40 protein-coding genes and 1 pseudogene are annotated in these 51,198 nt (G+C 59.4%); 13 read left to right on the top strand and 28 right to left on the bottom strand.

The annotated features are described in order from the left end of the window. Positions 1-212: 212 nt before the first annotated feature. The 3 genes and pseudogenes from ACI77D_RS27305 to ACI77D_RS27315 all read right to left on the bottom strand — a co-directional run bounded on the left by ACI77D_RS27305 (position 213) and on the right by ACI77D_RS27315 (position 2,957). Entirely contained in the window at positions 213-1,076 is an 864-nt protein-coding gene (locus ACI77D_RS27305; RefSeq protein ID WP_407017894.1) for a methyl-accepting chemotaxis protein, read from the bottom strand. Next, positions 1,068-1,838, bottom strand: a pseudogene (locus ACI77D_RS27310) (MCP four helix bundle domain-containing protein); the annotation flags it as partial. The pseudogene ACI77D_RS27310 and the gene ACI77D_RS27305, both read right to left, overlap by 9 nt. A 96-nt stretch (positions 1,839-1,934) precedes the next feature. Then, entirely contained in the window at positions 1,935-2,957 is a 1,023-nt protein-coding gene (locus ACI77D_RS27315) for an amidohydrolase family protein (RefSeq protein WP_221294317.1), read from the bottom strand. A gap of 138 nt (positions 2,958-3,095) precedes the next feature. Here ACI77D_RS27315 and ACI77D_RS27320 point away from each other — a divergent pair, with 138 nt between their 5' ends. Continuing rightward, on the top strand, positions 3,096-3,512 hold the full coding sequence (locus ACI77D_RS27320) for an OsmC family protein (protein WP_064451616.1): 417 nt from the start codon (positions 3,096-3,098) through the stop codon (positions 3,510-3,512). Between the two features lie 64 nt (positions 3,513-3,576). Further along, the gene (locus tag ACI77D_RS27325; protein WP_407017888.1) at positions 3,577-4,443 is read left to right on the top strand and encodes a pirin family protein; all 867 of its coding nucleotides are present in this window, start codon (positions 3,577-3,579) and stop codon (positions 4,441-4,443) included. Between the two features lie 98 nt (positions 4,444-4,541). On the opposite strand, the gene ACI77D_RS27330 is transcribed toward ACI77D_RS27325, so the two are convergent. From ACI77D_RS27330 to ACI77D_RS27345, 4 genes are all read right to left on the bottom strand, one after another. Beyond that, a complete protein-coding gene (locus tag ACI77D_RS27330; RefSeq protein WP_221294315.1) occupies positions 4,542-5,270 on the bottom strand; it encodes a dienelactone hydrolase family protein in 729 nt (242 codons plus the stop codon). Positions 5,271-5,336: 66 nt separating this feature from the next. Next, the gene (gene htpG / locus ACI77D_RS27335) at positions 5,337-7,241 is read right to left on the bottom strand and encodes a molecular chaperone HtpG (protein ID WP_064454890.1); all 1,905 of its coding nucleotides are present in this window, start codon (positions 7,239-7,241) and stop codon (positions 5,337-5,339) included. 89 nt (positions 7,242-7,330) lie between these two features. Further along, positions 7,331-7,783 carry a PaaI family thioesterase gene (locus tag ACI77D_RS27340; protein ID WP_064451613.1) on the bottom strand — a complete coding sequence of 151 codons (453 nt, stop codon included), beginning with the start codon at positions 7,781-7,783 and terminating at the stop codon, positions 7,331-7,333. After that, complete coding sequence (locus ACI77D_RS27345; protein ID WP_064451612.1) at positions 7,780-8,256, bottom strand: PaaI family thioesterase; 477 nt, start codon at positions 8,254-8,256, stop codon at positions 7,780-7,782. Before ACI77D_RS27345 ends, ACI77D_RS27340 begins: the two co-directional genes overlap by 4 nt. Before the next feature lie 158 nt (positions 8,257-8,414). Between ACI77D_RS27345 and ACI77D_RS27350 the strand changes: the two genes are divergently transcribed. Then, positions 8,415-8,672, top strand: coding sequence for a hypothetical protein (locus ACI77D_RS27350; protein ID WP_053255236.1), 258 nt, complete (start codon positions 8,415-8,417; stop codon positions 8,670-8,672). Between the two features lie 105 nt (positions 8,673-8,777). On the opposite strand, the gene ACI77D_RS27355 is transcribed toward ACI77D_RS27350, so the two are convergent. The 11 genes from ACI77D_RS27355 to sdhC all read right to left on the bottom strand — a co-directional run bounded on the left by ACI77D_RS27355 (position 8,778) and on the right by sdhC (position 22,878). Then, positions 8,778-9,518 (bottom strand): DUF599 domain-containing protein, encoded by a 741-nt coding sequence (locus ACI77D_RS27355; RefSeq protein ID WP_262667438.1) that lies wholly within the window; start codon positions 9,516-9,518, stop codon positions 8,778-8,780. Positions 9,519-9,751: 233 nt separating this feature from the next. Continuing rightward, the gene (brnQ, locus tag ACI77D_RS27360) at positions 9,752-11,065 is read right to left on the bottom strand and encodes a branched-chain amino acid transport system II carrier protein (protein ID WP_064451610.1); all 1,314 of its coding nucleotides are present in this window, start codon (positions 11,063-11,065) and stop codon (positions 9,752-9,754) included. 430 nt (positions 11,066-11,495) lie between these two features. Further along, positions 11,496-12,377, bottom strand: coding sequence for a succinate--CoA ligase subunit alpha (gene sucD / locus ACI77D_RS27365; RefSeq protein WP_003210566.1), 882 nt, complete (start codon positions 12,375-12,377; stop codon positions 11,496-11,498). Next, positions 12,377-13,543 carry an ADP-forming succinate--CoA ligase subunit beta gene (gene sucC / locus ACI77D_RS27370; RefSeq protein WP_064451609.1) on the bottom strand — a complete coding sequence of 389 codons (1,167 nt, stop codon included), beginning with the start codon at positions 13,541-13,543 and terminating at the stop codon, positions 12,377-12,379. The genes sucD and sucC overlap by 1 nt, the downstream gene beginning before the upstream one ends. Before the next feature lie 202 nt (positions 13,544-13,745). Next, positions 13,746-15,182, bottom strand: a complete 1,437-nt coding sequence (gene lpdA, locus ACI77D_RS27375; protein WP_064451608.1) for a dihydrolipoyl dehydrogenase — start codon at positions 15,180-15,182, stop codon at positions 13,746-13,748. 106 nt (positions 15,183-15,288) lie between these two features. Further along, a complete protein-coding gene (odhB, locus tag ACI77D_RS27380) occupies positions 15,289-16,512 on the bottom strand; it encodes a 2-oxoglutarate dehydrogenase complex dihydrolipoyllysine-residue succinyltransferase (protein WP_221294312.1) in 1,224 nt (407 codons plus the stop codon). A 44-nt stretch (positions 16,513-16,556) separates the two neighbouring features. Beyond that, positions 16,557-19,388, bottom strand: coding sequence for a 2-oxoglutarate dehydrogenase E1 component (locus ACI77D_RS27385; RefSeq protein ID WP_064451606.1), 2,832 nt, complete (start codon positions 19,386-19,388; stop codon positions 16,557-16,559). Between the two features lie 261 nt (positions 19,389-19,649). Beyond that, the gene (locus ACI77D_RS27390; RefSeq protein WP_003172807.1) at positions 19,650-20,354 is read right to left on the bottom strand and encodes a succinate dehydrogenase iron-sulfur subunit; all 705 of its coding nucleotides are present in this window, start codon (positions 20,352-20,354) and stop codon (positions 19,650-19,652) included. A gap of 11 nt (positions 20,355-20,365) precedes the next feature. Further along, positions 20,366-22,138 carry a succinate dehydrogenase flavoprotein subunit gene (sdhA, locus tag ACI77D_RS27395; protein ID WP_064451605.1) on the bottom strand — a complete coding sequence of 591 codons (1,773 nt, stop codon included), beginning with the start codon at positions 22,136-22,138 and terminating at the stop codon, positions 20,366-20,368. Positions 22,139-22,141: 3 nt separating this feature from the next. After that, on the bottom strand, positions 22,142-22,510 hold the full coding sequence (gene sdhD, locus ACI77D_RS27400; protein WP_003172805.1) for a succinate dehydrogenase, hydrophobic membrane anchor protein: 369 nt from the start codon (positions 22,508-22,510) through the stop codon (positions 22,142-22,144). Further along, positions 22,504-22,878 (bottom strand): succinate dehydrogenase, cytochrome b556 subunit, encoded by a 375-nt coding sequence (gene sdhC / locus ACI77D_RS27405; protein WP_003172804.1) that lies wholly within the window; start codon positions 22,876-22,878, stop codon positions 22,504-22,506. Before sdhC ends, sdhD begins: the two co-directional genes overlap by 7 nt. Positions 22,879-23,242: 364 nt before the next feature. On the opposite strand from sdhC, the gene gltA reads away from it, so the two are divergent. After that, positions 23,243-24,532: a citrate synthase gene (gene gltA / locus ACI77D_RS27410; protein WP_034137560.1), complete on the top strand. Its 1,290-nt coding sequence runs from the start codon at positions 23,243-23,245 to the stop codon at positions 24,530-24,532. Between the two features lie 179 nt (positions 24,533-24,711). Here gltA and ACI77D_RS27415 read toward each other — a convergent pair whose 3' ends face one another. The 3 genes from ACI77D_RS27415 to ACI77D_RS27425 all read right to left on the bottom strand — a co-directional run bounded on the left by ACI77D_RS27415 (position 24,712) and on the right by ACI77D_RS27425 (position 27,747). After that, complete coding sequence (locus tag ACI77D_RS27415) at positions 24,712-26,370, bottom strand: cation acetate symporter (protein ID WP_064451603.1); 1,659 nt, start codon at positions 26,368-26,370, stop codon at positions 24,712-24,714. Further along, positions 26,367-26,678 carry a DUF485 domain-containing protein gene (locus ACI77D_RS27420; RefSeq protein ID WP_064451602.1) on the bottom strand — a complete coding sequence of 104 codons (312 nt, stop codon included), beginning with the start codon at positions 26,676-26,678 and terminating at the stop codon, positions 26,367-26,369. Before ACI77D_RS27420 ends, ACI77D_RS27415 begins: the two co-directional genes overlap by 4 nt. Positions 26,679-26,895: 217 nt before the next feature. Next, positions 26,896-27,747: a glycine betaine ABC transporter substrate-binding protein gene (locus tag ACI77D_RS27425; protein ID WP_024074296.1), complete on the bottom strand. Its 852-nt coding sequence runs from the start codon at positions 27,745-27,747 to the stop codon at positions 26,896-26,898. 331 nt (positions 27,748-28,078) lie between these two features. On the opposite strand from ACI77D_RS27425, the gene ACI77D_RS27430 reads away from it, so the two are divergent. Next, positions 28,079-29,632, top strand: coding sequence for a glycosyl hydrolase family 17 protein (locus ACI77D_RS27430; RefSeq protein ID WP_407017889.1), 1,554 nt, complete (start codon positions 28,079-28,081; stop codon positions 29,630-29,632). A 645-nt stretch (positions 29,633-30,277) separates the two neighbouring features. Here the strand turns inward: ACI77D_RS27430 and ACI77D_RS27435 are convergent. Beyond that, complete coding sequence (locus ACI77D_RS27435; protein WP_064451600.1) at positions 30,278-30,646, bottom strand: hypothetical protein; 369 nt, start codon at positions 30,644-30,646, stop codon at positions 30,278-30,280. Between the two features lie 236 nt (positions 30,647-30,882). Here ACI77D_RS27435 and ACI77D_RS27440 point away from each other — a divergent pair, with 236 nt between their 5' ends. Together ACI77D_RS27440 and ACI77D_RS27445 are read left to right on the top strand one after the other, a co-directional pair. Continuing rightward, positions 30,883-32,181 carry a hypothetical protein gene (locus ACI77D_RS27440; protein WP_064451599.1) on the top strand — a complete coding sequence of 433 codons (1,299 nt, stop codon included), beginning with the start codon at positions 30,883-30,885 and terminating at the stop codon, positions 32,179-32,181. Beyond that, positions 32,174-32,962 (top strand): VacJ family lipoprotein, encoded by a 789-nt coding sequence (locus tag ACI77D_RS27445; RefSeq protein WP_064451598.1) that lies wholly within the window; start codon positions 32,174-32,176, stop codon positions 32,960-32,962. Before ACI77D_RS27440 ends, ACI77D_RS27445 begins: the two co-directional genes overlap by 8 nt. 36 nt (positions 32,963-32,998) lie before the next feature. On the opposite strand, the gene ACI77D_RS27450 is transcribed toward ACI77D_RS27445, so the two are convergent. Then, positions 32,999-34,990, bottom strand: coding sequence for an FUSC family protein (locus ACI77D_RS27450; protein ID WP_407017890.1), 1,992 nt, complete (start codon positions 34,988-34,990; stop codon positions 32,999-33,001). Positions 34,991-35,508: 518 nt separating this feature from the next. Between ACI77D_RS27450 and ACI77D_RS27455 the strand changes: the two genes are divergently transcribed. Then, positions 35,509-36,387: a hypothetical protein gene (locus ACI77D_RS27455; protein ID WP_064451596.1), complete on the top strand. Its 879-nt coding sequence runs from the start codon at positions 35,509-35,511 to the stop codon at positions 36,385-36,387. A gap of 69 nt (positions 36,388-36,456) precedes the next feature. On the opposite strand, the gene ACI77D_RS27460 is transcribed toward ACI77D_RS27455, so the two are convergent. From ACI77D_RS27460 to ACI77D_RS27475, 4 genes are read right to left on the bottom strand one after another with little or no spacing between them, the layout of a single operon-like run. Further along, complete coding sequence (locus tag ACI77D_RS27460; RefSeq protein WP_262667433.1) at positions 36,457-37,878, bottom strand: efflux transporter outer membrane subunit; 1,422 nt, start codon at positions 37,876-37,878, stop codon at positions 36,457-36,459. Continuing rightward, positions 37,875-41,000 carry an efflux RND transporter permease subunit gene (locus tag ACI77D_RS27465; RefSeq protein WP_407017891.1) on the bottom strand — a complete coding sequence of 1,042 codons (3,126 nt, stop codon included), beginning with the start codon at positions 40,998-41,000 and terminating at the stop codon, positions 37,875-37,877. The genes ACI77D_RS27460 and ACI77D_RS27465 overlap by 4 nt, the downstream gene beginning before the upstream one ends. A 4-nt stretch (positions 41,001-41,004) precedes the next feature. Beyond that, complete coding sequence (locus ACI77D_RS27470; protein WP_407017892.1) at positions 41,005-44,067, bottom strand: efflux RND transporter permease subunit; 3,063 nt, start codon at positions 44,065-44,067, stop codon at positions 41,005-41,007. 13 nt (positions 44,068-44,080) lie between these two features. Beyond that, positions 44,081-45,208, bottom strand: a complete 1,128-nt coding sequence (locus ACI77D_RS27475; RefSeq protein WP_407017893.1) for an efflux RND transporter periplasmic adaptor subunit — start codon at positions 45,206-45,208, stop codon at positions 44,081-44,083. Positions 45,209-45,449: 241 nt separating this feature from the next. Between ACI77D_RS27475 and ACI77D_RS27480 the strand changes: the two genes are divergently transcribed. Continuing rightward, positions 45,450-46,055 (top strand): TetR/AcrR family transcriptional regulator, encoded by a 606-nt coding sequence (locus ACI77D_RS27480; protein WP_064451591.1) that lies wholly within the window; start codon positions 45,450-45,452, stop codon positions 46,053-46,055. A gap of 210 nt (positions 46,056-46,265) precedes the next feature. Continuing rightward, positions 46,266-46,724 carry an REP-associated tyrosine transposase gene (locus tag ACI77D_RS27485; protein WP_262667429.1) on the top strand — a complete coding sequence of 153 codons (459 nt, stop codon included), beginning with the start codon at positions 46,266-46,268 and terminating at the stop codon, positions 46,722-46,724. A 135-nt stretch (positions 46,725-46,859) separates the two neighbouring features. On the opposite strand, the gene ACI77D_RS27490 is transcribed toward ACI77D_RS27485, so the two are convergent. Then, positions 46,860-47,300 (bottom strand): heme-binding protein, encoded by a 441-nt coding sequence (locus ACI77D_RS27490; RefSeq protein WP_064451589.1) that lies wholly within the window; start codon positions 47,298-47,300, stop codon positions 46,860-46,862. A 257-nt stretch (positions 47,301-47,557) separates the two neighbouring features. Between ACI77D_RS27490 and gcl the strand changes: the two genes are divergently transcribed. From gcl to ACI77D_RS27505, 3 genes are all read left to right on the top strand, one after another. Beyond that, positions 47,558-49,333: a glyoxylate carboligase gene (gene gcl, locus ACI77D_RS27495; protein WP_053255218.1), complete on the top strand. Its 1,776-nt coding sequence runs from the start codon at positions 47,558-47,560 to the stop codon at positions 49,331-49,333. A 10-nt stretch (positions 49,334-49,343) separates the two neighbouring features. Next, the gene (hyi, locus tag ACI77D_RS27500; RefSeq protein WP_064451588.1) at positions 49,344-50,126 is read left to right on the top strand and encodes a hydroxypyruvate isomerase; all 783 of its coding nucleotides are present in this window, start codon (positions 49,344-49,346) and stop codon (positions 50,124-50,126) included. A gap of 175 nt (positions 50,127-50,301) precedes the next feature. Next, a complete protein-coding gene (locus ACI77D_RS27505; protein ID WP_064451587.1) occupies positions 50,302-51,192 on the top strand; it encodes a 2-hydroxy-3-oxopropionate reductase in 891 nt (296 codons plus the stop codon). The last annotated feature ends 6 nt before the right edge of the window (positions 51,193-51,198 follow it).

Genomic DNA, 51,198 nt, shown 5'->3' on the forward strand with positions numbered 1-51,198 from the left:
ACCCGCCGTAAGGGCGGAACCCTAAGCAGCCGTTACCGCAGCAACGGATATGTCCTCAATCTACCTAACCCCTCACAGGCTCAAAGCAACACAAAGAGTTGCGTAGATACCCATGCGTATCGCAGGCAAGCCAGCGCCCACATGCTGAATTGTGAACACAGTCAAATGTGGGGGCCAGCTTGCCTGCGATTGAATAACCGCGGTCTTGCGCCCTACACCGAAAACCGCGCCACCATCGTGTTCAGATCCACCGCCAACCGCGACAACTCCTGACTCGCCGCACTGGTCTGATTGGCGCCGGTCGACGTCTGATGCGCCAGATCACGAATATTCATCAAGTTGCGATCCACTTCCCGCGCCACCGCCGCCTGCTGCTCCGAGGCACTGGCAATCACCAGGTTGCGCTCGTTGATCAGGGTAAATGCCGACGCAATTTCTTCCAGCGCCGTGCCCGCCGACTTGGCGATATCCAGCGTGGAGCGCGCCCGGGTATTGCTCTGCTGCATCGAGCTGACGGCCTGATCGGTGCCCTGCTGAATGCCGCTGATCATCAGCTCAATTTCCTGGGTCGACTGTTGTGTGCGATGGGCCAAGGCCCGCACCTCATCCGCCACCACAGCAAAACCGCGCCCGGCATCCCCGGCCCGCGCCGCTTCGATCGCGGCATTCAGCGCCAGCAGGTTAGTCTGTTCGGCAATCGAGCGAATCACGTCCAGCACCTTGCTGATGCCATAGACCTTTTGCGCCAATTCTTCGACCTGAGTGGCATTGGCGGTCACGTCCGTGGCCAACGCCTCAATCGACTCCACTGTCTGGTGCACCTGAGCACGCCCGCGCTGGGCGATGCGGTCGGACTCGCGCGACGCCTGCGACGTGGCCACCGCGTTGCTCGCCACTTCTTCCACCGCCGCTGTCATCTGGTTGACCGCCGTGGCGGCCTGTTCGATTTCCTGGTTCTGCTGGTGCAGGCCACGGGTCGCGTCCTCAGTGACGCAACTGAGTTCTTCGGAAGCCGAAGCCAACTGGTTCGAGGATTCGCCAATACGCCGGATGGTGTCGCGCAGGTTTTCCTGCATGCCCTTGAGCGCCTGCTGCAAGCGCGCCGGCTCATCATTGCCGGTCACGTTGATCTCACCGGTCAGGTCGCCACTGGCGACGCCCTGCGCGACTTTCAGTGACTGTGCCAACGGCAGCACGATGCTGCGGGTCAGCCACACCGCCAACCCAATGGTAATCAGCGCCGTGAGCACGATCATGCCGACCACCCAGGTACGCGATTGAGTGAACACGCTTTGCGCCAGGCTTGCGGCCAGGTTGGCATTGGTTTTGTTCAAAATGACCAGATCATGCAGAGTGCCGGCCATCTGATCGGCCAGTTGATTCATCTCACCGTTGACGATCTTGATCGCATCGTCCAACTGGTTGGCCTTGGAGAGCGTCATCACCTGCTCTTGGCGTTGCAGGTATTGCTGCTCTTCGGTCTTGAAACGATCAAACAGCGTGCGTTCTTCGGGCAGGACGATCAGCCCCTCGTAAAGTGTCTGGGCGTGGGACATGCCATTTTTCAGATCGGTCAGTTTTTGCTCGTTCTGCGCCAGCGCCTGCGGATCACGGTTGACCACCAACCGCAGGGTCAGCGCGCGAACCCTTAACAGATCCTGGCTCATATCCCCCACCGCCATCACGCTGGGTAGCCAGTTGTTCTCCACCTGGTCCGACTGCTGGCGCATGTTGGCCATCTGCAGCAGTGCGAAGCCGCCCAAGGCGAACACCATCAACGCCAACACGCCAAAGCCCAAGCCGGCGCGGGGAGCGATATTCAGACTACGGATACTCATTGCCTGGTTCCTTCCAAATGCGCTGCATCCACCTGCAGCGGGTCTCCTGAAAGCTATCGGCCCTTCAGCCAAATTGCGTAAGACGAAAACGCGATATCAATGTGCCTGCTCATCGCGAGCGTGTTTCGGCAGAATGGCCAGGAAGTTATCGCGCGCAACCTTACGGGCCACGTCCTCAGGCAGCGCGTCCAGGAAAGGATCAAAGCGGCGCATTTCCTTACCGAGCTTGTTGAAGCGCCCTACAACGTCCGAACCCACCATGAAGCGCTCAGGGAAGCGCTCTACCAGCTTTAACCACTGCGCTCGGGGCTTGCCTGCCTCATCCAGCAAGTACGGCGTGAGCATGCTCCAAGAGAGGTCGATGTACAGATTGGGATAGGCTTGCAACATACGGCTCAAGGTAGGGAGCAAGAAGTCCATCTGTACCTGATGGCGATGGATCTCTTTACTGGTACCCGCATGCGCCCAGATAAAACGCGTGTGCGGGTGGTTGCGCAGCGATGTCTCCACCTCCGGCAGGTACAGTGGGTTGCGTTCGCGCTTGGAGGTGATGTTGGAGTGCAGCATCACCGGCAAATCGTTTTCGGCGGCGAGGTGATAGACGCGCGTCATGGCTTCATTGTTGGCCCGCGGGGTGTCACCTGCCGTCAAGGCCGTCAGGTCGTCGTGCCGTGTGAACACTTCACCAATGCCCTGCCAGAGCCCTGGGTTGAGGTCGAGCATGCGTTGGATATGCGCCGCCGAGTTCTTGTCGTTAGGGTTAAAGCCGGACAAAAACGGATGAAAATGCTGACGCTGCTCAGGGGTGAGTGTGTTCACCGCTGCCGCGACGATCACGTCGGTGGCGCTGTACCAATAGGCATCGGCATCGTCACCCGCGTAGTAACGCGGGCGCTTGGGTTCGTCTTCGTGCCATTTCTTGGCCACAGGAATGCCGGAAATCATCACATGCTCGATGCGATTATCCGCCATGGCCTTAAGCAGCGTGTCCATGCCTGCCGTTTCCTGGAAGAAGTCGACGTAATGCAGGTGCGCATCGCTGTAGGCATATTCGCGGGCCTGCACGACGAGGCTACTGGCAGCGAGCAACAGGGCAAGACTGAGGCGGGTCCAAGGCACGGTAAAATCTCATAGGGGTGAATTGCGGTAGACCTTGCGCGATGCAAACGGGTTCACCGGCAAAAAACGCGGAACACCCCAGTGCCAGCATGTTCTATAACTGCATGACCTTCATCCTGCCAATCTGTGAGGTTTACCATGCCTGTTACCGTCAACACCCTGAACCACGACAACTTTCGCCACAGTGTGAATATCAATAACCACGAACTGTTCACCGATTTGCCCAAAAGCCTGGGCGGCGACGACTCGGCACCCTCCCCCCACGATTATTTCGATGCTGCCCTGGCCTCGTGCAAGGCGCTGACCGTCAAACTGTATGCCCAGAAAAAAGACATTCCCCTCACCGGCGTCACCGTGGAAGTCACCCACGACAGCACCGAGGAGCAAAAAGGCAAATACACGCTCAACGTCAAGTTAACCCTCAAGGGCGTGCTCACCGATGAACAGCGCGACGAGTTGCACCGCGTGGCTGATCGCTGCCCCGTGCATAAACTGATGACCACCGCAGAAGTCACCATCGAGACGAAACTGTCCGAAGGCGCTTTCAGCCAGTAGCGCCATCCACCCGTCGAGCGGGTTATGCTCAGGGCCATCTAACCCGCTCAGACAGGGACGCACCATGACCACCCTCACCGTGATCCGCCCGCGCGCGGAAGATGTCGAAGGCCAGCCGATCCTGCGCCCGTTGCCGTCGCGCGAATGCCGCAGCGTCGGGCCTTTTGTGTTCTTCGACCACATGCTGCTGACGCGTTATGCGCCGGGCACCGGCATGAATATCCGCCAGCACCCGCATATCGGGCTGTCGACGCTCACTTATCTATTCGAAGGTGCCTTGCAGCACAAAGACAGCCTCGGCTCGGACCAGTTGGTGCAAGCCGGCGACGTCAGCTGGATGACGGCCGGCGGTGCGATTGCCCACGTCGAACGCACGCCCGAGGCGATCAAGGCTGAAGGTTTCAGCCTGCATGGCCTGCAAGTGTGGCTGGCCTCACCCAAAGACCATGAGACGGGGCCTGGGCATTACAGCCATCACCCGGCGGCGAGCCTGCCAGTCATTGACAACCTGGGCGTGCAGATTCGCCTGATCGCCGGTAGCGGCTTCTGTCTCAAATCACCGGTGCCGGTGCTGTCGCCTACGTTGTATGCCGAGGTGCAGATGCAGACGGCCACGACGCTGTTGATCCCGGATGAGCACCAGGAACGGGCGGTGTATGTACTGGAGGGTGAGGCGCAGCTGGACGGCGAGGTGTTGGCAGTGAACAGCCTGGTGGTGCTGCCCGCCGGGCAGGCAATGACGCTGTTTGCTGAAAGCGATTGCCACCTGATGGTGTTTGGCGGTGCGCCACTGGATGGGCCACGGCGGATCAACTGGAATTTTGTGGCGAGCGATCCGGCCATGATCGAACAGGCGCGGCAGCGTTGGGCGGCTGGGGATTGGCCGACGGTGCCGGGAGAGTCTGAAAGGATTGAGTTGCCTGTCAGATAGCTATCGCAGGCAAGCCAGCGCCCACATTTAACCGTGTTCACCAATCAAAATGTGGGAGCGGGCTTGCTCGCGAAGAGGCCGGCACAGGCGCTAAAGATTTAGCCCTTGAACACTTCATCCAACAAGTTATGCATCGACTGGAACGCCCGCGCAGCGGTCTTCGCGTCGTACATCATCTTGCCCGGCACATTGGCATGCGGGTCAGTGAAGGAATGCACCGCACCGCCGTAGCTCAGCAACTGCCAGTCCACACCGGCCGCGTTCATTTCATCTTCAAACGCCGGCAACTGTTCCTTGGGCACCAAGGGGTCGGAAGCGCCGTGCAGTACCAGCACTGAACCTTTGATGTTTTTCGCATCCGCCGGGTTCGGCGTGTCGAGCGTGCCGTGGAACGACACGGCGGCCTTCAACGCTGCGCCGGTACGCGCCAGCTCCAGGGAGCAGCAACCGCCGAAGCAGAAACCAAAGGTTGCCAACTTCGAGGTATCGACAGCGGCTTCGGTCTGGCCTTGCAGTTGCTCAAAGGCTGCCTGCATACGCTTGTTCAGCAATGGGCGGTCATTTTTCAACGGCATCATTGCCGCGCCCGCTTCATCGCCATTCGATGGGCGTACGGTTTGCCCGTACAGGTCGGCGATCAGCACCACGTAGCCCTTGGCGGCGACGCTTTTGGCAATGTCTTCGGCACCCGCACTCACACCCATCCAGTTCGGTGCCATCAACAGACCCGGCAGCGGGCCCTTATGGCTGGCATCGAATGCCAGGCGGCTTTCATACGACTGGCCATCAATCTGATAGACCACGGAACGCACAGTGACTTGGCTCATCATTTACTCCAGTTGAGGTGCACTAGAACGAAAAAACCCGCCGAAGCGGGTTTTTCTACAACGGTGTTAAACCGACAGTTCAACCAACAGCTTGTTCAGTCGGCGCACGTAGGCGGCCGGGTCTTTCAAGCTGTCGCCGGCAGCCAGGGCCGCCTGGTCGAAGAGGATGTGCGACAAGTCGCCAAAACGCTCTTCGCTTTGCTCGCCGTCGAGTTTCTCGATCAGCGGGTGAGCCGGGTTGAATTCGAAGATTGGCTTGGAGTCCGGAACCTTCTGACCGCTCGCTTCCAGGATCTGACGCATCTGCATGCCCAGGTCCTGCTCGCCGATGGCCAGAATCGCCGGGGAGTCGGTCAGACGGTGCGAAACCCGCACTTCGCTGACAGCATCGCCCAGGGCGGTCTTGATCCGCTCAACCAGGCCTTCTTTGGCCTTGGCGACTTCTTCGGCTTCCTTCTTCTCTTCTTCGGAGTCCAGGTTACCCAGGTCCAGGTCGCCACGGGCCACGTCGACGAAGGTTTTGCCGTCGAACTCGCTGAGGTAGCTCATCAGCCACTCATCGATACGGTCGGTCAACAGCAGCACTTCGATGCCTTTCTTGCGGAAGACTTCCAGGTGCGGGCTGTTCTTGACCTGAGCATAGGTTTCGCCGGTCAGGTAGTAGATCTTGTCCTGACCTTCCTTGGCGCGTGCCAGGTACTCAGCCAGCGACACAACCTGCTCACCGTCTTCACCTTGGGTAGACGCAAAACGCAGCAGGCCGGCGATTTTTTCCTTGTTGGCAAAATCTTCCGCCGGGCCTTCTTTCATGACCTGACCGAAGTTTTTCCAGAAGCCCTTGTATTGCTCAGGCTCGTTCTTCGCCAGTTTTTCCAGCATGTCGAGCACGCGCTTGGTCAGCGCCGACTTCATGGAGTCGATGATCGGGTCTTTCTGCAGGATTTCCCGCGACACGTTCAGCGACAGGTCGTTGGAGTCGACCACGCCTTTGATAAAGCGCAGGTACAGCGGCAGGAAGGATTCCGCCTGGTCCATCACGAACACGCGCTGCACGTACAGCTTCAGGCCTTTGGGCGCTTCACGCTGGTACAGGTCGAACGGAGCACGGGCCGGTACGTAGAGCAGCGAGCTGTATTCCAGCTTGCCTTCGACCTTGTTGTGGCTCCAGCTCAGCGGGTTTTCGTAGTCGTGAGCGATGTGCTTGTAGAACTCCTGGTATTCCTCGTCTTTGACTTCAGTACGAGGACGCGTCCACAAGGCGCTGGCACGGTTGACCACTTCCCATTCCTGGGCAGGCTGCTCTTCGCCTTCGGCAGCAGCTTGCTCTTTCGGCAACTCGATCGGCAGCGCGATGTGGTCGGAGTATTTCTTGATGATATTGCGCAGGCGCCAGCCATCGGCGAACTCATCTTCAGCCGCTTTCAGGTGCAGCACGATGCGGGTACCACGGTCAGCCTTGTCGAGGGTGGCGATTTCGAACTCGCCCTCACCTTTGGAAGACCAGTGCACACCTTCGCTGGCGGCGAGGCCGGCGCGGCGGCTGAACACTTCAACCTTGTCGGCAACGATAAAGGCCGAGTAAAAGCCCACACCGAATTGACCGATCAGGTGCGAATCCTTTTTCTGATCGCCCGACAGGTTCTTCATGAAATCTGCGGTGCCGGATTTGGCGATGGTACCCAGATGGGTGATCGCGTCTTCACGGCTCATGCCGATACCGTTGTCTTCGAGGGTGACGGTCTTGGCGTCCTTGTCGAAGCTCACACGGATTTTCAGTTCGGCGCCACCTTCCAGCAATTCAGGCTTGGACAGGGCTTCGAAACGTAATTTGTCGACAGCGTCAGAGGCGTTCGAGATCAATTCGCGAAGGAAGATTTCCTTGTTGGAATACAGCGAATGGATCATGAGGTGCAGCAGTTGCTTCACCTCGGTCTGGAAGCCCAGGGTTTCCTTTTGAGTTTCCACACTCATGGTCATCAAACTCCAATTGGATGGCAGTGGTCGCGCCCTTAAGGGTTGGCGGCGGGTTGTCATCAAAGTTGGGGGCTAAGACAAGGATTTCAAGGGCGCGCTGTTTCCTCAATCTTGAAATGTGCGCGAGCGGTGGCAATCGGTTCGGCCGGGGTGCTTTGCCAGGCGGTGATTGCCACATTGGCGACGCGCCGGCCCTGGCGCCACACCTGGCATTTGGCGTAAGTGTCACGAAACTGGCCGGCACGCAGGTAATCCAGGGAAAAATCGATGATTTTCGGCAGGCCCGGCGCGCCGGTAAATACCAGCAGGTGCAGCGCCGCCGACAGCTCCATAAACCCGGCAATCACCCCACCGTGCAGCGCCGGCAATATGGGGTTACCAATGTTGTCCTTGTTGGCCGGCAGACGAAACAGCAATTCATCCCCCAACCTTGTGCATTCAATGCCAATCAGCTTGGCGTAGGGGACCAGGTCGAGCAGCGCCTCGTAGTTACCCCGGTGATGGGCCTGTTCGAGGCGGGTCTTGAATCGATGTGTCATGCCTGCTCTCCCTTGAGGGTGCTGCCCAGCCCGTGCGTGCCCTTGAGGCGCTTGCCCATGCGCATGAAAGTACCGACCACGTGGGCGATGGGCTGCTGCGGATCATCCTGGTAGGCGAAGCCGCGGGTGAAGATCACGTCGGTGGTCACCCGATAGCATTGGGCGAAGCCGTACACGGGCTTGTGCGGTTCGGCGGGATGCATGTAGTCGACACGCAGGTCGAGCGTCGGGCAGACCTCGAACTCCGGCAAGACACACAGCGTGGCCATGCCGCAGGCAGTGTCCATCAAGGAGGTCAGCGCGCCACCGTGAATCACGCCGGTTTGAGGATCGCCGACGATGCTCGGGCTGTAAGGCAGGACCAGCGTCATGCCCTCCTCGCTGGCAGCATGGACGGTGATGCCTAATACCTGGCAGTGGCGCAGCGCCGAAACAAAGCGTGTGGCACGCGCTAACAAGGGATTTTCGGTCATGTGTTCAGACTCTTATTAGTGTCGATTAGAGGCGTCTGGGGGCAAGGGCAAAAGTTCCTTGAGCGTCACGTTTTATATATCTTTGAAACAAAAGGAACTAATGCTGGCCGTCTAAGCTCGAAAGGCCAGTAGATATCTTCACTAAGGAGAAACACCCCATGCGCAAGACTTTAGCTATTTCCATGATGCTGGCTGCTGCCCTCGGCCTCGCTGCCTGCGATAAGAAATCCGAAGACAAAGCCCAAGATGCCCAAGCGCATTCTGAGCAAGCTCAGAAGGACATGGCGAAAGCACAGGATAAAGTGAACGACGCTGCAAAAGAAAACGCCGATGCTGCCAAAGCTCAGGCTGATGCGAACGCTGAAAAAGCAAAAGAAGACGGTACCGCTACTCCAGTAGCACCTGCCAAGCCTTAATAGCCTGGCAACTGCTGCAAAAAGGAAGCCCGCTTACATAGCGGGCTTTACTTTGTCTGCTGTTTTTTCAGCGCCCAAAAGTTTAATTAACCTTGGCGCCACGCGTTAAGACACGGATTCTTTAGCCGGCTCCGTCACCGGCATATCAGTTGGCGTGTAGACCATGACCTGCAGTACGTCGGAATGAAACTCGCGGCGATACAGCACCAACACTACCCCGCTGCTCATCAACATGAATAACCACGGGCTGACAAACCAGGCCAGCATGGTCATGCCAAAGTAATAAGCACGCAGGCCAAAGTTGAACTGGTTGGCCGCCATGGAAATCACCCGCGCTGCCCGCAGGGCGAACGCGTTGCGCTCCTGCTCCGACACATGCCGTTCACCAATCATCGGCGCCGACCCCACCAGTACCGCGGCGAAGTTGTATTGGCGCATGCACCAGCTGAAGGTGAAAAACGCATAGACGAACACCAGTGCCAGGCACAGCAGCTTGATTTCCGACATGCCCTGGGACGCCTGTTGCACCATGGGGATGTCCGCCAGCAACGATACCGCACGCTCGGAAGCACCCAGCACTGTCAGGATACCGGCGAGGATGATCAAGGTACTGGATGCGAAGAACGAGGCATTGCGCTCCAGGTTACCGATCACGCTGGCATCGGCGATACGGTTATCGCGCAGCAACATGCGGCGCATCCAGTCTTCACGATACAGATGCAGCACGCTGGCCAGGCACGCAGTGTCACGGGCCTTCCACGTGGCGTATCGGGTGTAACCGCCCCAGCACAATACGAACCAGAGGGCAGCAAGCAGGTGGATCTGATTGGTTTCGACGAACGACATGCGGGGGCCTTTTGCTCGGTGTACGGATATTAATGCGATCTAAATGTGGGAGCGGGCTTGCTCGCGAACGCGGTGTGTCAGTCTCCTGGTGCATTACTGATCCACCGCGTTCGCGAGCAAGCCCGCTCCCACACTGACCGTATTCCACACTTTAGGGGTTGTGGTCTCACACACAAAAAAAATGCCCCGTATCGATTGATACGGGGCATTTCAGTACAGCGTGAAACCGCGGGTTAAGCGATGGCTTCGCTGCGTTTGCCAAGCATGCGGTCAACCACTACGGCAACGACCAGCGTCATCACCGCGGGTACCAGCCACGCCAGGCCTTGCTCGCTCAGCGGCAGATGTGCCAACTGCGCAGGCATCCAATCCGCCAGGCCCGCGCCCTTGAGCGCATCAATGCAACCAAAGATGAACGACACCAGCATGACCGGGCCGACGATGCGGCCCTGCTCGAGCCAGAAATCTTTGCAGAAGCTCAGGGCCACCAGCACGATGCACGGCGGGTAGATCGCGGTGAGTACCGGGATCGAGAAGGCAATCAGCTTGGTCAGGCCCAGGTTGGACACAAACAGCGAGAACAGCGCCAGGATTACTACCAGCGTCTTGTAGGACAGCGGCAGGACTTTGCTGAAGTACTCGGCACACGCGCAGGTCAGGCCAACAGCGGTGACCAGGCACGCCAGAGAGATCAGCACAGCGAGGAAGCCACTGCCCAGGGAGCCGAACGTGTGTTGCACGTAAGCATGCAGCACGGCAGCGCCATTGCTTGCACCGGCGGCCACGGCATGGCTGCCCGACCCCAGACGGAACAGGCTGATGTACACCAGGGCCAGGCCCACGCCGGCAATCAGCCCGGCGATGATCGCGTAGCGGGTGATCAGCTGTGGCGATTCAACGCCACGGGAACGGATGGCATTGACGATGACGATACCGAATACCAGCGCGCCGAGGGTATCCATGGTCAGGTAACCATTGATGAAGCCCTGGGAGAACGGTGCGGCGACGTATTCCGGCGTCGCGACGCCCACGTCACCGGCCGGCAAGGCAAACGCGGCGATGCCGAGAATGGCCAGGGCGATGATTTTCAGCGGCGCCAGGAAGCGACCTACGGTATCCAGCAGTCGGCCCGGGTAGAGGGAAACAAAGAACACCACCAGGAAATACACCGAGCTGTAGAGGAACAGCGCCAACGGGCTTTCGCCGGTCAGCGGCGCCAGGCCCACTTCAAACGAAACGGTCGCAGTGCGCGGAGTGGCGAACAATGGCCCTACCGCCAGATACGCCGCCGCCGCGAGCAGGCCGCCGGCAATCTTGCCGATCGGGCTGCTCAACGCGTCCATACCGCCGCCGACCTTGGCCAGGGCGATCACGGTGACCACCGGCAGACCGACCGCGGTGATCAGGAAGCCCAGCGCTGCCATCCACACGTGAGGCCCGGACTGCAAACCAACGATAGGCGGGAAGATGATGTTGCCGGCGCCCACGAACAGGGCGAAGGTCATAAAGCCTAACGCCAGGACATCCTGGCTTTTCAACACTTTCATTTAAGGAAATACCACACTACTGAATCGGAATTTAGAGAGGGATTCCCTGTGGATGAGGGAACTGCTGCCGGTCCTGATGGGGACCGACCGGTCTAGCGCGCAGCTTCCTTTTGGGATGCGGACGCATAAAGAGGCGGCTAGAGTACAGAATTAGGCCGACAAACGCACTGTTGCGGGGCGAACTGTCCGATAAGCGACATCACAATGTCGCGTTTTCATACTTAATTTTGACAATACAGCCCCATGTGGGAGCTGGCTTGCCTGCGATGCGGGCGACTCGGTCCATCAGGTAAACCGAGTCGATGCTATCGCAGGCAAGCCAGCTCCCACATGTGAACGGGGCATCCAATCTGATGAGCAATACCCAGAACGCACAAAGGCCACCCGAAGGTGGCCTTTGTGTGGATAAAGCGTCAGCTAAGCGCGAGGCTTACTTGACAGCCCAACCGGTCAGCTCGGACAAAGCCTTGCCGATGTCTGCCAGCGAACGCACGGTTTTAACGCCTGCGTCTTCCAGGGCAGCAAACTTCTCGTCTGCTGTGCCTTTGCCGCCGGAGATGATTGCGCCAGCATGGCCCATGCGCTTGCCAGCAGGGGCAGTCACACCAGCGATGTAGGAAACAACCGGCTTGGTCACGTGTGCCTTGATGTAGGCAGCCGCTTCTTCTTCAGCCGAACCGCCGATCTCACCGATCATGACGATCGCTTCGGTCTTCGGGTCTTCCTGGAACAGTTTCAGGATGTCGATGAAGTTCGAGCCTGGGATCGGGTCACCGCCGATGCCGACGCAAGTCGACTGGCCGAAACCGGCGTCAGTCGTTTGCTTGACAGCTTCGTAGGTCAGGGTGCCGGAACGGGAAACGATACCGACTTTGCCTGGCAAGTGAATGTGACCAGGCATGATGCCGATCTTGCATTCGCCTGGAGTGATCACGCCTGGGCAGTTAGGGCCGATCAGGACTACGCCCAGCTCGTCACACTTAACTTTAGCGTCCAGCATGTCCAGGGTAGGAATGCCTTCGGTGATGCAAACGATCAGCTTGATGCCGCCGAATGCCGCTTCCAGGATCGAGTCTTTGCAGAAAGGAGCTGGAACGTAGATCACGCTGGCGGTGGCGCCAGTGGCAGCTACAGCGTCTTTCACGGTGTTGAACACTGGCAGACCCAGGTGCTCGGTGCCGCCCTTACCAGGAGTAACGCCACCCACCATCTTGGTGCCGTATTCGATGGCTTGCTGGGTGTGGAAACTACCTTGCGAACCGGTAATACCCTGGCAGATAACTTTGGTGTCTTTATTGATCAGGACGCTCATTATTTGCCCTCCGCAGCTTTGACAACTTGTTGAGCAGCGTCGGTCAGGCTGGTAGCCGCGATGATGTTCAAACCGCTTTCTGCCAGTACTTTAGCGCCCAGTTCAGCGTTGTTACCTTCAAGGCGAACAACAACCGGGATTTTAACGCCGACTTCTTTCACTGCACCGATGATGCCTTCGGCAATCATGTCGCAACGAACGATGCCGCCGAAGATGTTGACCAATACTGCAGCGACGTTAGTGTCGGACAGGATGATCTTGAAGGCTTCGGTAACGCGTTCTTTGGTAGCACCGCCGCCCACGTCGAGGAAGTTGGCTGGTTTGCCGCCATGCAGGTTGACGATGTCCATGGTACCCATGGCCAGGCCAGCACCGTTGACCATGCAACCGATGTTACCTTCCAGGGCTACGTAGTTCAGTTCGAACTTGGCAGCGTGCGCTTCGCGCGGATCGTCTTGCGACGGATCGTGGAAAGTTTTCAGCTTAGGCTGACGGTACATGGCGTTGGCGTCGATGTTGATCTTGGCGTCGAGGCAGTGCAGATCGCCGTCAGCCTTGATCACCAGCGGGTTCACTTCCAGCAGGGCCAGATCGTGATCCTGGAACAGTTTGGCCAGACCTACGAAGATCTTGGCGAACTGGGCAACTTGCTTGCCTTCCAGACCCAGCTGGAAAGCCAGTTCGCGACCCTGGAATGGCTGAGCGCCAACCAGTGGATCGATAGTGGCTTTCAGAATTTTTTCTGGAGTGTCGTGAGCGATCTTCTCGATGTCCACGCCACCTTCGGTGGAAGCCATGAACACGATGCGACGGCTCGAACGGTCAACGACAGCGCCCAGGTACAGCTCTTTAGCGATATCAGTGCACGATTCAACCAGGATCTTGGTGACTGGTTGGCCATTGGCATCAGTCTGGTAAGTCACCAGACGCTTGCCCAGCCACTGCTGTGCGAAGGCCTTGGCGTCTTCTTTGCTGCGAACCAGCTTAACGCCGCCCGCTTTACCGCGACCACCAGCGTGGACCTGGGCTTTGACAACCCACTCGGTACCACCGATTTTGTCGCAAGCTTCTGCTGCTGCTTCCGGGGTGTCTACTGCGTAGCCCTGGGATACTGGCAGGCCGTATTCAGCGAACAGCTGCTTACCCTGATACTCGTGAAGATTCATGCTTTTTACCGTCTTCGTTAGGTACTGCGCATTCGGCGCTGCGCTCATTATGAGTGCCGCGCCACCTGTGACTGCTGCTTGCGCAACTTGCGGGGCTCAAGGCCCGTAAAGCTGCGCAAGACTGCGTCCAGCGGACATTCCGCGGTGAGTCTTGCGCGCAAGGCTCACGACGGGCAACCGCCGTGGTTTCTTATTATCTCGCTTAGCGCTTCTTGCGGTTGGCGATGTGGATGGCGCCGCCATTCACTGCCAACGCTGCTTCGTGCAACGCTTCGGACAGGGTCGGATGGGAGAAGACCATCATGCCCAGGTCCTCGGCACTGGTGCCGAATTCCATACCGATCGCGCCTTGCTGAACCAGTTCTGCAGCGCTCGGGCCAATCACGTGGACGCCCAATACGCGGTCAGTCTTGGCATCAGCGATGACTTTGACAAAACCACCGGTGTCGTTGGCTGCCATGGCACGGCCAGAAGCGGCAAACGGGAAGGTGCCGACGTTAACTTCAACGCCTTCAGCTTTCAACTGCTGTTCGTTCTTGCCGACCCATGCAATTTCCGGGTGGGTGTAGATAACCGATGGGATCAGGTCGTAGTTCATCTGGGTTTTGTGGCCCTTGATGCGCTCGACAACCATGATGCCTTCTTCGGAAGCCTTGTGCGCCAGCATCATGCCGCGAACCACGTCGCCAATGGCGTACACGCCAGGAACGGTGGTAGCGCAGTGATCGTCAACGTGGATGAAACCACGCTCGTCGATGTTCACGCCGCTGTCGGAAGCCAACAGGTCAGCTGTGACTGGACGGCGACCAACGGCAACAATCAGCTTGTCGAAAGTGATGGTCTGTTCGCCATCCTTGTCGGTGTAGGTCACGACAACTTCTTCGCCGTTAACCTTCGAGCCGGTCACGCGAGCACCCAGCTTGATGTCCAGACCTTGTTTGGTCAGGGTTTTGTAGGCTTCTTTGGACACCGCAGTGTCGGCAGCCAGCAGGAACGTGTCCAGGGCTTCCAGAACGGTCACTTCGGAACCCAGACGCGACCATACCGAACCCAGTTCCAGACCGATTACGCCAGCGCCGATCACGCCCAGACGCTTGGGAACCGCTTGGAATTCCAGGGCGCCGGTCGAATCAACGATCACGTTCTGGTCAACTGGAGCCGGTGGAATGTCGATTGGGCGCGAGCCTGGAGCCAGGATCACGTTTTCGGCTTCGATGACTTCTACCGAGCCGTCTGGCTTGGTGATTTCAACTTTCTTGCCGGCCAGCAGTTTGCCGTGGCCTTGCAGGGAAGTCACACCGTTGGCCTTGAACAAGGTCGCAACGCCGGAAGTCAGGCCTTTAACGATGTTGGCTTTACGGCCGACCATTGCTGGCACGTCCATGGTCACGCCGGCGTGGTTGATGCCGTGGATCGCGAAACCGTCTTGGGCTTCGTGGAATTTCCAGGAGCTGTCCAGCAGCGCCTTGGAAGGAATGCAACCGACGTTCAGGCAAGTACCGCCCAGCGCCAGTTTGCCTTCCTTGTCGGTGTATTTTTCGATGCAAGCAGTCGAGAGGCCCAGTTGTGCGGCCTTGATGGCGGCAACGTAGCCGCCAGGACCTGCACCAATCACTACGACGTCAAATTTCTGTGTCATGAAAATAGATCCTCTATTAGCTCGGAGCGTCAAGCTTCAAGCTTCAAGCTGCAAGCCAAACTGCGTTTACTTGCAGCTTGTAGCTCACAACTTGAAGCTGCCTCAATCAAATATCCAGCAGCAGACGAGCCGGGTCTTCCAGCAGGTTCTTGATGGTCACCAGGAAAGTCACGGCTTCTTTACCATCGATCAGGCGGTGATCGTAAGACAGTGCCAGGTACATCATTGGGCGGATCACGACTTGGCCGTTGATGGCCATCGGACGCTGGATGATGTTGTGCATGCCCAGGATCGCAGCTTGTGGCGGGTTGACGATCGGGGTCGACATCATCGAACCGAAGGTACCACCGTTGGTGATGGTGAAGGTACCACCGGTCATCTCGTCGATGGTCAGCTTGCCGTCACGGGCTTTCTTGCCGAAGCCAGCGATGCCGCCTTCGATTTCAGCCAGGCTCATCAGCTCGGCGTTACGCAGAACCGGTACGACCAGGCCACGGTCGCTGGACACGGCAACGCCGACGTCGGCATAACCGTGGTAAACGATGTCGCTGCCGTCGATGGAAGCGTTGACTGCCGGGAAGCGTTTCAGCGCTTCGGTGGCCGCTTTCACGAAGAACGACATGAAGCCCAGGCGCACGCCATTGTGGGACTTCTCGAACAGGTCCTTGTACTTCGAACGCAGGGCCATGACTTCAGTCATGTCGACTTCGTTGAAAGTGGTCAGCATCGCCATGTTCGACTGTGCTTCAACCAGACGCTTGGCCACGGTGGCACGTACACGAGTCATCGGTACGCGCTTCTCGGTGCGGTCGCCAGCAGCGAACACAGGCGCAGCGGCAGCTGGAGCAGCAGCCTTGGCAGGTGCGGCGGCCGGAGCGTTTTTCTTGGCTTCAACGGCAGCAACCACGTCTTCCTTGGTCACACGGCCGTCTTTGCCGGTGCCTTTGATGGAAGCCAGATTGATGCCGTTTTCTTCGGCCAACTGACGCGCAGCCGGTGCAGCGATTGGATCTTCGCCAGCGGCAGCAGGAGCAGCGGCTGGAGCGGAAGCAGCAGCAGGTGCAGCAGCGGCCGGAGCAGGTGCAGCAGCGCCGCCTGCTTCGATCGAGCCCAGGATCTGGTTCGACAGGACGGTAGCGCCCTCTTCTGCAACGATCGCGCCCAGCACGCCGTCAGCTTCGGCCAACACTTCCAGAACGACTTTGTCGGTCTCGATGTCGACGATCAGGTCATCACGCTTTACAGCGTCGCCTGGTTTCTTGTGCCAGGTGGCAACGGTGCCATCGGCAACCGATTCCGGGAATGACGGGGCTTTGATTTCGATAGCCATTATCTGTGGGTCCTTAAAATTCGGTTTCAGTCAGCGCGAAGGCGTTAAACAGTGAAAGCATCTTGCAGCAGTTTTTCCTGCTGCTCGGCGTGCATCGACGCATAACCACACGCAGGTGCAGCAGAAGCATCACGACCGGCATACTCAAGGCCAAGGCCTGTCTTGTGGTTGCCGATGCTGCGACGCAAATGATGCTGGCTGCTGTACCAAGCGCCCTGGTTCATCGGTTCTTCCTGGCACCACACCGCATGGGTGAGGTTGGTGTAAGGCGCGATGGCCTCCATCAGGTCGTCTTCCGGGAACGGGTAAAGCTGCTCGATACGCACGATGGCGATGTCTTCGCGGCCTTCGGCACGGCGTTTTTCCAGCAAGTCGTAGTAAACCTTGCCGCTGCACAGGATCAGGCGAGTGACCTTGGCTGCGTCCAAGGTGTCGATTTCTGGAATAACGGTCTGGAACGAACCGTCGGCCAGATCTTCCAGGGTCGAGATGGCCAATTTGTGACGCAACAGCGACTTCGGAGTCAGCACTACCAGCGGCTTGCGCAGCGGGCGGATCACCTGACGACGCAGCAAGTGGTAGATCTGGGCCGGGGTAGTCGGCACGCACACCTGGATGTTGTGCTCGGCGCACAGCTGCAGGTAACGCTCCAGACGGGCCGAAGAGTGCTCCGGACCCTGACCTTCATAACCGTGTGGCAGCAGCATGGTCAGACCGCACAGACGGCCCCACTTGTGCTCACCGCTGGTGATGAACTGGTCAATAACCACTTGGGCACCGTTGGCGAAGTCGCCGAACTGGGCTTCCCAGATCACCAGCGCCTGAGGCGTGGTGGTGGAGTAACCGTATTCGAACGCCAGTACGGCTTCTTCGGACAGGAACGAATCGAACAGGTCGAAACGTGGCTGGCCTTCGTAAAGGTGTTGCAGCGGAATGTAGGTGCCCGCGTCTTTCTGGTTGTGCAATACCGCGTGACGGTGCGAGAACGTACCACGGCCGATATCCTGGCCGGTCATGCGGATCGGGTGACCTTCGAACGCCAGGGTCGCGTACGCCATGGTTTCGGCGTAACCCCAGTTGATCGGCAGGCCGCCGGCTTGCATCTTCTGACGGTCTTCGTAGATCTTCGCAACCTGGCGCTGCACAACGAAGCCTTCTGGAATTTCCAGAAGCTTGGCAGACAGTTCCTGCAAGGTTTTCAGATCGAACGAGGTGTCGTGACGCGCAGTCCAGGCGTGGCCCAGGTACGGACGCCAGTCAACGAACAGCTCTTTGTTCGGCTCTTTAACCAGGCTTTTTACGACATGCAGACCGTTGTCCAGCGCGTTGCGGTATTCATCGACTTTCGCCTGAACACGCGCATCGTCAACCACGCCGGCCTTGGTCAGGCTTTCGGCGTACAGCTCACGGGTGGTGCGCTGCTTGGCGATTTGCTGGTACATCAACGGCTGGGTGCCGCTAGGCTCATCCGCTTCGTTGTGACCGCGACGGCGGTAGCAAACCAGGTCGATCACCACGTCACGCTTGAACTGCATGCGGTAGTCGATAGCGAGCTGGGTCACGAACAACACGGCTTCCGGATCATCACCATTCACATGGAGGATCGGCGCCTGGATCATCTTGGCAACGTCGGTGGCGTACTCGGTAGAGCGCGCGTCCAGCGGGTTGCTGATGGTGAAGCCAACCTGGTTGTTGATGACGATGTGAACCGTACCGCCGGTCTTGAAGCCGCGAGTCTGCGACATCTGGAACGTTTCCAGAACCACGCCTTGGCCGGCGAATGCCGCGTCACCGTGGATGGAAATCGGCAGGACCTTTTCACCGGTGGCATCGTTACGACGATCCTGACGAGCACGGACCGAACCCTCGACCACTGGGGAAACGATTTCCAGGTGGGATGGGTTGAACGCCATGGCCAGGTGAACTTCACCGCCGGTGGTCATCACGTTGGACGAGAAGCCCTGGTGGTATTTAACGTCACCGGAACCCAGTTCGACCTTCTTCTTGCCTTCGAACTCGTCGAACAGCTCGCGCGGGTTCTTGCCGAAGGTGTTGACCAACACGTTCAGGCGACCACGGTGAGCCATGCCGATCACGACTTCCTTGGTGCCATAGGAACCGGAACGCTGGATCAGCTCGTCGAGCATTGGAATGAGGCTCTCGCCGCCTTCCAGGCCAAAACGCTTGGTGCCCGGGTATTTGGTGCCCAGGTATTTCTCGAGACCTTCAGCTGCGGTCACACGCTCGAGCAGGTGGCTGCGTACGTCGGCGGACAGCACCGGACGGCCACGCACACCTTCCAGGCGATGCTGGAACCAGTGGCGTTGCTCGGAATCGGTGATATGCGTGAACTCAGCGCCGATGGTGCGGCAATATGTCTGCTGCAACGCTTCGTGAATTTCGCGTAGGCTCGCTTCCTCTTTGCCGATGAACAGGTCGCCGGCACGGAAGGTCGTATCAAGATCGGCATTGGTCAAGCCGTAATGATTGATCGACAGGTCAGCAGGTGCAGGACGCTGCCAGAGCCCCAGCGGGTCAAGCTGGGCCGCCTGGTGGCCACGCATCCGGTAAGCCTGGATCAGTCGCAATACTTCAACTTGCTTCTTCTCATGCTCGCTGCTCACGCTCCCGGCGGAAACCGGCTGAGCGCGGCGCTGGTTCTTTGCCAGCAGCACAAACTGATCGCGAATTGTTGCGTGCGATACATCGGTGGCAGCGTTGCCGTCTGAAGACAACGTCTGAAATTTGGTGCGCCATTCTTCTGGCACAGCGTTAGGGTCGTGCAGGTAGAGCTCATAAAGCTCTTCCACATAGGCAGCGTTACCACCTGAAAGATAGCCGCTGTTCCACATGCGCTGCATCACGCTTTCTTGCATGCTTGGTCACCCTCGATTTGGGGACACCACCGGCGGAAACACCGAGTTTGCTTGCAAAAGGCCAAGTGCAGCGACCAAAACAAGCCACTTAGGATCACGCTGATAGTTCGGGTACCAACCCGAATGCCCCTGCTTGTCTCATTTCTTCAAAATAAGAGCCGCGGCTTTGTAAGTCGCTGCTCAAGTTAAAACTACGGCGCCGGTTGAAGCCTGCGCCGTAGCATTTACGGGCACAACGGTCCTGCTTTGTTACAACGTCAGTTACACGCCGCTTTGCAGCAGCATGTTACGGATGTGACCAATGGCCTTAGTCGGGTTCAGGCCTTTAGGACATACGTTGACGCAGTTCATGATCCCGCGGCAGCGGAATACGCTGAACGGGTCATCCAGCGAAGCCAGACGCTCGGACGTCTTGGTGTCACGGCTGTCTGCCAGGAAGCGGTACGCTTGCAGCAGAGCGGCTGGACCCAGGAACTTGTCCGGGTTCCACCAGAAGGACGGGCACGAAGTCGAGCAGCAAGCGCACAGGATGCACTCGTACAGACCGTCGAGCTTTTCACGCTCTTCAGGGGACTGCAGACGCTCGATGGCCGGAGCCGGCGTGTCGTTCTGCAGGAACGGCTTAACTTTCTCGTATTGCTTGTAGAAGATGCTCATATCGACGACCAGGTCACGGATAACCGGCAAACCTGGCAGAGGACGAACGATCAGCTTGTTGCCTTTGACGACGGCGGACAGCGGCGTAATGCACGCCAGGCCGTTTTTGCCGTTGATGTTCATGCCGTCGGAACCGCACACACCTTCACGGCAAGAGCGACGATAGGAGAAACCTTCGTCCTGCTCTTTGATCAGTGCCAATACATCCAGCACCATCAGGTCTTTACCACCGGTATCGACCTGGAATTCCTGCATGAACGGCGCAGCGTCCTGATCAGGGTTGTAGCGGTAAACACTGACTTTCAACATGGCAGCCACCCTTAGTAAGTCCGAATCTTCGGTTCAAAGGTCGGAACTGTCTTCGGCGAGAAGTTCACGGCACGCTTGGTTACGCGCTTGTCACCCGGGAAGTACAGGGTGTGGCACAACCAGTTTTCGTCGTCGCGATCTTCAAAGTCTTCACGAGCGTGAGCACCACGGGATTCTTTACGAACCTCGGCGGCGATCGCAGTCGCTTCAGCCACTTCCAACAGGTTTTGCAGCTCAAGTGCTTCGATACGAGCGGTGTTGAACGCCTGGCTCTTATCGTTGATCTTGACGTTGGCAATACGCTTGCGCAGATCGGCCAGCTGGGCGATACCCTTCTGCATGTATTCGCCAGTACGGAATACACCGAAGTAGTTCTGCATGCAGTTTTGCAGCTCGCGACGCAGGGTAGCTACGTCTTCACCATCGGTACGCTCGTTCAGAGCGTTCAGGCGCGCCAGGGCGGCCTCGATATTGGCGTCGGTAGCGTCATCGTATTCGATGCCGTCGGTCAGGGCTTTTTCCAGGTGCAGGCCGGCCGCGCGGCCGAACACCACCAGGTCGAGCAGCGAGTTGCCGCCCAGACGGTTGGCACCGTGAACCGATACGCATGCCACTTCGCCTACCGCGAACAGGCCATGAATGATCTCGTCCACGCCTTCAGCGTTCTGAGTGATCGCCTGGCCATGAATGTTGGTCGGAACACCGCCCATCATATAGTGGCAAGTCGGAACAACCGGAACCGGAGCAACCACCGGGTCAACGTGAGCAAACGTCTTGGACAGCTCACAGATACCTGGCAGGCGGCTGTGCAGCACTTCTTCGCCCAAGTGATCGAGCTTCAGCAGTACGTGGTCGCCATTCGGGCCACAGCCATTGCCGGCGATGATTTCTTTAACCATCGAACGGGCAACAACGTCACGACCGGCAAGGTCTTTCGCGTTCGGAGCATAACGCTCCATGAAACGCTCGCCGTGCTTGTTGATCAGGTAACCACCTTCACCACGGCAACCTTCGGTAACCAGTACGCCCGCGCCGGCGATACCGGTCGGGTGGAACTGCCACATTTCGATGTCTTGTACCGGCACGCCCGCACGCAGTGCCATGCCGACGCCGTCACCGGTGTTGATCAGGGCATTGGTGGTCGAAGCGTAGATACGACCTGCACCGCCAGTCGCCAGAACAGTTGCCTTGGCGCGGATGTAGGTGGTTTCACCGGTTTCGATGCAGATGGCAATCACGCCGACGAATGCGCCATCCTGGTTTTTGACCAGGTCAACGGCGTAGTACTCGTTCAGGAACGTAGTGCCGGCTTTCAGGTTGCCCTGATAAAGGGTGTGCAGCAGCGCGTGACCGGTACGGTCGGACGCTGCGCACGTACGGGCAGCCTGGCCGCCTTTACCGTAATCCTTCGACTGGCCGCCGAATGGACGCTGGTAGATACGACCTTGCTCGGTACGCGAGAACGGCAGGCCCATGTGGTCCAGCTCGAACACGGCAGCCGGGCCTTCCTGACACATGTATTCGATAGCGTCCTGGTCACCGATGTAGTCGGAACCCTTGACGGTATCGTACATGTGCCAGCGCCAGTCATCGTTCGGATCGGCGGAGGCGATGGCGCAGGTGATGCCACCCTGGGCCGAAACAGTGTGCGAACGCGTCGGGAACACCTTGGTGATCACGGCAGTCTTGTGACCACCCTGAGCCAGCTGCAGCGCTGCGCGCATGCCAGCACCGCCGCCACCAATGATGATGGCGTCGAAGGAAATAGTTGGAATGTTAGCCATGACTCAGATACCCCAAAGAATCTGCACACCCCAGACGAAGTAAGCGAACATCGCGACGCCGCATACTGCCTGGAAGAGGAAACGTACTGCAGTCGCGGACTTGCCCAGCGCCATCGGCGTCAGGTAGTCGGTCGCGATGGTCCACATGCCGACCCAGGCGTGAGCGCCCAGGGCTACAAGTGCCAGCAGACTGAAGATTCGCATCGCATTGTGGGAAAACAGGCCGTGCCATTGCTCATAGCCAATGCCCGGGTTTGCGACGAGGTATCCGATCAGGAAAATGAAATAAGCCGCGAGAACGACCGCAGACACACGCTGCGCCATCCAGTCATAGAGGCCTGAACGCGATAGGTTCGTAACGCTGGTTACCATATCCAAACTCCTGCCAGAACGATCAGCACCACGGAAATGGCGATGATGATTTTCGAGCCCAGGCGGCCGCCTTCCAGCGTCTCACCGATGCCCATATCCATGATCAAGTGGCGCACGCCGGCTACCAGGTGATAAAGCAGAGCGGACAGGAGGCCCCATGCTACGAACTTGGCCAGCGGGCTGGTCAAGCATGCCTTCACCTCGGCGTATCCTTCCTCGGAACCCAGGGATTTGCTCAATGCATAAAGCATGATGCCCAAGCCCAGGAACAGGATGATGCCGGAAACACGGTGCAGGAACGACGTAACGCCGGTGATGGGGAGTTTGATGGTCCTTAGGTCTAGGTTTACAGGTCGTTGGCTATTCACGGCTTTTTTTCACACTGAAGAGCCCCTAACAATCAGGGCAAAGTTGTTGGGGAGTGCACTGGTCAGGTAAGCACCACCCAGGGAGTGCGACCCCCAATGAAAGCAAGCCCAAAAGCCCTTGGCGGTCGGTGGCCGAGTATAGACAGTTAGGCTACTAATGACAACGCGCACACCTCACCCTAATAGCTGATTGCGCTGGCGGGATAAAAGGCGTAAATGGCAGTCAATTTCGACGAAAAAGTACGGTTAAAGCCTTCTGGAGCAAGACTTTAGGCAAATTGACATCTGAATTTATCTCACTATAGTGGTGCGGGCCCTGCGTGGGGGGTCTGTCTGATGATTTGAAGCATAAATAGGAGGCCACATGGCTGACAAAAAAGCGCAGTTGATCATCGAGGGCGCAGCCCCCGTCGAGCTGCCCATTTTAACCGGCACCGTTGGTCCCGATGTTATCGACGTACGGGGCCTGACGGCCACGGGCCGTTTCACTTTCGACCCAGGCTTCATGTCGACCGCCTCTTGCGAGTCGAAGATCACCTATATCGACGGCGACAATGGCATTCTGCTGCACCGGGGCTACCCGATCGAGCAACTGGCTGAGAAGTCGGACTATCTGGAAACCTGCTACCTGCTGCTAAACGGCGAATTGCCAACAGCCGAGCAAAAAGCCCAGTTCGTCAGCACCGTGAAGAACCACACCATGGTTCACGAGCAGTTGAAGACCTTCTTCAACGGCTTCCGTCGCGACGCCCACCCGATGGCCGTCATGTGCGGCGTAGTCGGCGCCCTGTCGGCCTTCTATCACGACTCCCTGGACATCAATAACCCGCAGCATCGCGAAATCTCCGCGATCCGCCTGGTTGCCAAGATGCCAACCCTGGCCGCAATGGTTTACAAGTACTCCATGGGCCAGCCCATGATGTACCCGCGCAACGACCTGACGTACGCGGAAAACTTCCTGCACATGATGTTCAACACCCCGTGCGAGATCAAACCGATCAGCCCGGTGCTGGCCAAGGCGATGGACCGGATTTTCATCCTCCACGCCGACCACGAGCAGAACGCCTCCACCTCTACCGTACGTCTGGCCGGCTCTTCGGGTGCCAACCCGTTCGCCTGTATCGCCGCCGGTATCGCCGCACTGTGGGGCCCTGCCCACGGCGGTGCGAACGAAGCCGTGTTGACCATGCTGGATGAAATCGGCGATGTCTCGAACATCGACACGTTCATCGCCAAGGCCAAGGACAAGAACGATCCGTTCAAGCTGATGGGCTTCGGTCACCGCGTCTACAAGAACCGTGACCCACGCGCCACCGTGATGAAGCAGACCTGCGACGAAGTGTTGAAGGAACTGGGCATCAAGAACGATCCGCAACTCGAACTGGCCATGCGCCTGGAAGAGATCGCCCTGACCGACCCGTACTTCATCGAGCGCTCGCTGTACCCGAACGTCGACTTCTACTCGGGGATCATCCTCAAGGCGATCGGCATTCCAACCAGCATGTTCACCGTGATCTTCGCCCTGGCCCGTACTGTAGGCTGGATCTCCCACTGGAAAGAAATGCTCTCCAGCCCGTACAAGATTGGCCGCCCGCGCCAGCTGTACACCGGCTACGAGTCGCGTGACATCACCAAGCTGGAAGATCGGCACTAAATCCCAGCCAAATAAAACGGCCTCTTTATGAGGCCGTTTTTTTTGGCTGGGATTTAGTGAGCTGCAAGCTTCAAGCTGTTAGCTACAAGCAAAAAAATACCCCTGCCTCACGACAGGGGTATTTCTCTATACAACACTGCTTCTAACTTGCAGCTTGTAGCTTAAAGCTTGCAACTGCCTCAATGATTCACCGCCCCACTCGCCCCCAGGCCAGTTTGCGAACGTACAAACTGCGGGAAGTACAGTGCACGCTCCTTCTCTGCCGCCGCCGACTTGTCGGTGATGGAGAAGAACCAGATACCGACGAACGCGATGATCATCGAGAACAGCGCCGGGTACTCGTACGGGAAGATGGCTTTTTCGTGGTGCAGGATCGAGACCCAGATGGTCGGGCCAAGGATCATCAGGCCGACGGCACTGATCAAGCCCAGCCAACCGCCAATCATCGCGCCACGGGTGGTGAGGTTTTTCCAGTACATGGAAAGCAGCAGTACCGGGAAGTTACAGCTGGCCGCAATGGAGAACGCCAGGCCAACCATGAACGCGATGTTCTGGCTTTCGAACAGGATACCCAGGCCGATTGCCAGCACCGCCAGGGCGATGGTGGTGATCTTCGACACGCGAATCTCATCCTTTTCGTTGGCCTTGCCTTTCTTGATCACGCTGGCATAAAGGTCATGGGACACCGCCGAAGCGCCCGCCAGGGTCAAACCGGCAACCACCGCCAGGATGGTGGCAAATGCCACAGCCGAGATGAAGCCCAGGAAGATACTGCCGCCCACCGCGTTGGCCAGGTGCACCGCCGCCATGTTGTTACCGCCCAGCAAGGCGCCTGCCGCATCCTTGAACGCCGGGTTGGTGCTGACCAACAGGATCGCGCCGAAGCCGATGATAAAGGTCAGGATGTAGAAGTAGCCGATGAAGCCCGTGGCATACAGCACGCTCTTACGCGCTTCCTTGGCGTCGCTTACGGTGAAGAAGCGCATCAGGATGTGCGGCAGGCCTGCGGTGCCGAACATCAGCGCCAGCCCCAAGGAGAATGCAGAGATCGGATCTTTCACCAGGCCGCCGGGGCTCATGATCGCCTCACCTTTAGGGTGAACCTTGATCGCCTCGGAAAACAGCATGTTGAAGTCGAAGTTGACGTGCTTCATCACCATCAGCGCCATGAACGAGGCACCGGACAGCAGCAGGACCGCCTTGATGATCTGCACCCACGTGGTCGCCAGCATGCCGCCGAACAGCACGTACATGCACATCAGGATGCCCACCAGAATCACCGCCACATGGTAATCGAGGCCGAACAGCAACTGGATCAGCTTGCCCGCGCCAACCATCTGCGCGATCAGGTAGAACGCCACCACCACCAGCGAGCCACAGGCCGACAGGCTGCGGATCTGGGTTTGCCCCAGGCGATACGACGCTACGTCGGCAAAGGTGTACTTGCCCAGGTTACGCAGGCGTTCGGCGATCAGGAACAGAATGATCGGCCAGCCCACCAGGAAGCCGATCGAGTAGATCAAGCCATCGTAGCCGGAGGTGAACACCAGCGCGGAAATCCCCAGGAAGGACGCCGCCGACATGTAGTCGCCAGCAATCGCCAGGCCGTTCTGGAAACCGGTGATCTTGCCGCCGGCCGCATAGTAGTCGGCCGCCGATTTGTTGCGCTTGGATGCCCAGTAGGTGATGCACAAGGTCGCGCCGACGAAGGCGACGAACATCAGGATCGCCGGGATATTCAGCGGTTGTTTATGCACTTCGCCGGTCAATGCTTCCGCCGCCCAAACGGCAGGCGCAAAGACCGAAGCGCCGAGTACAGCCAATAGACGACGGATCATTGCGCAGCCTCCTTGAGAATCGCATTGTTCAGGTCGTCAAATTCGCCGTTGGCGCGTCGTACGTAAATCGCAGTCAGGACAAAGGCCGAAACAATCAGCCCGACCCCAATCGGGATTCCCCAGGTGATGGACGAGCCGGGACTGATCTTGGCCCCCAGTATTTGCGGCCCATAGGCAATCAGAAGAATGAAAGCGGAGTAAAGCCCTAGCATGATCGCCGAGAGAATCCAGGCGAACCTTTCCCTTTTTCTCACCAGCTCCTTGAAGCGCGGGCTGTTTTGAATCGAGAGGTAAATGCTGTCGTTCATTGTTTTTATCCTCGCAGCACAGCTTTTTTATTATTGGAACGTATCCACTGTATGCGGCTGCAGAACAGGTTCCAGACGACCTTAGTATTAGAACGACATGAGGGTTCGCGCCAACTTTGAACTGATTAAAGTGACAGCTTTTCTCCCGTAAATGACAAAGCCCGCCTGACGAAAACGCCAGACGGGCTTGCAAGGTGCTATTTAGACGCTTCGGGGGTTATTTACCGATCCACTCGGCGACACGCTCAGGGTGCTTGGCAACCCAGTCCTTGGCCGCCGCATCAGGCTTGGCACCCTCTTGAATCGCGAGCATGACTTCGCCGATTTCGTCCTTGGAGGCCCACTGGAATTTCTTCAGGAAGGCGGCGACTTCCGGCGCTTTCTTCTCCAGGCCCTTGCTGCCGATGCTGTTGACGGTTTCAGCAGCACCATAAATCCCTTTTGGATCGTCCAGGAAACGCAGTTTCCACTTGGCGAACATCCAGTGTGGCACCCAACCGGTCACCGCAATGGATTCCTGCTTGTCTTCGGCACGGGTCAGCTCGGCGATCATCGCAGCGCCCGAACTGGCTTGCAGCTTGTAATCCAGGCCATAGGCCTTGATGGCTTCGTCGGTCTTGAGCATTACGCCTGAACCGGCATCAATGCCGACGATCTTGTTCTTGAAGGTGGTGTCGGTCTTGAGGTCTTCGATGGACTTGGCCTTGACGTACTCCGGCACGATCAAGCCAATTTTCGCATCCTTGAAGTTGGGCCCGTAGTCGACGACCTTGTCCTTGTTCTTGGCCCAGTATTCACCGTGGGTCACGGGCAGCCAGGCGGAAAGCATGGCGTCGAGTTTGCCGGTAGCTACGCCCTGCCACATGATCCCGGTGGCGACGGCTTGCAGTTTCACGTCATAACCGAGCTTTTCCTTGATCACCTCTGCCGCCACGTGAGTGGTGGCAACGCTGTCGGACCAGCCGTCTACATAGCCGATGCTCAGGGTTTTGCTGTCGGCGCTGGCCAGTGTGGAGCCCATCGCAACTACCAGAGTGGCAGCTGCGCCCAAGAGTCGTCGCATCTTCATAGTACTTCCCCGAAAGTGCTGCGCCCGACGGATGCCGAGCGACGTCAACCTGTTGTTATGTGGTGCACCGCGCCCCCTTCACGCGCATCGATCCGGCGGCACGACATCAGTGGAGTGCTGACACTTCGATCATCAACCTGCCGGGGGCTTGGACCTGCTCTGACTGCGACCTCAGGTAAGCAAGAAACGACATCACATCGCCAGCAGCCCGGTTTGCAGGACATGCCGCCAAAATCCCGCCCGAACTTTGCATGTCTAAATCATGCTGCCCCACTGGGACGGGCCAAATCCGGGTAAGATGCGCGCCTTTGCTCCCCCAGATAAGCTGACCATGCCCGCGACTGCCCGCTTCCCTGCCCTGCCCTATTTTTTCGCCATGATCCTCGGCGTGCTTGCCCTTGTCGGCTATTGGTATGGCCTCGGCCGGCCGGTGGTGTTGCCGGATGTGGCCAGCGCCAGCCACAAAATGCAATGTGCGTCCTACACGCCATTCGACAAAGACCAATCGCCGTTCGATCAGCCGTTCAAGCTGCGTCCCGAGCGCATGGACGCCGACCTGGCCTTGCTGGCCACCCGCTTTGAATGCATTCGCACCTACTCCATGACCGGTTTGGAAGCCCTGCCGGGCATGGCGCGCAAACATGGATTGAAGTTAATGGCCGGCGCCTGGGTCAGCAGTGACCCGGTTGCCACCGAAAAAGAAATCGACGAGTTGATCGCGGCGGCCAACGCCAACCCCGACGTGGTCACCTCGGTCATCGTCGGCAACGAAGCCCTGCTGCGCAAAGAAGTCACCGCCAAGCAACTGGTGACGCTGATCCATAAAGTCAAAAGTCAGATCAAACAGCCGGTCACCTATGCCGATGTCTGGGAATTCTGGCTGCAACACCCGGAAATTGCCCCGGCCGTGGATTTCCTGACCATTCACCTGCTGCCGTACTGGGAAGATGACCCGTCCGGCATCGACCAGGCGCTCAAGCACGTGGGTGATGTGCGCCAGACCTTCGGCAACAAGTTCGCGCCAAAAGACGTGCTGATCGGCGAGACCGGCTGGCCCAGCGAAGGTCGCCAGCGCGAAACCGCCGTGCCGAGCCGGGTCAACGAAGCCAAGTTCATGCGTGGTTTTGTGGCCATGGCCGAGGCCAACGGTTGGCGCTATAACCTGATCGAAGCCTTTGACCAGCCATGGAAGCGCGCCAGTGAAGGCGCGGTCGGCGGTTATTGGGGGCTGTTTGACGCCGACCGCCAGGACAAGGGCATCCTCGCAGGGCCGGTGAGCAATGTGCCGTACTGGCCGCTGTGGTTGGGCGTGGGCGGGATTATCCTGTTGGGTACCTTGGCCCTCGGCGGGCGCGTTCGCAGCACTCGCGCAGCGCTAATGCTGCCACTGCTCGGAGCGGTCGCCGCCTGCTCAATCGGCACCTGGGCCGAACTGACCCGCGTAACCGCACGCTTCAACGATGAATGGGTGTGGGCAGGCTTGCTGGTCGTGCTGAACCTGCTGGTGCTGGCCCATGCCGCGCTGGCCCTGAGTGCGCGGGACGGTTGGCGCGAACGGGCGTTCAACTGGCTGGAGCAACGCGCAGGCTGGCTGGTGGCAATCGCCGGCTTTGCCGGAGCGGTGATGATGCTCGCACTGGTATTTGACCCGCGGTATCGCAGCTTCCCGAGTGCGGCACTGGTGTTGCCGGCCTTGGTGTACCTGGTTCGCCCGGTAACGGGGCCACGCCGGGAGATCGCGCTGCTGGCCTTCGTTATCGGTGCAGGCATTGCGCCGCAGCTCTACCGTGAAGGTCTGCTGAACCAGCAGGCGTGGGGTTGGGCGGTGGTCAGCGTGATGATGGTTGTAGCGTTGTGGCGTTGCTTGCGGGTGCGTAGGGCTTAAGACCGCTTTTGCAGCGTTGCGACGATTCGGCAAGCCAGCGCCCACATTGACCGAGTACAGCCTGAAGAGCCGCACACTCTCTGCCTGATGTACTGAGTTCCAAATGTGGGAGCGGCGGTGCGGCGATTCGACTTGCTCGCGAATACGCTGGGTCAGTCACCAGATGCATCAACTGACACTATCCGAGTTCAGTTTCCAAGATCAGGTCGGCTGGAAGGCCGCTTCAGCTTTGCTTTTGATCTAACCACTCAGGTCGGCTACCAGGCCGCCGTGCTCTGCTTTTGATCTTGATCTGCTGTTGATCCTAGGCGCCCCGTTAACCACGCTGGCCGAACGCAGGTATTACGGAGCGGGTAAACCGGCAGGACGCCGGTTTAGCCGCGACGGGGCAGGGACGGCCCGTCGCGGCGGCCCGCTTCGTGATGCCGGAGTGAGGGCACACCGAGCCTAGGCGAGGTGCCGAGTGGTGGGGCAAGAGCCCTTTGCTTACTTTGGGGCTTTTCCAAAGTGAGTCGCCGTAAGGGCGAAACCAATGTCAGCCGTGACCCAAACAACGGATATGTACTCAGCGCCCCCCCCCCCGACAACCACAGCACTCAACCCGTAAAAAAAGATGTGAGATACCTATGCTGCGATGAGGCCCTGTCAGGCAACGCGAGGCTTCCTGACCAACCGCAACCCGGCAATCACCACCGCAAACACCGCAAACGTGGTGTTGTACAACGCCAGCGCCGGCAAGCCGAACACCATTGCCAAAACTGCCAAGCCCCACCCCGCTCGACCCGGCACAAAAAACGCCAGCACCGACGCGATCAACGCCGCCCAGCCCAATACCTTGAAGTGGATCATCAACCCCAGGTTCGAACGCAACTGGCATTCCCAGCGACTGGCCTCATCAACGCAGATACCCACCCACCGGCCATCCTCCATAAAACCGTAACGGGCGCCATAACTGGCGGCCAACCATAACGGCAGGGCAATAAGCAGCAGGATCAGTGGCAAACGACGGGACATGGGGCACTCCGATAGGCAAAAACGCCGCTCAGCTTAATGCGCCGGCTGCCGTTAGCAAGGCGCATACACACAATTAGTGTCCATCAATGCGTGGCAACGTGTATCTTCTGGCTGCTATAACCCCGATTCCGACGTTTTTTTCCGACTTTTCGTGCCGAAGGCTGGCACTTCGGTGGCAACGCGGTGGTCATAGCCTGCGAACTTCATTCAGCCCGTTTCCTCTTAGGGATTAAGTCATGCTCCGTTCCTTGCGCTGTGCTGCCTTACTCGGCAGCCTTTTTTTGAGTGCGTCAGCACTGGCCGTCGACATCGACCAGGCCACCTATGGCTTCCCTTTGACCAACCCGTTCGAAGCGACCATCGCCACCACCCCGCCTGACCTTCGGCCCAAATTGCCGACCAACGATGAGATCAACCAGTCTGACTACACCCTGAACATGCGCCCAGAGCGCGAGTTCAGCCTGCCGGACAATTTCTGGGCGGTGAAGAAACTCACCTACCGCATCGCCAAACAAGACCACGCCGCGCCGTTGATCTTCCTGATCGCGGGCACCGGTGCGCGGTTTGACAGCAGCATCAACGAATACCTGAAAAAGCTGTATTACCAGGCCGGCTACCACGTGGTGCAGTTGTCGTCGCCCACCAGCTTCGACTTCATCAGCGCCGCCTCGCGCTTCGCCACTCCGGGTATCACCCAGGAAGACGCCGAAGACATGTACCGCGTGATGCAAGCCGTGCGCGCGCAGAACGCCTCGCTGCCAGTGACCGACTTCTACCTCACCGGCTACAGCCTGGGCGCCCTGGATGCTGCGTTTGTCAGCAAGCTGGACGAGACCCGCCGCAGCTTCAACTTCAAGAAAGTGCTGCTGCTCAACCCGCCGGTCAACCTCTACACCTCGATCACCAACCTCGACAAGCTGGTACAGACCGAGGTCAAGGGCATCAACAACACCACCACCTTCTATGAGCTGGTACTGGCCAAGCTGACCCGCTACTTCCAGCAAAAAGGCTACATCGACCTCAATGACGCCCTGCTCTACGACTTCCAGAACTCCAAGCAGCACCTGACCAACGAACAGATGGCGATGCTGATCGGCACCTCGTTCCGCTTCTCGGCGGCCGACATTGCCTTTACCTCGGACCTGATCAACCGCCGTGGCCTGATCATCCCGCCCAAATACCCGATCACCGAAGGCACCAGCCTCACGCCGTTCCTCAAGCGTGCGCTGCAATGCGACTTCGACTGCTACCTCACCGAACAAGTGATCCCGATGTGGCGCGCACGCTCGGACGGCGGCAGCCTGCTGCAACTGGTCGACCAGGTCAGCCTCTATGCGCTCAAGGACTACCTGCACGACAGCCCTAAAATCGCGGTGATGCACAACGCCGACGACGTGATTCTCGGCCCTGGCGACCTCGGTTTCCTGCGTAAAACCTTCGGCGATCGCTTGACCGTCTACCCGCTGGGCGGCCACTGCGGCAACCTCAATTACCGCGTCAACGCCGACGCCATGCTGGAGTTCTTCCGTGGCTAAATATCTTCTGCTGCTCGCTGCCCTGATGTGCGCGGGCGTCGCCAATGCCGACAACAGCAAGGCCCACGAACCGGTCAAGGTTGACGCTGACGGCTTCAAGGAGCCGCTGACCAAGCTCAAGTTCAACCCGGGCCTGGACCAGCGCGAGTTCGAGCGTTCGTCGCTCACCGCGCTCAATGTCTACGACCCGCTGGAGTCGTGGAACCGCCGCGTGTACCACTTCAACTACCGCTTCGACCAATGGGTGTTCCTGCCGGTGGTTGACGGTTATCGCTATGTCACACCGAGCTTCCTGCGCACCGGCGTCAGCAACTTCTTCAACAACCTGGGCGACGTGCCCAACCTTTTGAACAGCCTGCTGCAACTCAAGGGCCACCGCTCCCTGGAAACCACCGGGCGCCTGCTGCTCAACACCACCATCGGCGTCGCCGGCCTGTGGGACCCGGCTACCGCCATGGGCCTGCCACGCCAGAGCGAAGACTTCGGCCAGACCCTGGGTTTCTACGGCGTGCCCGGCGGCGCGTACCTGGTGCTGCCGATCTTCGGCCCATCGAACCTGCGCGACACCACCGGCCTGATCGTCGACTACGGCGCGGAAACCGAGGTCAACTTCCTCAACGTGTCCAAGGTCAGCGAAAACCACCCGGAAATCTGGGCCCTGCGCGCCGTCGACAAGCGCTACCAGACCAGCTTCCGCTACGGTCAGATGAACTCGCCGTTCGAGTATGAAAAGGTGCGCTACATCTACACCGAATCGCGCAAGTTGCAGATCGCCGAGTAACACTCGTTGCAGGAACTGGCTCGCCAGCTCCTGCAATCAGACGCCCCTCTGACACCACTTCTGCCACGTAAACCGCAACTGCAGCACCGCCGCCCTGGCCATCTCCCGATCCTGCTCCGTCAACATCGACGACCGCTCAAGCACGTCCAACAGCGCAGTGCTTGGCGCATCCAGCACCGATACCTGCGCCACGCCAGGCCCACCCTGCTTGAGCACAACCGCCAACTGCCGCAGATAATCATCGCGCACACGGGCCAACGCGCCTTGGCTGCCCGATAAACTTGCGCGCAACTCCAGCAACTCATCGCCCACATCCAGCCCCAGCAACCCATTGTCCCAATGGGTATGACGCTCGGCAGGCAAGGTTTGGCTGTAGCGCGACAGGCGAATCAAGCGATCGGCCATACGCCCGCCAAACCAGCTTTCGGCCTGCTCCAAGGGGCGTGACGTCAGCTGCGCCAAGTCAAACAATGAGGCCTTGAACATCCGCCGATAATGGCGCTCGCCGGGGTTGAGCTGGATCAGGCGAAACACCACCACCGCAATGCCGACGCCCACCAGCGTGGCGATGGCCTTGTTGAGGAAGGCGGCGATGTCGTAGGTCATCAGGTTGCTCGGCCCGACGTTATTGACGAAGAAAATGCAAAACGCCGAGGCGCTGGCTGCCAGTTTTACCCGGCTCATGCACAGCGAGGCGAAGAACAACGGCACACCCAGCGCCACACATAACAGCGGGAAAGCGTCAAACCCGGGCAACACCGCAAAGCGCACAAAACCGGCCACTGGGATCGACAGCGCGATACCCTTGAGAAAATTCAGACTCGACGCCGAGGGATTCTCCCGCGCGGCAAACAGGCTCAACACGACGCCGCTGATCGACACCGCGCCCAGGCCCGAGGGCCAGGCCGTGAACACCCAGAACGCTGCGACCGCCAGGAACGCCAAGGCACTGCGCAAGCCGCCGAGTACGCCCTGCTCGATATCCCGATGCCAGGACATGGCCCCCGGCGCGCCCGGTGGCACCCTGCCCGTCTCGATAGCCTCCAGGGTCAGCGCCCCCACGTTCACCAAACGCAGGACCTGGGCCAACTGCACCAGGCAAAAGTGCGCGTCTGGGCTTAGACCTGGATCGGCAAGCGCCGAAATAAGGCGACGCGACAGTTCAGGCAGCGCCTCTTGCCGCTCTTGCTGCAATGTGGCGGCCACGTCTTCCACCCATGTCGTAACAAGGGACGCGTCATCCAGCATCATCCGTTGCCGGGCCACGCCGCGTGCCGCGCGCAACAAGCCGAGTAAATCGCGACTGAGCACCCGCAACGCCTGGGAGCGGCGCCGGCCCTTGGGGCCTTCAAACCAGGCATGGTCGCGCTGGGCGTCCACCGCCACCAAACGGCCCAGCGCCTCCAGCAAGCCCTTGCGCTGATCCGTCCCCAGCAGCTCCGACGCCGCTGCGCGCATTCCCGCCTGCCAGGCGGCGCGTCCTTGAACCGCGAGGGTCTGCTCAACCCGGCGCGGCCATAAGATCGTGCTGGCGATAGACGCGCAGAGGATCCCCAGGCTGATTTCCTGGCAGCGCGCCACCGCCTCATCGAACACGCCCAGCGGCGCGGCGGTCGCGGGCAAGGCAATAATGGCCGTGGTGTAGCCCGCCAACACAAAGCCATAAGAGGCGTGATTACGCAGCAGCGAAGCCCCCGTGGTGCAGAACGCCAGCCACAACGCCATGCACAGCAGGAACAGCAACGGCGCCTGGCCGAAAACCCCGATCATTACGACCGAAGCCAGGGCGCCTACAAACGTGCCCAGCAGCCGATAGGCGCCCTTGGCCAAGACCATGCCGCTGGTGGATTGGCCGACGATAAACACCGTGGTCAAAGCCCATTGTGGCTGCTGCAGATCAAAGCAAAAAGCCAGATACAACGCGACCCCGCCGGCGATCATGTTGCGCAGGGCAAACAGCAGATCGACCCGCGAGGGCGCCAGGGTGGCTTGCCAGAAATCCGGGAGTTGAAACGTGGAAGACTTCATTCAATGAGCACATAGATAGCAAGCTAATGATTAGTATCGTATCTATATTCCTGCACATTGCCAATCGCGCGTCGCATGGCTTTTGATTTTGATTTCGAACGCAACCACTCGTCGTATCCTCCAGGCCTCGGCCGACGGCCCTGCCTCATCGTGAGGTTTCAACAGCTGGAAAGCGGCCACCAAAAACCTTGCAAAAGCCATCACTTAGCCATACTTCGCACGCATGAGTGACGGCCGTCAAAATACAGCCTCTAAAGGCTCACTCCTAAACGCTATAACTGTTCCGGCCAAGCAAGCGAATTGGTTGAGCGTGTTCATTGCCAATACCCGGCATTAAACCTATAACTCCCCTACCTCTTTTTCAGAGGCCATACCTCGAATAACCGAGGCACTAAAAACCGATTTAAAACAGCCAAGCATGTTTCATCCGTGGTGAACTTTCGCGACCCTGACGGACAGCCATCCGTGATGGAGTCGCGTCAAACAGTTAGTGACTGCTTTCATAAGGAAATGACGAAATGAAAACACTTAGCGCCCTGCCCGCCCACGTCAAAGACGTCCGCTTATTCTCCGAACAACTGAAAGAAGCCCATAGTTTCTTTGGCGACACACACCTCAAGGATATTCAACTTAAGGACGCCGATAACCCCTACGCCGATACCGATGGGCTGATTGAGTTTATTATCGGCAACGAGTTGATCGAAGACCCGGAGGTCATGAAAAAGATCAGCGAGCTGAAAAAATACTTGATCGGCATGACCTCTGTCGTCACCAATTACGTGCAGCGCAAGGCCGAAGCCGAGGGGGAGCAGTACAAAACCGACGTGGCGCTCTGGAGCCTGGCGCTGTCAAAACTACCGCTGATGGGCCCGAGCAAAATCGATGAGCAATCCTATTCACGGCATATACGCGGGGTCAGTATTGCCGCCGACTTCGTCAACTTCATATTGGACATCGTCGCCTCGCAAGGCACCAGTGCCCTGAAGAGTTTTGAGAAGTTTATGGCCAAGCAGGGAGACGCCTTGCGTTTCGGCGTCGAAAACAACAAAGACTTCTACAAAACCATTACCGTGGGTGTTTCCGTCGAAGTGTTCAAGGTGGGCACCAACATCGTCTATATTCCAAAAATCAAACAGTACCGCGTCAACTTTGATAGAAACAACTCGAAATTCTCATCCGCCTGCGCCAGTGCCGAGTTTGTCGACATCAACTTCTCCTATAAATACGGCGCCAACGTATTTGATTATGAAGCGCTTGAAGACCCTGCGATCAAAAAAGACTTCGAAGAGTTTCTGCGCAAACAACGTAAATCCCAAATTGAAGAAGCGTCAACGTTCTTCGATGATGATTTCCCGGTAAAAAAACCAACCTCTACGCTTGCCAGCAAAGCAGGCTAGTTATCTGAGGCACGCTGCAACAGCGCAACGGCCAATGAGGGCTGAGACCTTCATTGGCCGTCTTGGTCATTACTGCGCAGTTTGCCATCCCCCGCCCAGGCTCTGGATCAACGCCACACTCCCCTGACTCAACTGCCCTTGGGTATCGCGCAAATTCTGCTCTGCCTGCAACAACACCAGCTGTTGGGTCAGCACTGTCTCCCGGCTGACCGTCCCCGCACGCAACTGCGCTTCCTGGCTCCCAAACAGCTGCTGATTGCGCTGGTAGACCTGCTGGAAGGCATCTGCCTGGGTTTGCAGATGATTAATCGCGGACAGATTGTCTTCGACGTTCTGCAAAGCACTCAGCACCGTCCCGCGATAATTCGCGGCGATCTGATCGTAGCTGGCCTCAGCCTGTTTGACCGCCGCCTCCCGCGCACCGCCATCAAAAATCGTCTCGGCCAACGCAGGCCCCAGGGTCCAGATCCGATTAGGCAAGGAGAACAACCCACCCAAGGCACTGCCGCGATAGCCCACCTCGGCCGTCAGGTCCAGGGAAGGAAAGAACGCCGCTTCGGCCACGCCGATCCTGGCATTGGCCGACGCCGCCGAGCGTTCTGCCGCAACCACATCCGGGCGCCGTTGCAGCAAGGTCGAAGGCAAGGTCAACGGCGGCCGCGGCACCACAAAGGTGAAATCCGTGCGCGGTGCCACGCTGAACTCGCTGGGCGCCACACCCACCAGCACCGCCAGTGCATGCTCATATTGCTCGCGGTCACGCAACGACGTCTGCAAGCCGGCAATCGAGGTGGTCAGTTGGTCCTGAGCCACCAGCAATTGGTCATTGGTGGCGACGCCCTGAGTGAACTGCGCCTGGATCATGTCGAGCAGTTGCTGGTTGATCGTCTGCTGCTGTTGCAACAGACGCACGTCGATGTCCATCTGGCGTAGCGCCAGATAATTGCTCGCCACGCTGGAGCTGATGGACAACCGCACCCCCGCCAGCAATGCATCCGATTGCTGGGCCGTGGCCTGGCTCGACTCAATACCTCGGCGCACCAGGCCCCACAGGTCCGGCTCCCAGCTGGCGGTCAGGGTGGCGCTGACACTGTTTTGCACGCCTCCCGTGGTCGTGCCGGACGTGGTGCTGGTGCCCGAGCCGCTGCCGCTCGACCCGCGTGAACCCGACAACCCGACGCCAACCGTCGGCCACAACCCGGCGCGACTCGAGGCCACTTGCGCCTGCGCCAATCGGTAGGCCGCTTCGGCCGCAATGATCGACTGGTTGGCCTTGGCCGAGCGCGCCACCAGGTCATTCAGTACCGGGTCCTGATAGGCCAGCCACCACTGGCTGTCCATTGCGCCCCGAGGGTTGGAAACCGCACGTTGCCACTGCGCGCCTTCCTTGAACGACTGCGGCAGCGCCATGGCAGGTTTCTGGTAATCCGGCCCGACCATGCAACCGCCCAGCATCAGGCCAACCAACAACACACTGAATCTGAATTTCATGACCTTGCTTCCTTGTGCCGCCCCAGGCGTTGAGACGCCCGGTCGAGCCAGAGGTAAATCACCGGGGTGGTGTAAAGCGTGAGCACTTGGCTGAACAACAGCCCACCAATAATCGAAATCCCCAAGGGCCGACGCAATTCCGAACCGTAGCCCGAGCCGAGTACCAGCGGCAGCGCGCCGAGAATCGCCGCTAGCGTCGTCATCATGATCGGTCGGAAGCGAATCAGGCAGGCGCGACGAATCGCTTCCTTGGCGCTGAGGCCGAACTCACGCCGTTCTGTGATCGCGAAATCGATCATCATGATCGCGTTCTTCTTCACGATGCCGATCAACAGAATCACCCCCACCAGCGCGATGATCGACAACTCGGTGCCGGTCAGCAGCAGAGCAATCAACGCGCCGACGCCCGCCGAGGGCAAGGTGGAAAGGATGGTCAGCGGGTGCATCAGGTTTTCATAAAGAATGCCCAAGACGATGTACACCGAGAGCAATGCGGCGACGATCAACAGCGGCTCACTGGCCACCGAGGACTGGAAGACCTGGGCCGTGCCGGCAAACTGGCCGGTGACGCTGGCCGGCATGCGCAGCTGTTTAACCGCGTCCTCCACCAGTGCAGTGGCCTGGCCGATCGACGTGCCGGGGGCCAGGTTGAACGAGACGGTCACCGCTGGAAAGGTGCCTTGGTGGCTGATGGAAATCGCCGTGCGCGAGACGCTGTTATCCGCCAGTGCGGACAGCGGCACCAAGGTGGTTTGCCGGGCCAGGTTCGGCGCCACGGTGGTGCCTTTGGCCGCCACTGCCGCGCTGCCTGTGGGCACATAAATACCCTTGAGGGCCGAAGGGTCGTTCCAGTACTCCGGCGCGATTTCCATCACCACATGGTATTGGTTGGCGGCGCGGTAAAGGGTCGAGACCTGGCGCTGGCCGAACGCGTCATAGAGCGTCTGGTCCACCGCCGACATGCCCACGCCAAGCCGCGCGGCCGTGTCGCGGTTGATGGTCACATTGGCCAGCAGGCTGTTGTCCTGCTGGTCGGTATTGAGATCGGTCAACTGCGGCAGTTTGTGCAACACCTCCACCACCTTGGGCACCCACTCATCCAGGGATTGCTGATCGTCGGCAGTCAGGGTGTATTGGTACTGTGCACCGCTTTGTCGACCGCCCACGGTGATGTCCTGGGCAGCCTGCAAAAACAGCTTGGTCCCGGGCAAGTCGCCCAGGCTGTGGCGGATCTGCCCGATCACGTCGGTGGCGCTGTCTTTGCGCTGGTCGATCGGCTTGAGCAGCACGAACAACTGCGCACTGTTGACCGCTCCACCCCCGCCGCCACCGCCGCCGACAAACCCGGCCGCGGTTTCAACATTGGGGTTTTGCATCACCTTGTGGTTGATCGCGGTGAAGTCCTTTTGCATCGCCCCGTAGGAAATGCTCTGCGCGGCAATGATGCTGCCTTGCAGGCGCCCGGTGTCTTCCTGGGGAAAGAAGCCCTTGGGCACCAGCACGTACAACACGCCCGCGAGCACGATCACCAACACCGTGACCAGGCCCATCAGGATCGAGTGATCGATCACCCAGCCCAGGGTGCGGTCATAAAACCGGTGAAAGCGTGAGTCCGGGTGTTCGTCGCCCTCGCGAATCTCCTTGGGCGCGCGCAACAGCACGCTGGCCAACATGGGCGTCACGGTCAGCGAGATCACCATCGAGATGACGATGGCCACCGAGAGTGACACCGAGAACTCGCGAAACAACCGCCCGACGATCCCGCCCATCAGCAATAACGGGATGAACACCGCGACCAGTGACACGCTGATGGTCAACACTGTGAACCCGACTTCCTGCGCCCCTGCCAGCGCGGCTTCCACCCGCGTCTTGCCGCGCTCCAGGTGACGCATGATGTTTTCCACCACCACGATGGCATCGTCGACCACGAAGCCGGTGGAAATGGTCAGCGCCATCAGCGACAGGTTATTGAGGCTGTAGCCGAGGAAGTACATTGCGCCAAACGTGCCGAGCAACGACAACGGCACCACCACGGCGGGCACCAGCGTGCTGCGCCAGTCACGGAAGAAGCCGAAGGTCACCAGGGTCACCAGCAGGATCGAGGCCAGCAAGGTCACTTCCACGTCATGCAACGACGCACGAATGGTGGTGGTGCGGTCCATCAGCAGGCTGAGCTTGATCGATGCCGGGATCGAGCTTTGCAGAAACGGCAGCGAGGCTTTCACCGCATCCACCGTGTCGATTACGTTGGCGCCCGGCTGCTTGAACACCACCAGCAGCACTGCCGGCTTGCCGTTGGACAAACCGAAGTTGCGCAGGTCCTGCACGTCTTCGCGCACGTAGCCCAGGTCGGAAATGTGGATCAGGTCGCCGTTGTGCGCCTTGACCACCAGCGGCCCGTAATCATTGCTGTCGAGCAACTGGTCATTGGCACCAATGCCATAGGAGCGATCACCCACCGCCACATTGCCCTTGGGCAGGTTGGCGTTGGACGCGCTGATCACCTGGCGCACCTGCTCCAGGCTGACCCCGTACTGGTTGAGCCGGTCCGGGTTCAGCTCCACACGCACCGCCGGCAGCGCGCCGCCGCCCACGGTTACATCGCCGACGCCGGTGGTCTGCAACAAGCGTTGCTCGAGCACTGTCGAGGCCGCGTCGTACATCTGCCCCGGCGTGGCGCTGTCGGAGGTCAGGCTGATGATCAGGATTGGCGAATCCGCCGGGTTGACCTTGCGGTAGGTCGGGTTGCCGGACAAGTCACTGGGCAGGTTGCTGCGTGCGGCGTTGATCGCCGCCTGCACATCCCGCGCCGCGCCGTCGATGTCGCGGCTGAGGTCGAACTGCATCGTGATGCGCGTTGAGCCCAGGCTGCTGGCCGAGGTCATTTGCGTGACCCCGGCGATCTGCCCGAACTGGCGCTCCAACGGCGTAGCTACGGAGCTGGCCACGGTGGTCGGGTCGGCGCCGGGCAGCGAGGCGCTGACACTGATGGTCGGGAAGTCCACTTCCGGCAGTGGCGCCACCGGCAGCAGGTTAAAGGCCAGCACCCCAAACAAGGCCAGCCCGGCCGCCAGCAGCGTGGTGGCAATGGGCCGATGGATAAACGGCGCGCTGAGGTTCATCGCATCAATCCACGGCAACCGGGCGGCGACTGAAACGCTGCTCCAGCCCGTGCATCGCGAGGAAGATCACCGGCGTGGAAAACAGCGTGAGCAACTGGCTGAGCAACAGGCCGCCGATGATCGCAATGCCCAAGGGGTGGCGCAGCTCCGAGCCAATCCCGGTGCCCAACGCCAGCGGCACCGCACCAAACAACGACGCCATGCTGGTCATCAGGATCGGCCGAAACCGCAGCTCCGCCGCCTGGCGAATCGCCTCCACCGGGCTCAAGCCGCCTTCGCGCAACAGCTCAAGCGCGAAGTCGACCATCATGATGCCGTTTTTCATGACGATGCCGATCAGCAACACAATGCCGATCAAGCCAATGATGTCGAACTGCGTACCGGTCAGCAACAACGCCAGCAAGGCGCCAAGTGCCGCCGACAGCAGGGTCGAGAGGATGGTCACCGGGTGCACGAAGCTCTCGTACAGAATGCCCAGCATCAGGTACACCACCACGATGGCCGCCAACACCAGGAACACCTGGTTGGACAACGACGCCTGGAACGTCGCCGCGGCGCCTTCGAGGTTGGCTTGCACCGACAGCGGCAGGCCGACGTTGGCTTCAATGTCCTGCAACCTCGTCACCGCCGCGCCCAGCGTCTGCCCGGGGGCGAGGTTGAACGACACATCCGCATAGGGAAACTGCCCCAGCCGGTTGATGGTGACCGGCGAGCGCACCACCTCCAGGGTCGCCATGCTCGACAGCGGCGCCACGCCGCCTATGGGAATGTCCACGTACAAACCGGTGAGCAAATCCGGCAAGTTGCGCGGTGGGTGGTCGGTGGCGATCACCACGTGGTACTGGTTGAGCTGGGTATAGATGGTCGACACCTGGCGCTGGCCGAACGCGTCATACAGCACATCGTCGATGGCCTGCGGCGTAATACCCAGCCGCGAGGCGGTGGCGCGGTCGAAGGTCAGCTTGATCTGGTTGCCGAACTGCATGGCCTGGCTTTGCACGTCGGCGAACATCGGGTCGTGTTTGATCGCGGTGAGCAGCTTGGTGGTCCACTGCTCCAATTCAGCCGGGTCGGTGGCTTGCAGGCCAAGGCGGTAGCTGGTGGTGGACACGGTGGCGTCTAGGGTCAGGTCCTGCACCGAGTGCAAATACAGGCGAATACCGGCGTCATCGGCGTTGGCATCCGCCAGCCGGCGGATCACGTCGGTGGCGCTGTCACGCTCGCCACGCGGCTTGAGGTTGATCAGCAAATTGCCCTGGTTGATGGTCGGGTTGGTCTGGTCGATGCCGACGAACGACGACAGGCTTTGCACTGCCGGGTCCTTGAGAATGCGTGCAGCAAGGCGTTGCTGTTCGACTTGCATCTGCTGGAACGAGACGGTCGGCGACGCCTGGGAAATGCCCTGGATCAAGCCGGTATCCTGGTCGGGAAAAAAGCCCTTGGGCATGATCACCAACGTGAACAGGGTCAGCGCCGCAGTCAGCACTACCGAAATCAGCGTCAAGGTGCGGTGCGCCAAGACCCAATCCAGGCCGCGCACATAATGGCTATTGATGCGGTCGAAGAAATCCGCGCGGCGCTCCTCATGCCTGGACTTGAGCATGCGCGCGCACATCATCGGCGTCAGCGTCAGGGAGATAAAGGCCGAGATCACGATGGTCACCGCCACGGTCATGGCGAATTCACGGAACAGTCGCCCGACCACGTCGCCCATGAACAGCAGCGGAATCATCACCGCAATCAGCGCGATGGACAGCGAGATGATGGTGAAGCCGATCTGTTCCGCGCCTTTGAGCGCCGCTTGCAGCGGGGTGTCACCGGCCTCCAGGTAGCGGGTGATGTTTTCGATCATGACGATGGCGTCGTCCACCACAAACCCGATGGCGATGGTCAATGCCATCAGCGTCAGGTTGTTGAGGGAAAAGCCCAGGGTATAGGCCACCGCCAACGTGCCGATCAGCGTCAACGGGATGGTCACCGCAGGAATGATCGTGGCCGGGACATTACGCAGGAAGATGAAAATCACGATCACCACCAGCAGGATCGCCAGCCCCAGCTCGTACTGCACATCGGTGACCGAGGCACGAATAGTCTGGGTGCGGTCGGTCAGCACGGCGACCTTTAACGTGCCCGGCAGGCTGGCGCGCAACGTGGGCAGCAATTGCTGCACACGGTCGACCACGTCGATCACGTTGGCGCCTGGCTGACGCTGGATATTCAAGACGATCGACGCGGTGTCGTTGGTCCACGCGGCCTGGCGCGGGTTCTCCGGGCCTTGGGTGGAACTGGCAATCTGCGACAGGCGAATCGGTGCGCCATTTTTGTAGGCGATCACCAGGTCGCGGTATTCCTCCGCCGATTGCAGCTGGTCGTTGGCACCGATGGAATACGCCTGGAATTTGCCGTCGATATTGCCTTTGGCCTGGTTAACGTTGGCCGTGCCGAGGGAGGTGCGCAGGTCATCCAGGGACAGGCCGAGGCTGTTCAGCGCCGAGGTATTGGCCTCGACCCGCACCGCCGGGCGTTGGCCGCCGCTGATGGTGACCAGGCCGACGCCGGTGATCTGCGAGATTTTCTGCGCCAGGCGTGTGTCGGCCAGGTCTTCGACCTTGGTCAGCGGCAATACATCGGAGGTCAACGACAGGGTCAGCACCGGCGCATCCGCCGGGTTGACCTTGCTGTACACCGGCGGGTACGGCAGGTTCGCCGGCAGGAAGGTGCCCGCCGCATTGATCGCCGCCTGCACTTCCTGTTCGGCCACGTCCAACGACAGTGACAAGTCAAATTGCAAAGTTACTACCGAAGCGCCGTCGGAGCTGGTCGAGTTCATCGACTTGAGCCCGGGCATCTCGCCGAGCTGGCGCTCCAGCGGCGCGGTGATCGAGGAACTGACCACGTCCGGACTGGCGCCGGGGTATTGGGTGAACACCTGGATGGTCGGGTAATCCACCTCCGGCAACGCCGACACCGACAGCAAGTGGTAGCCCAACAGGCCCAGCAGCAACACCGCGACCATCATCAGCGTGGTGGCGACCGGGCGTTCGATAAAGGGCCGCGAAATGTTCATGCTCGGCAGCTCCTCACTGGGCGACGACCTTCACCGCCGAGCCATCGTCCAGTTTGTCGGCGCCCTCGGTGATGACCTGCTCCCCGGCTTTGACGCCATTGTCGAGCACCGCCGAAACGTCCCCGGTGGACGGGCCGGTCTTGATCGTGCGCAGGCTGGCCTTGTCGCCGTTGATCACAAACACGAAATCCCCCTTGCTGCCGTGCTGGATAGCGCGGGTGGGCACCACAGCGATCTGGCGCAAGGTGTCGGCCTTGAGCCGCGCGTTGACGAACTGGTTGGGAAACAGCGCCGTACCCGAATCATCGAACTGCGCCTTGACCTTGATCGTGCCGGTGCTGGTGTCCACCTGGTTGTCCAGGGCCAGCAACGTGCCGGTGGCGAGCAGGGATTTTTTGTTGCGGTCGTAAGCCAGCACCGTGACGCTGCCATGGGCCAGCGCCTGGTTGATCGCGCCCAGGTCGTCCTCGGGCACGGCAAACACCACGGTCGCTGGGCTCATCTGGGTGATGACCACGATGCCGGTGGTGCTGGCGGTGGTCACATAGTTGCCGGGGTCGACCAGGCGCAAACCGACCACGCCATCCACCGGCGAGGTGATGGTGCAATAGCTCAATTGCACGTCGAGGTTTTGCACATTGCCTTGGTCGGCGGCGACGGTGCCCTGTTGCTGCTGAACCAGCGAGGCCTGGGTATCGAGGGTTTGCTGGCTGGTTGAGCCGGCCTTGACCAGGTCGCGATAACGCGCCAGGTCGCGCTGGGCGTTGCTCAATACAGCCTGGTCATGAGCCAGGGTACCCTTGGCCACAGCCAGTTGCGCCTTGAGTGCTCGGTCGTCGATACGGGCGATGACCTGGCCTTTGCTGACGTGCTGACCTTCCTTGAACGCCACGCTGCTGAGAATGCCATCGACCTGGGTCACCACCGTGACACTGCGGGTGGGGGTGACGGTGCCGAGGGCGTCGATGTACACCGGCACATCCTGCAAGGCCACCGGCACGACTGCGACCGGCTCGCCGGGGGACGGTGGCTTGCCTTTATGGCCGCCGCCAAAGTAGTGCATACCCAGGCCAATCAACAGCGCGATCAGCAACAACACGCCAACTGCCCAGGCGAACGTACGTCGTCTGCTTTTCTCCACGGTTTCTCACTCGAACGCCGAATACTGGACGGGACGACCGGCAAAATAACCGTGTCGTTGACCTGAACTCTAGCAGTGCGCCCGGGCTATGCCTGTACTGCCGTGAATACGTTCAGCATCAAGACAGACAAAGTCAGCTGCAACGCCCCATGTACAAGGGGTACGGCGAGATTCTTGAGCGCCGCGCAAGGCCGGTGCTACCATGCCCGACCGCCTGTCTTGGCAAGGATATTCCTGGTTTATGAGCACCATTCGCGAGCGCAATAAAGAAATGATCCTGCGGGCGGCGAGCGAGGAGTTTGCCGACAAGGGCTTCGCCGCGACCAAAACCAGTGATATCGCCGCCAAGGCCGGGCTGCCAAAGCCCAACGTCTATTACTACTTCAAGTCCAAGGACAACCTCTACCGCGAGGTGCTCGAAAGTATTATCGAGCCGATCCTGGCCGCGTCCACACCATTCAATCCGCAGGGCGAACCTTCGGTAGTGTTGAGCAACTACATCCGCTCGAAAATCCGCATCTCCCGCGACCTGCCGTTTGCCTCCAAGGTATTCGCCAGCGAAATCATGCACGGCGCCCCGCACCTCACCGCCGACCAGGTCGAACAGCTCAACGCCCAGGCCAAGCACAATATCGATTGCATCCAAAGCTGGGTGGATCGCGGCTTGATCGCCGCCATTGACCCCAATCACTTGATGTTCAGCATCTGGGCGGCGACGCAGACGTATGCGGATTTTGACTGGCAAATTTCAGCAGTGACCGGGAAAGCCAAGCTGGATGACGCCGACTACGAGGCGGCGGCACAGACGATTATTCGGTTGGTGCTGAAGGGGTGTGAGCCGGATTGAGACACCGAGGTGCCAGTGCCATTCGCGAGCAAGCCCGCTCCCACATTTGATCTGCGCCAGACATAATTTGTCGGAACGCCACAAATCCCCTGTGGGAGCGGGCTTGCTCGCGAAAGCGCCCTCCCAGACACATCCTGCCAAAAGCCTGACGATCAGCACCGGCCGCCGAGATCTAGCCTCTCAGAAACCTACCTGAAGAGAGGCCAAGGAATGCCTGATTTAGCTACTTCACATCGCCTGCGCGTCGGGCGGTTCAGCGAACCGAACCGTATCTACCTGATCACTACCAACACCCACGAACGCATACCGATATTCAATGACTTTCATCTGGGTCGCTTGGTGGTCTGGCAATTCAGGCTCGCTCAATACCAAAGGCTGGCAAACTCCCTGGCATGGGTGGTGATGCCAGATCATTTTCACTGGCTGATCGAACTGCAGAAGGGCTCGCTGGGGGACCTAATGTGCCAGGTGAAATCCAAAAGCACCCGAACAGTGAACGGCGTTACTGGACGCAAAGGCAGGCTTTGGCAAACCAGCTTTCATGATCGTGCACTGCGCAAGGAAGACGACTTGGTGAAAATGGCCAGGTATGTGGTGGCCAATCCGCTGCGGGCTGGTTTGGTGAAGCGGATTGGCGACTATCCGTTGTGGGATGCGGTTTGGGTATAGAGCCGAGACCGAGCCGCCGCCTTCGCGAGCAAGCCCGCTCCCACATTTGACCGTGCCCACAAATGTAAATATGTGAACCCTATCAAATGTGGGAGCGGGCTTGCTCGCGAAGAGGCCGTTACAGTCACCGAATAATCAGGCAGACACCCCCGCATCCGCCAACAACCCCACCCCCTCAATTGCCGTAATCGCGCACTGCTCATCAATATCCGACGTGTCCCCGCTGATCCCGATCGCCCCGAGCACCACGCCCTCCTGATCCCGAATCAACACCCCGCCCGGCGCGGGCACTACGCTGCCCTGCCCCAGGCTGTTCAACGCCGCGATAAACGCCGGGCGCTGCTGCGCGTCCAGTGCCAGCAAACGTGAGCCCTTGCCCAGGGCAATCGCGCCCCAGGCCTTGCCAATGGCGATTTGCGGGCGCAGCAGGCTGGCGCCGTCTTCGCGCTGCAGGGTGACCAAGTGTCCGCCGCTGTCGAGCACCGCAATGGTGAGCGGCGCGGCTGAAATGGTGCGGCCTGCGGTGATGGCCTGACCGGCCAGGTTGACTGCGATTTTCAAGGTTAAAGCGCTCATAGCTGCCGTCCTTATCTTGTTATGGGTAAAGCGGTGGAGGTCTGATTGATCAGAAGCTCGATCAAACAAATAGAACACAATGACATTTGTTTTTGTATACAATATTTTCGCACAAAGGCCCCATACGTCGAAAAAAGCCGTTCCGACGAACGCAAAGGTCAGTGAATGAAATGGATTGACCTGCGCCGCTCGCCATGAATACACTTTGAACAGACACCACTTGTATACAATTACAAAACGCAAGAGGCACCAAAACCATGAGCAAAATGAGAGCAATCGAAGCCGCTGTCCTGGTGATGCGCCGTGAAGGGGTCGACACCGCCTTCGGTATCCCGGGCGCCGCGATCAACCCGCTGTATTCGGCCTTGCAGAAGGTCGGTGGCATCGATCACGTCCTTGCTCGCCACGTTGAAGGCGCCTCGCACATGGCCGAGGGCTACACTCGCACCAAGGCTGGCAACATCGGCGTGTGCATCGGCACTTCGGGCCCGGCGGGCACCGACATGGTCACGGGCCTGTACAGCGCCTCGGCCGACTCGATCCCGATTCTCTGCATCACCGGCCAAGCCCCGCGTGCACGCATGCACAAGGAAGACTTCCAGGCGGTCGATATCACCAGCATCGTCAAGCCGGTGACCAAGTGGGCGACGACCGTCCTCGAACCCGGCCAGGTGCCCTACGCGTTCCAGAAAGCCTTCTATGAAATGCGCTCCGGCCGCCCAGGCCCGGTACTGATCGACCTGCCGTTCGACGTGCAGATGGCCGAGATCGAATTCGACATCGACGCCTACCAGCCACTGCCGCTCGCCAAGCCATTGGCCACGCGCATCCAGGTCGAAAAAGCCCTGGCGCTGCTGGACCAGGCTGAACGCCCCTTGCTGGTCAGCGGGGGTGGCGTGATCAACGCCGACGCCAGCGAACTGCTGGTGGAGTTCGCCGAACTGACCGGCATCCCAGTGATCCCGACCCTGATGGGCTGGGGCACGATCCCGGACGACCACCCGCTGATGGTGGGCATGGTCGGCCTGCAGACCTCGCACCGTTATGGCAACGCGACCATGCTCAAGTCGGACGTGGTGCTGGGCATCGGTAACCGCTGGGCCAACCGCCACACCGGTTCGGTGGAGGTGTACACCGAAGGGCGAAAATTCATTCACGTGGACATCGAGCCGACGCAAATCGGCCGCGTGTTCACGCCGGACCTGGGCATCGTCTCCGACGCCGGTTCCGCACTGACGATGTTCATTGAAGTGGCCCGCGAGTGGAAAGCCGCCGGCAAGCTCAAGGACCGCAGTGCCTGGCTGCATGACTGCCAGCAGCGCAAGGCCACCCTGCACCGCAAGACCCACTTCGACAACGTGCCGGTCAAGCCGCAACGGGTGTACGAAGAGATGAACCAGGTGTTCGGCAAAGACACGTGCTACGTCAGCACCATCGGGCTGTCGCAGATTGCCGGCGCGCAATTCCTGCACGTCTACAAGCCGCGCCACTGGATCAACTGCGGCCAGGCCGGCCCGCTCGGCTGGACCATTCCAGCAGCACTCGGCGTGGTCAAGGCTGACCCGAGCCGCAAGGTGGTGGCGTTGTCCGGCGACTATGACTTCCAGTTCATGATCGAAGAACTGGCCGTGGGCGCGCAGTTCAAGCTGCCGTACATCCACGTGGTGGTGAACAACTCCTACCTGGGTTTGATCCGCCAGGCCCAGCGCGGTTTTGAAATGGACTACTGCGTGCAGCTGTCCTTCGACAACCTCAACGCTCCGGAACTCAACGGTTATGGCGTGGACCACGTCGCCGTCGCCGAAGGCCTGGGTTGCAAGGCCCTGCGGGTGTTCGAGCCGGGGCAGATCCAGCCGGCTTTACGCAAGGCCCAGGAAATGATCGAAGAATTCAAGGTTCCGGTGATCGTTGAGATTATTCTGGAACGCGTGACCAATATTTCCATGGGCACCGAGATCAACGCCGTCAACGAATTCGAAGATCTGGCACTGGTTGGCAACGATGCGCCGACCGCCATTTCCCTGCTCGACTAAGGAGAACCCTATGCCGCGTTTTGCCGCCAACCTGTCCATGCTGTTTACCGAACAGGACTTTCTTGCCCGTTTCAAAGCGGCTGCCGATGCTGGCTTTCAAGGTGTCGAGTACCTGTTCCCGTACGAATTCAGCTCCGCCGAGATCAAGGCGCAGCTGGACGCCAACGGCCTGACCCAAGTGCTGTTCAACCTGCCGGCCGGTGACTGGGCCAAGGGCGAACGCGGCCTGGCGTGTCACCCGGACCGCGTCGAAGAGTTCCGTGCCGGGGTCAAGCTCGCCATCGCCTACGCCCAGGTGCTCGGCAACACGCAGATCAACTGCCTGGCGGGCATCCGTCCGCAGGGCGTTGACGACGAAACCCTGGAAAAAACCTTTGTCGCCAACCTCAAGTACGCCGCCGACAAGCTGCAAGCGGTGGGCATCAAGCTGGTGATGGAAGCGATCAATACCCGCGATATTCCGGGCTTCTACCTGAACAACACTGCGCAGGCCCTGTCGATTCGCGAGCAGGTGGGCAGCGCCAACCTGTTCCTGCAATACGACATCTACCACATGCAAATCATGGAAGGTGACTTGGCTCGGACCATGGCTGCGCACCTGGGTGAAATCAACCACATCCAGCTGGCCGACAACCCGGGCCGCAACGAGCCGGGGACCGGTGAGATCAACTACCGCTTCCTGTTCGAGCATTTGGACCGCATCGGTTATTCGGGTTGGGTTGGCTGCGAATACAAGCCGCTGACCACCACCGAAGCAGGCCTTGGCTGGCTCAAAACCCACAACGCCATCTGATTGAACAAACACGGGACCAATGTGGGAGCGGGCTTGCTCGCGAAAGCGGTGTATCAGTGGACATCAATGCTGAATGTCAGACTGCATTCGCGAGCAAGCCCGCTCCCACAGTGGACCGCCCATGTTTAGAAGGCCGTGCCAGGCCCAGACACCTAATAACAAGAGGATTTTGATCATGGCTAAAATCGGATTTATCGGCACCGGCATCATGGGCCAACCCATGGCCGCCAACCTGCAGAAAGCAGGTCACCAACTGTTCCTGTCCGAACACCACGGCAAGGCCCCGCAAGCGCTGATCGACGCCGGCGCCGTGGCCCTGGCCAGCCCGCAGCAAGTGGCGCAGGAAGCCGAATTCATCATCGTGATGGTGCCGGATACCCCACAGGTCGATGACGTGCTGTTCCGCGCCGACGGTGTCGCCGCCGGGTTGTCGCCGAACAAGGTGGTGATCGACATGAGTTCGATCTCCCCCACCGCCACCAAGGCCTTCGCCGCCAAGATCAACCAGACCGGCGCGCACTACCTCGACGCCCCCGTATCCGGTGGTGAAGTCGGCGCCAAGGGCGGCACCTTGAGCATCATGGTCGGTGGCGAACCGCAGACGTTTGAACGCGCCCTGCCGCTGTTCCAGAGCATGGGCAAGAACATCACGCTGGTCGGCGGCAATGGCGATGGCCAGACCGCCAAAGTGGCCAACCAGATCATCGTTGCACTGAACATCCAGGCCGTGGCCGAAGCGCTGCTGTTCGCCTCGAAAAACGGCGCCGACCCGGCCAAGGTGCGGGAAGCGCTGATGGGTGGCTTTGCTTCCTCGAAGATCCTCGAAGTGCACGGCGAGCGGATGATCAAGGGCACTTTCGATCCGGGCTTTCGCATCAACCTGCACCAGAAGGATTTGAACCTGGCGCTGGCCGGTGCCAAGGAGCTGGGAATCAACCTGCCAAACACCGCCGGTACGCAGCAGGTGTTCAGCACCTGCACGGCGATTGGCGGCGGCAATTGGGACCACTCCGCGCTGATCAAGGGCCTGGAGCATATGGCCAACTTTTCGATTCGCGATAAATAAGCCACA

The organism is Pseudomonas sp. O39 (assembly GCF_045447295.1).
Taxonomy (GTDB): domain Bacteria; phylum Pseudomonadota; class Gammaproteobacteria; order Pseudomonadales; family Pseudomonadaceae; genus Aquipseudomonas; species Aquipseudomonas antarctica_A.

Bases quoted from the DNA above. Each gene is read 5' to 3' on its own strand.
- ACI77D_RS27305 (WP_407017894.1), bottom strand. From the start codon at position 1,076: ATGCAGGAAAACCTGCGCGACACCATCCGGCGTATTGGCGAATCCTCG.
- ACI77D_RS27320 (WP_064451616.1), top strand. From the start codon at position 3,096: ATGCCTGTTACCGTCAACACCCTGAACCACGACAACTTTCGCCACAGT.
- ACI77D_RS27325 (WP_407017888.1), top strand. From the start codon at position 3,577: ATGACCACCCTCACCGTGATCCGCCCGCGCGCGGAAGATGTCGAAGGC.
- ACI77D_RS27330 (WP_221294315.1), bottom strand. From the start codon at position 5,270: ATGAGCCAAGTCACTGTGCGTTCCGTGGTCTATCAGATTGATGGCCAG.
- htpG (WP_064454890.1), bottom strand. From the start codon at position 7,241: ATGAGTGTGGAAACTCAAAAGGAAACCCTGGGCTTCCAGACCGAGGTG.
- ACI77D_RS27340 (WP_064451613.1), bottom strand. From the start codon at position 7,783: ATGACACATCGATTCAAGACCCGCCTCGAACAGGCCCATCACCGGGGT.
- ACI77D_RS27345 (WP_064451612.1), bottom strand. From the start codon at position 8,256: ATGACCGAAAATCCCTTGTTAGCGCGTGCCACACGCTTTGTTTCGGCG.
- ACI77D_RS27350 (WP_053255236.1), top strand. From the start codon at position 8,415: ATGCGCAAGACTTTAGCTATTTCCATGATGCTGGCTGCTGCCCTCGGC.
- ACI77D_RS27355 (WP_262667438.1), bottom strand. From the start codon at position 9,518: ATGTCGTTCGTCGAAACCAATCAGATCCACCTGCTTGCTGCCCTCTGG.
- brnQ (WP_064451610.1), bottom strand. From the start codon at position 11,065: ATGAAAGTGTTGAAAAGCCAGGATGTCCTGGCGTTAGGCTTTATGACC.
- sucD (WP_003210566.1), bottom strand. From the start codon at position 12,377: ATGAGCGTCCTGATCAATAAAGACACCAAAGTTATCTGCCAGGGTATT.
- sucC (WP_064451609.1), bottom strand. From the start codon at position 13,543: ATGAATCTTCACGAGTATCAGGGTAAGCAGCTGTTCGCTGAATACGGC.
- lpdA (WP_064451608.1), bottom strand. From the start codon at position 15,182: ATGACACAGAAATTTGACGTCGTAGTGATTGGTGCAGGTCCTGGCGGC.
- odhB (WP_221294312.1), bottom strand. From the start codon at position 16,512: ATGGCTATCGAAATCAAAGCCCCGTCATTCCCGGAATCGGTTGCCGAT.
- ACI77D_RS27385 (WP_064451606.1), bottom strand. From the start codon at position 19,388: ATGCAAGAAAGCGTGATGCAGCGCATGTGGAACAGCGGCTATCTTTCA.
- ACI77D_RS27390 (WP_003172807.1), bottom strand. From the start codon at position 20,354: ATGTTGAAAGTCAGTGTTTACCGCTACAACCCTGATCAGGACGCTGCG.
- sdhA (WP_064451605.1), bottom strand. From the start codon at position 22,138: ATGGCTAACATTCCAACTATTTCCTTCGACGCCATCATCATTGGTGGC.
- sdhD (WP_003172805.1), bottom strand. From the start codon at position 22,510: ATGGTAACCAGCGTTACGAACCTATCGCGTTCAGGCCTCTATGACTGG.
- gltA (WP_034137560.1), top strand. From the start codon at position 23,243: ATGGCTGACAAAAAAGCGCAGTTGATCATCGAGGGCGCAGCCCCCGTC.
- ACI77D_RS27415 (WP_064451603.1), bottom strand. From the start codon at position 26,370: ATGATCCGTCGTCTATTGGCTGTACTCGGCGCTTCGGTCTTTGCGCCT.
- ACI77D_RS27420 (WP_064451602.1), bottom strand. From the start codon at position 26,678: ATGAACGACAGCATTTACCTCTCGATTCAAAACAGCCCGCGCTTCAAG.
- ACI77D_RS27425 (WP_024074296.1), bottom strand. From the start codon at position 27,747: ATGAAGATGCGACGACTCTTGGGCGCAGCTGCCACTCTGGTAGTTGCG.
- ACI77D_RS27430 (WP_407017889.1), top strand. From the start codon at position 28,079: ATGCCCGCGACTGCCCGCTTCCCTGCCCTGCCCTATTTTTTCGCCATG.
- ACI77D_RS27435 (WP_064451600.1), bottom strand. From the start codon at position 30,646: ATGTCCCGTCGTTTGCCACTGATCCTGCTGCTTATTGCCCTGCCGTTA.
- ACI77D_RS27440 (WP_064451599.1), top strand. From the start codon at position 30,883: ATGCTCCGTTCCTTGCGCTGTGCTGCCTTACTCGGCAGCCTTTTTTTG.
- ACI77D_RS27450 (WP_407017890.1), bottom strand. From the start codon at position 34,990: ATGAAGTCTTCCACGTTTCAACTCCCGGATTTCTGGCAAGCCACCCTG.
- ACI77D_RS27455 (WP_064451596.1), top strand. From the start codon at position 35,509: ATGAAAACACTTAGCGCCCTGCCCGCCCACGTCAAAGACGTCCGCTTA.
- ACI77D_RS27460 (WP_262667433.1), bottom strand. From the start codon at position 37,878: ATGAAATTCAGATTCAGTGTGTTGTTGGTTGGCCTGATGCTGGGCGGT.
- ACI77D_RS27465 (WP_407017891.1), bottom strand. From the start codon at position 41,000: ATGAACCTCAGCGCGCCGTTTATCCATCGGCCCATTGCCACCACGCTG.
- ACI77D_RS27470 (WP_407017892.1), bottom strand. From the start codon at position 44,067: ATGAACATTTCGCGGCCCTTTATCGAACGCCCGGTCGCCACCACGCTG.
- ACI77D_RS27480 (WP_064451591.1), top strand. From the start codon at position 45,450: ATGAGCACCATTCGCGAGCGCAATAAAGAAATGATCCTGCGGGCGGCG.
- ACI77D_RS27485 (WP_262667429.1), top strand. From the start codon at position 46,266: ATGCCTGATTTAGCTACTTCACATCGCCTGCGCGTCGGGCGGTTCAGC.
- ACI77D_RS27490 (WP_064451589.1), bottom strand. From the start codon at position 47,300: ATGAGCGCTTTAACCTTGAAAATCGCAGTCAACCTGGCCGGTCAGGCC.
- gcl (WP_053255218.1), top strand. From the start codon at position 47,558: ATGAGCAAAATGAGAGCAATCGAAGCCGCTGTCCTGGTGATGCGCCGT.
- hyi (WP_064451588.1), top strand. From the start codon at position 49,344: ATGCCGCGTTTTGCCGCCAACCTGTCCATGCTGTTTACCGAACAGGAC.
- ACI77D_RS27505 (WP_064451587.1), top strand. From the start codon at position 50,302: ATGGCTAAAATCGGATTTATCGGCACCGGCATCATGGGCCAACCCATG.